We start from the raw sequence: 44,182 nt of genomic DNA, 5'->3' as shown, positions 1-44,182 counted from the left end.
GGCCGCCATCACCATGGGCGCGCCGGACCTCACCGCGCTGAGCGAGGGCGGCCGGTGCCGAACCGGCCGCCCCCGCACGGCAGTTACGGCAGCACGACGATCCGGCCGGTGCTGGCTCCGGCGGCCACCCGGTGCACGGCCTCGGCGGCGCCGGCCAGCGGGACGCGCGCGGAGATCAGCGGGCGCAGCACGCCGGTGGCGGCGAGGGCCGTCAGCGCTTCGTGGCAGTCGAGCACGGCCTGCGGGTCCTTGGTCGCGTACAGGCCCCAATACAGGCCCAGCACCGAGTAGTTCTTCACCAGGGCGTGGCCGAGCGGCGGGGCGGGGATCTCGCCGGAGGCGAAGCCGACCACCACGATCCGGCCCTCGAAGGCGACGCACTTGGTGGAGCCGGTGTAGGCGTCGCCGCCGACCGGGTCGAAGACCACGTCCGCGCCGCGCCCGCCGGTGGCGGCCCGGACGGCGGCGGGAAAGTCCTCGGCCTTCCGGTCGATCACCAGGTCGGCGCCCAACTCCCGGGCCGCGGCGGCCTTTTCCGGCCCGCCGACGACGGCGACGACGAACGCCCCGGCGGCCTTGCCGAGTTGCACGGCGGCGCTGCCGACGCCGCCGGCCGCCGCGTGCACCAGCAGCGTCTCGCCGGGGGCGAGGCGGGCCCGGCGGTGCAGCGCGAACCAGGCGGTCTGGTAGGCGATCAGCAGCGCGGACGCCTCGGCGTCGTCCAGGCTCCCGGGGGCGGGCAGTGCGGCGGCGGCGTTCATCAGCGCGTGCTCGGCGAACGCGCCGGCGGGCAACTCGGCGGTGCCGATGAGGCGTTCACCGGCGCGCGGGCCCTCGACGACCTCGCCGCAGAGTTCCACGCCCGGGGTGTACGGCAGCGGCGGGCGCACCTGGTAGCGGCCGGCGGCCATCAGCGCGTCCGGGAAGTTGACGGCCGCGGCCCGGACCCGGACCAGCAGCTGCCCGTCGCCGGGGACGGGCAGCTCGGCGTCCTCCACCAGCTTCATCACGTCCAGCGGGGCGCCGAGTTCGGCGATCTGCCAGGCTCTCATCGGGTCTCCTCCCGGGCCTCGATCTGCCGCTGGAGCCGGTTCATGCCGTGCAGCCAGCGGTCGGGGGCGGTGGCGCGGGCCGCGTAGTGGCCGGCCACCTCGGGGTGCGGCAGGATCAGGAACTCGCCCGCCGCCATGCCCCGCAGCGCGGCCCGCGCGACGTCCTCCGGCTCGATCGCGGTGGGTGCGAGCAGCACCTGCCCGTGCGCGCCGGTGCCGTCCAGCATCCTGGTCCGCACGCCCTGCGGGCACAGCGCGTGCACCTGGACGCCGCGGTGCCGGTAGGTCGCGGACAGCCATTCGGCGTAGGCCAGCGCGCCGTGCTTGGTGACGGCGTACGGGGCGGAGCCGAGCATGGTGAGCAGCCCGGCGGCGGAGACGGTGGCCAGGAAGCGGCCGCGGCCGCGTTCCAGCCAGTCGGGGAGCAGCAGGCGGCTGGCGCGGACGTGGCCGAGCACGTTGACCTGCCAGGCCTGTTCCCAGGCCTCGGGCGTGGCGTCGGGGCCGCCGGTGGTGGCGACGCCCGCGTTGGCGCAGTACAGGTCGACGGCGCCGAGGTGGGCGCGGGCGGCGTCGAGCAGGGCGGCGACGCCCTCGGCGCTCGCGGCGTCGCCGGGGGCGGGGTGCGCGCCGAGTTCGGCGGCGACGGCGTGCGCGGCGTCCGGGTCGAGGTCGTTGACCACGACGCGGGCGCCGGCGGCGGTCAGCGCCCGGGCCAGGGCCGCTCCGATGCCGTGGCCGGCGCCGGTGACGACCGCGCCGATTCCCGCGAACTCGGCTTCGGCGGACGGGAGTTGGCTCACAGCCCGCCGCCGAGGGTGACGCCGCCGTCCACCACCAGGGTCTGGCCGGTGATCCAGCCGGCGTCCTCGGAGAGCAGGAAGGCGACCGCGCCGGCCACGTCCTCGGGCAGGCCGAGGCGGCCGAGCGGGTAGGCGCGGGCGACCTTCTCCTCGCGGCCCTCGTACAGGGCTTCGGCGAAGCGGGTCTTGACCACGCCGGGGGCGACGGCGTTGACCCGGATGTCGGGGCCGAGTTCGGAGGCGAGTTCCATGGTGAGCCGCATCAGGGCGGCCTTGGAGACGCCGTACATGCCGATGCCGTTGGAGGCGCGGATGCCCGCGATGGAGGCGACGTTGACCACCGCGCCACCGTGCTCGCCCATCCAGGCGGCGTGCGCGCGGCGGGTCCAGGCGAGCGGGGCGAGCACGTTGACGGCGAGGATCTTCGCGGCGGCGACCGGGTCGGTGTCCAGCACCGGGCCGTAGATCGGGTTGATGCCGGTGTTGTTGACCAGCAGGTCGAGGCGGCCGAAGGTCTCCAGCACCCGGGTGACGGCCTCCTCCTGGTGCGCGGGGTCGTCGGACTTGCCGGCCACCGCCAACGCGTGGTCGGGGCCGCCGAGTTCGCGCACCGCCTCGTCCAGGGTCTGCTGGGTGCGGGCGGTGATGCAGACCTTCGCGCCGCGCTGCACCAGTTCGCGCGCGATGCCGAGGCCGATGCCGCGGCTCGCTCCGGTGACCACCGCCACCTTGCCCTTGAACGACACTGTCATCGCCGTACCTCTCGGATGTGCTGCCAGGGATGGTTCCGCTCGCCGCATGCCGACGCCGGTGCTCCGGCCGACGGCTTGACTAAGCGCTTGCTTAGCATCTTGGCGGCGGGCGACACTGTCAACAGTCCACCCCGTCCGGCGCCGCCCCGACCGGCCCGAACCATCTGCGAGGATTGCCCCCATGAACGACCCAGCGACCGCCGCCCTCTGGCCCGGGGAGCGCACCGAGGCGGCACGGCGGCTGCTGCTGGCCGCCGTGGACTCCTTCGCCCGGCGCGGCTACCACGCCACCACCACCCGGGACATCGCCACCGCCGCCGGCATGAGCCCCGCCGCGCTGTACATCCACTACCCCTCCAAGGCGGCCCTGCTCGCCGAGATCTCCCGCACCGGCCACCGGGCGACGCTGGAGCTGGTGGAGCAGGCCGAGGCCTCCGCCGCCGACCCGCTGTCGCAGATGCGCGCCCTGGCGGAGTCCTTCACCACCTGGCACGCCCGCGGCCACACGGTCGGGCGGATCGTCAACCACGAGCTGCACGCGCTGCCCGAGGAGGACTTCGCAGCCGTCGCCGAACTGCGCATCCGGATCGAGGAGACGGTGCTGCGGATCATCGCCCGAGGGGTGTCGGAGGGCGTCTTCCAGGTGCCCGACCAGCGCACCGCCGCCCGCGCCGTCACCTCCCTGGGCATCGACGTCTCGCGCTGGTACACCGAGCGCAGCAGCGAGTCCCCGGAGGAACTCGGCCGCCGCTACGGCCAGCTGGTGCTGCGCATGCTGGGCGCGCCGGCCGCCGCGGTCGAGGACGTCACGGTCGAGGACGTCACGACCGAGAGCTGAGCCCGCGTCGCGTTGGACGCCCGTCCCCCGATTGACTTAGGTTAGCCTCACCTAAGCAAGAAGGAGGCTCCTCGTGCTGCCCCAGTCCGCCCGCCGCTCGCCCGCCCCCACCGCCGCCGAACGCGCCCGCACCCTGCTGGAGTTCGCCTCCTCCGCCGTCCTGGACATCTCCGGCGCCGACCTCACCGCCCGCCCCGGCCTGCCCCCGCAGGTCGCCTGCACGCTGCGCCCGGACGGGTCGGTGGCCGTCCGGGTCGGCCGCGAATCCGCCCTGCACCGGATCACCGCCCTGGCCCGCACCCCGCTCACCGCCGAGCTCGACTGCGTGGACGTCGCCCCCGTCGCCGTGCCGCACCGCGTCCGCGGCCGGCTCCGCGTCCGGGGCCGGCTCAGCCGCTGCCCCGCCGAGACCCCGCCCGCCGGCGAGGGCGTGCTGCTGCGGCTGGACATCGACCACCTGGCGCTGGACGACCTGTGGGGCTCCGAGTGCTGCGTCGACCCCGCCGAACTGGCCGCCGCCGAGGCCGACCCGGTCGCCGCCGACGAGACCCGCCTGCTCCAGCACCTGGCCGCCGCGCACGCCGACCAGCTCCTGCTGCTCGCCGCCCGCGCGTCGGCCGACCGGCCCGCCCAGGGGCCGCTCCGCGAGGCCCGCCCCGTCGCCCTCGACCGCCGCGGCCTGCGCCTGCGCCTGCTCGGCGGCACCCCGCTGGACGTCCGCTTCGACTTCCACCGCCCCGTCGCCCACCCCGACGAGCTGCCGGCGGCGCTGCACCGGCTGTTCGCCCACACGGCCCCGCCGGTGCGTCAACTCCCTTGAGCGGCAGGCCTCAACGAGCGGGCGCGAGGACCGAGAACCGCCCGCCCTCCGGGTCGGCCAGGCGGGCCACCCGGCCGAACGGGGAGTCGGCCGGGCCGTCCAGGACGCGGCCGCCCAGGGCGGTGGCGCGGTGGGCGGTGGCGTCGGTGTCGGCGACCGAGAAGAACACCTCCCAGTGCGGGGCGAGGTCGTGCGCGGGCCGCAGCGCGGCCACACTGCGGCCCTCGGAGCGCAGCACGACGCGCTCGTCCTCGTACCGGACCTCGAACTCGGCCGGGTCGCGGCCGTCCCAGCGGAACACCTCGCCGTAGAACAGCGCCGCCGCGAACGGGTCGGCGGTGCGCAGCTCGATCCAGGCGGGCGCGCCGGGGGCGGACATCCAGGTGTCGTCCTCGCCGGGCTCGCCCTCCCAGATCCCGAAGGTCGCGCCGAACGGGTCGGCGGCCAGCGCCACCCGGCCCGCGTCGAACGCCAGCGGGCCGACGGCCAGCGTGCCGCCGCGCTCGCGGACGCCGTCGGCGGCACGGTCGGCGCTCTCGATGCCGAAGTAGGTGGTCCAGGCGACCGGGCGCTCCCAGTCCGCGCCGAGTTGGCTGAGCCCGGCGACCTCGACCCCGTCGACGGTGGCGCGCACGTACGGGCCCCAGCGGTCCGGGCCCGGCACGAACTCCCAACCCAGCAGCGGCCCGTAGAACCGCTGCGCGGCGTCCATGTCGCGGACCGTCAGGCCCGCCCAGCACGGCACCGCGGGCACACAACGCACCGTGGCCGTTCGCTCCGCCACCATCCCTCGGGCTCCCTTCACCACCGCCCCGACCACCACCGGCCGGACCCGCCCCAGCCTAGGCCGCCACCCCCGCCCCACCCCGCTCCGCCTCGCGGACGGCCGCCCAGCGGATTCCCCGCCCCCGGCACCCCAATCACCCGCCCCCCGGCCCCCGTCACCCGCCATCCCGGCCACGCCCCCAGCCCCCGTCACCCGCCATCCCGGCCACGCCCCCAGCCCCCGTCACCCGCCATCCCGGCCACGCCCTCGAACCGGTGCCGATCCCGCCGTGCATCCCCTCCCGGTGCCATGGTCTGGGGACGCCGGATGGCGGGAAGGAGATGGGGCATGGATACCGGAATCGTGATCATCGGGGCGAGCCTGGCCGGGGCGAAGGCGGCCGAGGCGTTGCGTGCGGAAGGCTACGGCGGGCCGATCACCCTGGTCGGCGACGAGCACGAACGACCGTACGAGCGGCCCCCGCTGTCCAAGGGGTACCTGCTCGGCAAGGAGGAGCGGGAGAAGATCTACGTCCACCCCGCCGACTGGTACCGGCAGCACGACGTCACGCTGCGGCTGGGCGTCGCGGCCACCGCGATCGACCCGGCGGCGCACACCGTGACGCTGGAGGACGGTTCGCGGCTGCCGTACTCGAAGCTGCTGCTGGCCACCGGCTCCTCGCCGCGCCGGCTGCCCGTGCCCGGCGGCGACGGGGAGTTCGTGCGGACGCTGCGGCGGGTCGGCGACAGCGAGGGCCTGCGGGAGGCGTTCAAGCCCGGCGCCCGGGTGGTGATCGTCGGCGCGGGCTGGATCGGCCTGGAGGCGGCGGCCGCGGCCCGCACCGCCGGCGCGGAGGTCACCGTGCTGGAGGCGCTCGAACTGCCGCTGCTGCGCGTCCTCGGGCGCGAGGTGGCGCAGGTCTTCGCCGATCTGCACCGCGAGCACGGCGTGGACCTGCGGTTCGGCGCCAAGGTCGAGGAGCTGCGGGCGGACGGGGTGCGGCTGGCCGACGGCACCACCGTCCCGGCGGACGTGCTGCTGGTCGGCGTCGGCATCAGCCCGAACACCGCGCTGGCGAAAGCCGCGGGGCTGGCCGTCGACAACGGCGTCCGCACCGACCAGCACCTGGCCACCTCGGACCCGGACATCTTCGCGGCGGGCGACGTGGCAAACGCTTTCCATCCGCTGTTCGGGAAGCCGATCAGGGTCGAGCACTGGGCGAACGCGCTCAATCAGCCGGCCGTCGCCGCGGCCGCGATGCTCGGCAAGGACACCAGCTACGACCGCGTCCCGTACTTCTTCACCGACCAGTACGACCTGGGCATGGAGTACACCGGCTGGGTGGAGCCCGGCGGCTACGACCGGGTGGTGTTCCGCGGCGACGTCGCCGGGCGGGAGTTCATCGCGTTCTGGCTGTCCGGCGGCAAGGTACTGGCGGGGATGAACGTCAACGTGTGGGACGTGACCGATCCGATCCGCGAGCTGGTCCGCTCCGGGCGCGCGGTGGACCCGGAGCGGTTGGGCGATCCGGCGGTGCCGCTGACCGAGGTCTGAGGGCCGGTCGGGCGGCCCCGGCCGGGGTCATTCGGGCTGCCCGACCTCCTTGTGGGCCTTGGTGAGCAGTTGCATGGCGAGGTCGTTCAGGGCGCGCGCCCCGGCGACCTCCTCGCCGACCCGCAGCTGCGGGCTGTCGGAGTGGTGGCGGGTGGAGTAGCCGTGCGCGCGCAGCTCCGTCCCGTCGCCGAGGCGGACCATGGCCGCGGCTCTGGTGCGGTTGCCGTCCTCCTCGAATTCCATCTCGATGTGCCATCCGACCAGTGTCTTCATGGCCGCCACCTCCCGGGGTGGGTGCAGGGTGTTCAGCGTTCCGGCGGGTTCGCGGGCGCGGGCCCGCCGTTGCCGGGGGCCGGTTCGCAGTCCTCGCGGCCGGTCTCCGTGTGCACCACCCGGATCGGGTGGTGCGGGTCGTCGATGTGGACGACCTGCTGCGGCTCGCCGCAGCGCGGGCAGAGCAGGGGAATGGGATGCATCTCGGCCGTCCACGCGACCCGCGGCAGGTCACTCCCGGGCCCGCGTGGCCTCCTCATCCCCAGTGTGCCGCGCCGGGGTGTTCACCGCCGGGCGGGGACGGTGACCAGGACGGCGGCACCGGAGTGCACCTCGAAGCGGGCGATCGCGGACGGGGCGAGCCCGGTGCCGCCGCCGGTGCGCAGCCCGGTGGTGGCGCCGTAGCCGGTGGCGGGGACGGTCCAGCTGGTGACGGTCTGCCGCGAGCCGTCCGTGCCGACGGCGACCAGCGTGCAGCTCTGCGGGCCGGACAGGTGCCCGAGGTCGAGGGTGATCCGGCTGCCCCAGGCGGCGGGGTCCACGCCGACCGTGGCGGATACCCCGGTGGCCGCGTCGGTGGCGCTGAACTGCTGTGCCACGGCGGCGACTTGGGGCCCTTCGGTGAGCGCCCAGGTGACGGCGGGGCCGCCCAGCGCGAGGATCGCCGCGACGGCGGCCAGGACCAGCCGCCGCACCTTGGCGCGCCGCCGTTCGGCCGCCACCTGGCCGGCCAGCCGGTCCAGCAGCTCGGGCGGCGGCTCGGGCGGCGCGGCGTCCCGGCCTGCGGCGGGCGCGAGTTCGGCCAGCAGCGCGGTGACGGGGGCCAGCTCGGCAGCCTCGGCGGTGCAGCGCGGGCAGTGCGCGAGGTGCGCGGCGAACCGGGCCTCCCGCTCGGGTTCGAGCGCGCCGAGCAGGTGGGCGGCCAGGTCGCCGTGCGGGCCGGGCCCGTGGTCGGGGGTGGTCATGGTGTCACTCCCCGTTCCTCCAGGGCGAGCCGGAGGGCTCGCAGGGCGTAGTGCAGCCGGGAGCGGACGGTGCCGGGCGGCACGCCGAGGACGGCGGCGGCCTCGGTGGCGGTGCGTCCGCGCAGGTAGGTCTCGGTGATCGCGGCGCGGTGCGCCTCGGACAGCGAGCCGAGCGCGTCGGTGAGGGTCATCAGCCGCAGCACCCGGTCGAGCTCGTCCTCGGCGGGGATCCGTTCCAGTTCGCCGTCGGGGACTTCGCGGGGCCGGGCCCGCCGCCCGCGCCGGCCGTCGATGACGATCCGCCGGGCGACGGTGGCCAGCCAGGGCCGCAGGCTGCGGCCGTCGGTGTCGAGCCGGTCGAGGTGCCGCCAGGCGCGGACCAGGGTCTCCTGGACGACGTCCTCGGCGCGCTGGCGGTCGCCGCCGACCAGGTGCAGCACCATCCCGTACAGCGGGCGGGCGTGTTCGCGGTACAGGGCGCGCATCAGCCGGTCCTCGGCGGCGGGGCCGGTGGGGCGTCCGGCGGGGCGCCCGGCCGCCGCGTCGTCGTGACCGGTGGTGCGGGGGTGCTCGGCCACGGCGCCATCCTCGCGCGGGCGCCGGGCCCGGTCGATCGGGGACGACGGGTGCGCGGCGCGGGGCCGCGCCCGCCCCGGCCCTGCCGCCGTCCGCTGCACGGTGTTTCGCCCGTTCGGTACCCGCCTCAGTACCCGCCGCCGGACGGCATGCTCGGGGCGGCGCCCGGCATCGCCTTCTCGCCGGTCGGGGTGGCCGCGAACCAGGTGCCGTCGACGCCCTGGCCGTTGGTCTGGCCGGGCTTGGTGTCCGGGGTGTAGCGGTACAACGGCCAGCCGTTCAGGGTGACTTGACGGGTGCCGTCGTCGCGGGTGACGGTGGAGACCAGCTTGCTGTCGATGCCCTTGAGGGCGGGCGCGCCGCTGCCGGTGGTGAGTTCGGGCGGCCACAGGGTGGCGCAGGAGCCGGTGCAGTGCGACGCCGACGGGTTGTTGGTGTCCCGGTCGAAGCGGTACAGGGTGAAGCCCTGCCCGTCGGTGACCAGCGTCCCGAGGGTGCCGTTGTGCGCGGTCATCAGCGTGGCCTGGGTCTGGCTGCCGGTGTGCGCCGCCGAGGACGAGCCGCTGCCGCTGCTGCCGCAGCCGGCGACCAGGGCGGCGGAGGCCAGCGCGCCGGCGGCGAACAGGGTGAGGCGGCGGCGGTGGAGCGTGCTGCCGGTGGTGGTCATGGGGGTGCTCCCGTCGGGGAGGGGGCGGCCGGCCCGGGGCGACCCGGGGTTCGACCGATTCGCCCGGGGGTACGTACGGCGGGCCCGGAACGTTCAGTGCGAGCCGGGTGCCCGGAATAGTTCCGCAGGTGGCGGGGTTGTGGCGGGCGTGGGTCCGAACGGGGCCCGCTCCGGAGATACCCGGCTGTGGAAGGCAGGTGGCGGCGATGAGCACGGTGGAACTGACCAAGGACAACTTCGACGAGGTGGTCCAGGGTGAGGACGGCAAGGGGTTCGTCCTGATCGACTTCTGGGCGGCCTGGTGCGGTCCCTGCCGCCAGTTCGCGCCGGTCTTCGAGCGGGCCGCCGAGAAGCACCCGGACATCACCTTCGCGAAGGTCGACACCGAGGCGCAGCAGGAGCTCGCGGCGGCGTTCGAGATCCGCTCGATCCCGACGCTGGCCATCATCCGCGAGGGCGTCCTGGTCTTCGCCCAGCCGGGCGCGCTCCCCGAAGCCGCCCTGGAAGACCTGATCGGCCAGGCCCGCAAGCTCGACATGGCCGAGGTCCACGCCGGCGTGGCGGCGCAGAAGGCCTCGCAGAACTGACGCCTACGGCAAGCCCGTTGACGAGAAGGGGCGCCGGGTATCCCCCGGCGCCCCTTCGTCATGCCCGCCGCCGGACCGCCGCAGCCGTGCCCTCGCGGGTACGCGCCCGACTCCGCAGCGTTCGCGGACACGCGAAAGGCCCGCCGGGCGGCTGGTTTGCCGCTCGACGGGCCGGTCGGACCGGGTCAGTTGAGGGTGGCGGTCATCTCCCACTGGAGCAGCTCGGCGCCCTCCGGGCCGGCGGTGACCCGCTGGCCCTCGGCGCCGGTGATGCGCAGCGCGTCGCCCTCGTGGAGCAGGCCGGCGCCTTCGACGGCGGCCTCGCCGCGCGCCACGAAGAGGTGGACGAACGGGGCGGTGGCGAGTTCCAGGGTCTCGTTCGGGCGGATCCGGGCGACGTGCAGCGCGGCGTGCTTCTGCCGGATGCCGATCGCCCGCTGGTTGCCGTGCTTGCTCATGCCGGACGCGAGGGTGGTCCAACCGCCCTGGGAGAGCTGGTCGTTGATGTCGAGCTGCTCGTAGCCGGGGACGATGCCCGCGGTGTCCGGGATGGTCCACATCTGGATGAAGCGGACCGGGTCCTGGTGCTGCGGCTCGCCGGTGAGCGTCCAGGAGTCGTTCTTCTCGCTGTGCAGGATGCCGGTGCCGGCGCTCATCCGCTGGGCGAGGCCCGGGTAGATGACGCCGTTGTGGCCCTCGGAGTCCTGGTGGACCAGGCCGCCGTCGAGCACCCAGGTGATGATCTCCATGTCCCGGTGGGGGTGGGTCTCGAAGCCGGTGCCGGGGGCGACGATGTCGTCGTTGGAGACCAGCAGCAGGCCGAAGTGGGTGTTCGCCGGGTCCCAGTGGTGGGAGAACGAGAAGGAGTGCTTGGAGTCCAGCCAGCCGGCGCGGGTGTGGAAGCGCTGGTCGGCGCGGCGCAGGTCGATCGTGGATGCCATGGGGTTCTCCTCCGTCGGTGTCTTGTTGAATCATAAACCATCTGCGCGGGCCATCCATTCCACCGTGCCCCGCGCCGCAGAACCCGGCGCGGAGACCGGTCAGGTGGTGATCAACCTCCTCACCGACTCGGTCACTTCGGGCAGATCGCCGGCCGGCGCCCATCGGTAGGCGTCGTGCTCGGTGAGGATCACCGGCTCCGTCTTCTCCACGGTCGCCGAGAAGTTGAACTGCCGCGTGGTGGTGCCGCGGCTGTTCCGGTAGTCGAAGTGCCCGAGGTAGCCGGTGATCTCGCTGATGGTGAGGCCGGTCTCCTCAGCGGTCTCGCGATGCACGGCATCCAGGATGCTCTCGTCGGCCTCGACGGTGCCGGAGGGGATCTCCCACAGGCCGCCCATGTAGTCGTCCGGGTTGCGCCGGACGAACAGGGTGCGGCCGTCGTGGCTGATGACGGCCGCGGCGACGAAGCCGCTGACGCCGTCAGCTTCGGCGGCGGCCGCCAGGTCGGCCACGAATTCGGGGGAGGTGACGATCACAGCAGCTCCTTGTGGTGGTCGCTGATCTTGACGGCCGCGCGGACGTACTGCTCGGCCAGCTCCAAATCCTCCTCACGGTGCCAGACCGGGAGCTTGATCGTGTGCGCGTGAGTGTGTTCGGCGACGGGGAAGTCCCCGGCCCGGTACGGGCGGTGGGAGTGCGGGTGGCCGGAGAACAGCAGGTGCGGCTGCTGGTACAGCGGCAACAGGTTCATCGGGCAGGTGGAGCCGGGCCGGTCGAACTCGGTGGCGCCCTCCGCGACCAGCGCGCGGTGGAACCTGTCGATCGGCAGACCGCCGAGCTCGTCCGGCTTGTAGATGATCGTCAACCCGTACCAGGACGGGATCACCCCTTCGGGCATCGGCATGATCTCCAGACCGGGGATGACGGCCAGCTGCCGGCTGAGGTAGCGGGCGATCTCCGCGCGTCCGGCGAGGTAGCTGTCGAGGCGGTGGAGTTGGTCGTGGGCGAGAGCGGCGGCCAAGGGGTGGATGCGGAGCTTGAGACCGGCCCCGGTGGCCGCGTACCGCGCGAGCGGATGGCCTTCCGGGATCTCGCCCCTGGCCCGCTTGTTGTAGTGCGCGAAGGCGATGGTGCGGTAGTACGTCTCGTCGTCGTCGGTGAGGACGAAGCCGCCCTCGCCGCCCGACAGCGGCTTCGGGCCGTTGAGGGAGAAGGCCGACGCCAGCCCGAACGTGCCGACCTTCTGCCCCGCGACGCTCGCGCCGTGGGCGTGCGAGCCGTCCTCCAAAACCAGCAGGTCGTGGGTGTTCGCCACCGTGATGACCTCGGCCATGTCTGCGGGCCGTCCCCACAGGTGGGTGACCATGATCGCGCGGGTGCGCGGGGTGACGAGCTCCTCGATCCGGGCCGGGTCGATGTTGCCGTCCGGGCCGGTCTCGCACAACACCGGCACCGCTCGGAGGCTGAACAACGGGGAAGCGGTGGCGTGGAAGGTCCAGGCCGGAACGATCACCTCATCGCCGGGGCGGACGCCCGCCGCCCAGTACGCGGTGTGCAGGGCGGAGGTGCCCGAGGCGGTGGTGATCGCGTGGCGGACGCCGAAATACTCCTGGAGGCCGTCCTCCAGGTCAGCGACGATGCCGGAGCGACCCGGGAGGGAGATCGCGGTGTCGAGCTGGGCGGCGACCTTGGCGCGGGTGCCGCCGTCGATCGGCGGCCACTGGAAGTGCGGACCGGTGGCGGTGACGGCGGGCCAGCCGCCCAGCAGGGCGAGCGTACTGGTCACAGCATCTCCTTCGGGTTGACATACCGTCCGGCCGCCTTGGAGCGGTAGCAGGACGCGATGAACGCGGCGTGGGCGAGGTGCTGGTCGGGGCCGGAGGTATTGGGGCGCTGACCGTCCAGGACCCGGCAGAAGTGGTCGATCTGGGCGGTCGCGGCGCCGGCCGGGGCGTGCGGGCGCCTCAGTTCCTCGACCACGGTGCCGTCCAGGTTCAGGCGCTGGACGACTCCCTTGGTCAGCAGGACGGAGCCGCGGGTGCCGACGACGTTCAGGCGTTCGGTCTTCGGCGCCATCCAGCGGGACAGCAGCAGGGAGCCGTAGAGGTCGCCGTCGTAGCCGAGCTGCACGACGGCGGTGTCCTCCGCGTCGTAGTCCGCGTCGGGCAGCGCGGCGGTGGAGAACTCGGCGATGATCCGCTCGGGCAGGCCGAAGTACCACAGCAGCAGGTCGATCAGGTGGTAGCCCATGTCGATGATGCAGCCGCCGCCGGCCTGCCGGACGTCGCCCCGCCATCCGGCTTCGGGGTGGTCGGTGTGGAAGGTGTACTGGCCGTCGATCAGGAACGGAGTGCCGATCTGGTCGAGGAGCCCGATGGTGCTGGTGCAGATCGGGTTGAAGCGGCGCTGGAGGGCGACCATCAGCTCGATCCGCCCGCGCTTGCAGATCTCCGCCAGTTCCCTGGCCTCCTCCGGGGAGGTGGCGAAGGGCTTCTCCTTGAGCACGTGGACGCCCCGGGCGGCGCACTCCTGGACGACCTGACGGCCGACGTGGTGCGGCACCGCGACGATCACGAAGTCCGGCTCCGCCTCGTCCAGCATCTGCCGGAAGTCGGTGAACCCGGGCGCCCGGTAGGCCTGCTGCTGGGCCCGCAGTGCGTCGGGGTCGCTGTCGCAGAGCGCGACGAGTTCGGCCTTGCCGGCCTCGGTCAGGCCCGGGAGGTGGTCTTCGACGGCTTGGTGGCCCAGGCCGATCATGGCTGCACGGCGTTTCATGGCAATCCCATCCAGAACATTGGGGCGAGGTAGGGCCGGTCAGGCGTCCGCCGGAACGCTGTCCGGCAGTTCGGCGGCGGACGGCGAGCCGACGGCAGCGGTCCCGCCGTGGCGCACGGCGATGCCGAGCATGGTCACGGCGGCGATGTTCAGGACCACCCCGAGCGGCTGACTCTCAGTCAACGGCTGTGCACGCTCGGGCGGCAGGTGCCAGGCTGTAGGCCAGTTGTCGGCCCGTGTCGACCTGGGGAGGGGAACCCGTGTCGGACGACGCCAAGGCGATCGGGGCGGCAATCAGGTCCGCGAGGACGAAGAAGGGCTGGTCGCAAGGCCGCCTGGGGAAGGAACTCGGCATTGCGGAGGGCAAGGGCGCGGCCGGGCCGCAGCGTGATCAGGTCTCCCGGTGGGAGCGCGGAGGCCGCGTCCCGAAGTACTGGATGCCGTTCCTGATCGACGTTCTGGATCTCCAACCGGCAGGTGCGGCAGGTGGATCGCCAATCGCCGAAGAGCATCCACGTCCTGGCGATACGGTGGCTTCAGTCCTCGCGCTGGGAAGGAACGACGTGGAACGACGGCAATTTCTCGCGGCCTCCAGCGGATACGCACTCGCAGCCCTCGGCCTGCCTGATCTCGACAGCATCACCCGGCGAACACGCCTCCAGGCCGGCGGCACCGTCCGCGTCGGCCGCGGCGAGGTCACCGCGATCCGGCAGATGACCCGGGCCCTCGGCGACGCCGCCGCCGAACTCGGCGGCGGCCACGCCCGGCACCTGGTCGTGCACTACCTCAACGCCGACGTCGACCGCTGGCTGAACGGCACCTGGACCGAGGCCGTCGGCCGCGAGCTGTACGCCGCTACCGCTCAACTCGTCCACCTCGCAGGGTGGATGGCCCAGGACGAAGGCAACCAGGGTCTCGCTCAGCAGTACTACGCGCACTCCTACAGCCTGGCCGCCGAAGCCCGCGACGCCGAACTCTCCGCCACCGCCCTGCGCGGCCTCGCCGTCCAGGCCATCGACCTCGGCCACCGCGCTGCCGCCGTCCGCCTCTCCGAAGCCTGCGTCGACGAGGCCAAGCACCTCGACGACCCCAAGGCCCTGGCGTATTACCAGGTCACCCTGTCCGACGCCGCCGCCCAGGACGGCGACCGCCGCACCGCAACCCACTACCTGGCCGCCTCCCAGACCAGCATCGAACGCTCCGCGCTGGAGCCCGGGGAGTCCTGGGCATCGCACTTCAGCATCGGACGGTGGGCCCACCACTCCGGCATGATCCTCGCCCGGCTCGGCGACTACGAGGCCGCCCAGGACCACCTGCACCACGCCCTCGACATCCACGGCCTCGACCGCCGCCGCAGCCGGGCGATCGTCCTCGCCGACCTCGGCACCGTCCGCCTTCGCCGGGACGACGTACACGGAGCCCTCGCCGCTTGGCACGAATTCCTGGAGTGCTCCGACGGAATCCGCTCCGTCAAGATCGAGGACGCGGTGCACGACATGCGTGCCCGACTGTCCCGACTCCCCGGAGTGGCCGGCGTCGCCGAGTTGGACGAACGCGCCTCAGCGCTTTGATGGTTCCGCCACCACCTGGCAACCCCTGGAAACCGGCCTGCCGTCCGGGAACCGGACCGGGTCGTGAGGGCGGGCCATCCATTCCACCGTGCACCCGCGGCGGGTCGCGGCGCGCTGCCGTGCGCGTGTCGGGGGCCCGGAGGAGACTGCTGCGGGACCGCGCACACCCCGAGTTCCGGATGGTTCACGATGAGCGACGTACGGGATGTCCTGCTGGCCGTCGGCACGCAGAAGGGCCTGTTCCTGGGCCGCAGTTCGGACCGCGGGCGGTGGGAGTTCACCGGGCCGCACTTCCAGATGAACGCGATCTACTCGGTGGGCATCGACCGCCGGGACGGGCGCGTCAGGGTGCTGGTGGGTGCGGACAGCAGCCACTGGGGCCCGTCCGTGCACCGCTCGGACGACCTCGGCGCCAGCTGGCAGGAGCCCGCGCGGCCCGCCGTGCGCTTCCCCGAGCGGACGGGCGCCTCGCTGGTGCGGGTGTGGCAGCTCCAGCCGGCCGGCCCGGAGGCGCCGGGCGTGGTGTACGCGGGCACCGAGCCGGCCGCGCTGTTCCGCTCCACCGACGGCGGCGAGTCCTTCGAGCTGGTCGACGCCCTGTGGGACCACCCGCAGCGCGAGCACTGGGGCGCGGGCTTCGGCGGCCAGGGCATGCACACCGTGCTCACCGACCCGCGCGACCCCGACGTGCTGACGGTGGCGGTCTCCTCCGGCGGCGTCTACCGCACCGAGGACGGCGGTCGCGGCTGGGAGCCGTCCAACACCGGCATCAGGGCGGACTTCCTGCCGGACCGGTTCCCCGAGTACGGCCAGTGCGTGCACAAGATCGCCCGGGACGCGGCCGACCCGGACCGCCTCTACCTGCAGAACCACGGCGGGGTGTACCGCAGCGACGACTCCGGCCGCACCTGGAAGTCGATCTCCGGCGACCTGCCCGCCGACTTCGGCTTCGGCGTGGCCGCCCACCCGCACACCTCGGGCACCGCGTACCTGTTCCCGCTGGACGCCGACTACGCCCGGCTGCCGGTGGACCGCCGCTGCCGGGTCTTCCGCACCACCGACGCGGGCGAGACCTGGCAGCCCCTGGAGACCGGCCTGCCGTCCGGCAACCACTACGGCGTCGTCCTGCGCGACGCCCTGTGCACCGACGACGCCGACCCGGCGGGCGTCTACTTCGGCAACCGCAACGGCGAGGTGTACGGCTCGCCCGACGGCGGCGAGAACTGGTCGCTGATCACCTCGCACCTGCCGGACGTGCTCTGCGTCCGCGCGGCGACGATCTGACGGCCGCGGTCAGGCGTCGGCGGCGCGCAGCCGGTCGGCCACCGTGCCGAGGCTGTCGGCCAGCGCGGCGAGCTGCTTCGGGGTGAGCACGTCGATCAGCGTCTCGCGGACGGCGGCGACGTGCCCCGGGGCGGCGGCCCGCAGCGCCTGCCAGCCCTGCTCGGTGAGCTCGGCGAACACCCCGCGCACGTCGCTGGGGCAGGAGCGGCGGCCGACCAGCCCCGCCTTCTCCAGCTGGGTGACCTGGTAGGTCAGGCCGCTCTTGGAGGTGACCAGCCGGTCGGCCAGGTCGGTCATCCGCAGCGAGCCCTCCGGGGCGGCGGACAGCTGCACCAGGATCTCGTACTGGGTGTGCGACAGCCCCGCGTCGTCCTTGAGCTGGCGCTCCAGGCGGCGGGCGACCAGGTTGGTGGCCTCGACGAATCCGCGCCAGGCGGCCATCTCGGTGTCGTCGAGCCAGCGGGGTTCGTCCATGCTCCGCATCCTACTCCGGTTGTTCAAATTTGAACTCAGGTGTACCGTCGAGGGCGTTGGGTTCAAATTTGAACGACTGCCAGGAGGACGGACCCATGAGCACCGCCGCGACCGAGCGCATGCCCGCTCTCTACCTCTCGCACGGCGCGCCCCCGCTCGCCGACGACCCGATCTGGCCCGGCCAGCTCGCCGCCTGGTCCGCCGACCTGCCCCGGCCCAAGGCGATCCTGATGGTCTCCGCGCACTGGGAGGAAGCCCCGCTGGCGATCGGCGCGGTGCGGACCATCCCGCTGGTGTACGACTTCTGGGGCTTCCCCGAGCACTACTACCAGGTCCGGTACGCCGCCCCCGGCGCGCCCGAACTCGCCGACTCCGTCCGCAAGTTGCTGCGCACCGCCGGCACCCCCGTGCAGGACGTACCGGACCGCGGCCTGGACCACGGCGCGTACGTCCCGCTGGTCGAGATGTACCCCGACGCGGACATCCCGGTCCTGCAGATCTCGCTGCCCACCCTCGACCCGCAGGCCCTGCTCGCCATCGGCCGCAAGCTCGCCCCGCTGCGCGACGAGGGCGTCCTGATCGTCGGCTCCGGCTTCTTCACCCACAACCTGCGCGCGCTCTCCCCCGACGGCCGGGTCACCTCCGTGATGGCCGAGTTCGACGACTGGGGCCGCCGCGCCCTCGAAGCCCACGACCTCGACGCCCTCCTCGACTTCGAGCACAAGGCCCCCGCCGGCCGCCTCGCCCACCCCCGCACCGAGCACTTCGCCCCGCTCTTCGTCACCCTCGGCGCCGCCGAACCCGACCTCGGCAACCAGCGCAGCGTCATCGACGGCTTCTGGATGGGCCTGGCCAAGCGCTCGATCCAACTCGGCTGACGGGCTCCGCTCCGCTACTGTTCGGGTCTCAATGACCGTACGGCCGTGGGGGGTTCGACGTGAGCGACGAGGGAAGGCCGTGGTGGCTCCGGGCGCGGGTCTGCCTGGCGCTGATCGTCGGGGGCTGGGCGAGCGCGATGTTCGCCCTCTTCCTCGACGAGGAGGTCGGCCGGGCGGTCGGCCGCCATCTGTTCGACCCGCGACCGCCGTTGGCGGCCTGCGCGCTGCTGCTGAACCTCGTCGGGCCCGCCTGGGCGGTGGTGCAGCTCCGCGCGGTGCTGCGCCGCAAGCGGCAGCCGGTGGGCATGGGGCACATGGTGCTGACGGCCGTACTGCCGGTGGCCGTACTGGGCGCGACGGCCGAGCTGCTGTTCCTGGGGACGGCGGTACTGCTCTCCGGCGGCGGAGGGCGATTTCAGTAGCCGCAGGTGAAGCGCTCACCGTGGTGGCGGGGCGACTCCAGCTCGTCCACCAGGGCGGTCGCGAAATCCGGCCGTGAGATGGTGGACAGGCCGTCCGGGGTGGCCACCAACTCGTCGCCCGCCGTCCGGTACTGGCCGGTGCGCTCGCCCGGCAGCAGGCTCTGCGGCGGGCTGAGCACCGTCCAGTCCAGGTCGCTGACGGTGCGCAGGTACTCCAGCGCGCGGCCGTGCGCCCGCATCACCTCCAGCTGGCGGGCGGTCACCGACGGCTCGTCCCACAGCCGCGAACCTCCCGGGACAGTGAGGCTCCCCGCGCTGCCGACCACCAGCAACCTCGGTGCGCCGTCGCCGAGTTGACGCAGCCCCGCGACCAGCGCGTGCGCGGCCGGCTCGATCAGCCGCCCCCGCCCCGGGCCGTCCCCGCCCCCCACCGCGCTCACCAGCGCCTCCGCCCCCGCCGCGACCCGCGCCACGTCCCCCGGATCCAGCACGTCGCCCCGCTCCACCCTGATCGCCAGCCCCTGGTACTCCTCCGGCCGCCGCACCACCGCCGTCACCAGATGCCCCCGCGCCATCGCCTCGGTCACCACACACCGACCGATCTCCCCGTTGGCCCCGACCACCACCACCCGCATCCCTGCCACCGCCCTCCCGCTCACCACCTGACGGTTCATCAGACCACGCCGCCCGCCGACCGCCCCGCAACGAAACCCGCTGCGCGGGGCAGGGGACGGGAGAACGAGAACCCGCTGCGCGGGCCAGGGGCGAAAGTACGAAAGGCCGCTGCGCGGGGCTGGGGTAGAAGTGCGAAAGGCCGCTGCGCGGGGCAGGGGCAGGAGGACGAAAGGCCGCTGCGCGGGGCAGGGGCAGGAGGACGAAAGGCCGCTGCACAGGCCAGAGGCAGGAGCACCAGAGCTCGCTGCGCGGCGCTGGGCAGGAGAACGAAAGGCCGCTGCACAGGCCAGGGGCACGAGAACCCGCTGCGCGGGCCAGGGGCCAGGAGCACAAGAACCCGCCGCGCGAGGCAGAGACAGGAACACCAGAGCTCGCTGCACGGCACTGGGCAGGAGAACGAAAAGCCGTTGCACGGGCCAGGGGCACAAGAACCCGCCGCGCGAGGCAGAGGCAGGAACACCAGAGCCCGCTGCGCGGCACTGGGCAGGAGAACGAAAGGCCGCTACGTGGGGCCGAGGCAGGAGCACCAGAGCTCGCTGCGCGGGGCAGGGGCCAGGGGGACAAGTGCCATCGCGTGGCAGGGGGCTCAACCGGGAACTGTGGCGCGGAGAACCACTGCACGCAGCCGCGAGGGTGCGTCTCTGCAGGCGAAGCTCGCTGCAGGCAGCCGGAGGCGCAGGTCTGGTGCGGGGATGGGGAGGGCCGCCGCGCGGGGTATGCCCCTGTGGGGCTGGGGCGGGGGCGGGTGGGGTAGGAGGGGGTGGTCGGGCGTGGTCGCGAGAGGGGTGGCGGGTGGACGGGCTGGTGGCGGACTTGTTGGCGGAGGGGGAGGAACTGGACTCCCTGGTCAGGGACTTGGACGCGGGCGGGCTGGCGGGCGAGACGCCGGCGGTCGGGTGGACGGTGGCGCATCAGGTCTCGCATCTGGCGTGGACGGACCGGTGGACGCTGCTCGCTGCGCGGGACCCGGAGGGGTTCGTCGCGGCGTTGGGGCGGGAGTTCGCGGACGGGCTCGCGGCGGTGGACCGGGGTGCGGCGGAGGGCTTCGGCGAGGAGCCGGCCGCGCTGCTGGGGCGCTGGCGGGCGGGCCGGGCGGAGGTGGCGCAGGTGTTGGCGGGGGTGCCGGCGGAGGTGCGGCTGCCGTGGTTCGGGCCGCCGATGAAGGCCCGTTCGATGCTGACGGCCCGGCTGATGGAGACCTGGGCGCACGGCCAGGACGTCGCGGACGCGCTCGGCGTGGACCGCGCGCCGACCGACCGCCTGCGGCACGTCGCCCACTTGGGCGTCCGTACCGTCGGCTTCGCGTTCGCCGCGCACGGGCTGCCCGCGCCCACCGCCCCGATCCGATTCGAACTCCTGTCGCCGTCAGCCGAGTTGTGGACGTGGGGCGCGGAGGACGCCGCCGACCGGGTGTCCGGCCCGGCGCTGGACTTCTGCCTGCTGGTCACCCAGCGCCGCCACCTCGACGACCTCGCCCTGACGGTCGTGGGCGACACGGCGAACGCCTGGCTCCCGCACGCCCAGGCGTTCGCGGGCCCGCCCGGCGGGGGCCGCAAGCCCCTGCGCTGAGCCCGGACCGTCGCCGACCGTCCCGCGCGCGCCGCTCAGCGGACTTCGTAGCAGGAAGGCTGGGTCGGTATCGACATGTAGTGGCCGGTGCCGCCGCTGACCGAGAGCGTCGCGACCTGGTGCGGGCCGCCGAGGCCGTAGCCGAGTTCGGTGATCCGCAGGCACAGGGCCAGGGTCTGTTCGCGGGTGGTCTCGGGCAGGACGGTGATCATGACGGCGTTCGTGCCGCCCTCGGAGACGTCCGGCGCGGGCGGCTGGTGGGCGTAGGAGCCGTCCAGCACGTGGGGCAGGCAGCGGATCTCGTCCGGCAGCGGCCCCGCCCAGGCTCCCATCCAGCTCTTGGTCGGGCTGGGCGCGGCACTGCACGCCGGCCCGGGCCCCACGGAAGCGGGCGCGGAGGCCGAGGCGGGCGCGGAGGCCGAGGCGGGCGCGGAGGCCGAGGCGGGCGCGGCCGCCCGGGGCTCGGCGGCGGTGCAGCCCACGGCGGCGACAGCGGTCGCGGCAAGGACGGCCGCAGCAGGGCGTCTGAACATGATCGTCTCCTCGGTCGGACACCACCGTACCGACCTCAGCAAGCGCTTTCCGCAGCCCTCCGGGAGGTGCCCGACCACTGTTTCGGTCCGTCAGATCCCCAGCCGCAGCGGCGAGATGCGGGTCGCGATCAGGTTGGTCGCGCCGTGGGTGCGTTCGACGGTGCCGTGGATGAGCAGACCGGCGCGTTCCAGGACGGTGCGGCGGTGGGCCTCCCAGACGGGGCGGTTGCAGATGACGTTGATCAGGCCGGTCTCGTCCTCCAGGCTGAGGAAGAGCACGCCGCCCGCGGTGGGCGGGCGTTGGCGGTGGGTGACCAGCGCGCCGACCAGGACGGGGGTGCCGGGCGGGACGTCCTGGAGGGCGGCGGCGGTGACGGCGCCGGCCCGGTGCAGGGCGTCCCGGAGGTGCTGGACGGGGTGGCTGGTGGCGGAGCTGCCGGTGGCCCACAGGTCGGCGATGGTCTCCTCGATCGGCGTCATCGCGGGCAGTGGCGGGGCGTCCGCGCCGGGGAGGGTGCCGGGCAGCGAGTCGGGGTCGGCGGCGGCGTACAGGCCGGCGGACCACAGGGCCCGGCGGCGGCTCAGCCCGAAGCAGGAGAACGCGCCGGCGGTGGCGAGGGCCTCCATGACCGGCTTGGGCAGGCCGGTGCGGCGGGCGAAGTCCTCCAGGTCGGCGTAGGGCCGGCCGGCCGCGATGGTCTCGGCCTGGGCCCGGCCCAGGCCGCGCACCGAGGTGAGGCCGAGCCGGATCGCGGCCTGCGGGGTTCCGGCGGTGTGGGGGTGCGGGTAGGACGGGTGGTGCCCGGGCTCCAGGGTGGGGCCGGGTTCGCTGACGGCGACGTCCACGCCGCGCACCCGCACGCCGTGCCGGCGGACGTCGGTGATCAGGCTGAGCGGGGAGTAGAAGCCCATCGGCTGGTTGGCGAGCAGCGCGCAGGTGAAGGCCGCCGGGTGGTGGTACTTGAGCCAGGCGCTGGCCCACACCAGGTAGGCGAAGCTGATCGCGTGCGACTCGGGGAAGCCGTAGTTGGAGAAGGCCTCGATCTTGGCGTAGACGTCCTCGGCGGTCTCCGGCGGGATGCCGCGTTCGGCCATGCCTTCCAGCAGCCGGGTGCGCAGCACGGCGACGCGTTCCAGGGAGCGTTTGGCGCCCATGGCCTGGCGCAGCCGGTCGGCCTCGTCGGGGGTGAATCCGGCGCAGTCGATGGCGAGTTGCATCATCTGTTCCTGGAACAGCGGGACGCCGAGGGTCTTGGCGAGGGCGCGTTCCATGGTGGGGTGCGGGATCTCGACGGGTTCGACGCCGTCGCGGCGGCGCAGGTAGGGGTGGACGGAGCCGCCCTGGATCGGGCCGGGGCGGATCAGCGCGACCTCGACCACCAGGTCGTAGAAGTGCCGGGGCTTGAGCCGGGGCAGGGTGGCCATCTGGGCGCGGGACTCGACCTGGAAGACGCCGACGGTGTCGGCCCGGCAGAGCATGTCGTAGACCTGGTCGTCGTGCTTGGGGATGGTGGCGAGGTCGAGCTTCTCGCCGTAGTGCTGTTCGATCAGGTCGCAGGCGTCGTGCAGGGCGGCGAGCATGCCGAGGCCGAGCAGGTCGATCTTGACGAGTCCGGCACCGGCGGTGGAGTCCTTGTCCCACTGCAGGACGGAGCGGCCGGGCATCCGGGCCCATTCGGTGGGGCAGATCTCGCCGACGGGTTCCCGGGTGAGCACCATGCCGCCCGAGTGGATGCCCAAGTGGCGTGGCAGGCCGTGGAGTTGGTTGCCGAGTTCGAGGACGTCGGCGGGGATGACGGCGTCGTCCTGGACGGTGCCGCGGAACTCGACCTGCCGGGTGAAGGCGTCCACCTGCTCGGACGGGTAGCCGAGCGCCCGGGCGGCGTCGCGCAGCGCGAGCCGGGGGCGGTAGGTGATGACGTTGGCGACCTGGGCGGCGTGGGCGCGGCCGTAGCGCCCGTACACGTACTGGATGACCTCCTCGCGGCGGCGGTTCTCGATGTCGAGGTCGATGTCGGGCGGCCCGTCGCGGGCCACGCTGAGGAAGCGTTCGAACAGCAGGCCGTAGTGGACGGGGTCGACGGCGGTGATGCCGAGGGCGTAGCAGACCGCGGAGTTGGCGGCGGAGCCGCGGCCCTGGCACCAGATGTCCTCGCGGCGGCAGAACTCGACGATGTCGTGGACGATCAGGAAGTATCCGGCGAGGTCGCGGGTCTCGATCACGTCGAGTTCGCGGGCGAGTTGGCGGCGGGCCCGGTCGTTGCCGGGGCCGAAGCGCAGCGGTCCGGCCTCGGCGACCAGGTCGCGCAGGTGGCTGCTCTCGGTGCGGCCGTCGGGGACGGGGTAGCCGGGCAGTTGCGGGTCGAGGGTGGCGAAGTCGAAGGCGCAGGCCCGGGCGAGGTCGACGGTGGCCTGCTGGACGCCGGGGAACCTGCGCAGCCGGCCCGCCATCTCGCGGCCGGAGCGCAGGTGCGCGGTGCCGGCGGCCATGGTGTACGGCGCGGCCTGTTCCAGGGTGCGGCGTTCGTGCAGGGCGGCCAGGGTCTGGGCGAGCCGGCCCTGGGCGGGCGCGGCGTGGTGGACGTTGTTGGTGGCGACCAGCGGCAGCGCGGTGCGGGCGGCGAGCGCGGCGAGCCGGTCGTTGCGCAGGTCGTCGCCGGGCAGCCGGTGGTCGGTCAGCTCCACGTACACGTTGTCTGGGCCGAACGCCTCGGCGAGGGAACGGAGTTGCTGCTCGGCGGCGTCGTCGCCGGCGGTCTCCAGGGCGTGCCGGACCCGGCCCCGGCGGCAGCCGGAGAGCACCGCCCAGTGGCCGTGGTGGGCGTCGGCGAGTTCCTCGAACGCGTAGCGCGGGTTGTTCTTGGCGCCGCCGCGCAGTTGGGCGGCGCTGATCGCGGCGGACAGCCGCCGGTAGCCCTCCGGGTCGCGGGCCAGCACCAGCAGGTGGTCGTCCGGGCCGACGGTGAGCTCGGCGCCGAACACCGTGCGGATGCCGGTGCCCTTGGCGGCCTCGGCCAGCCGGACCGCCCCGTAGAACCCGTCGTGGTCGGTGATCGCCATCGCCTCGATGCCCAACGCGGCCGCCTCGTCGAGGAGTTGCTCGGGGTCGCTGGCGCCGTCGAGGAAGCTGAACGCCGAGTGGACGTGCAGTTCGGCCCACGGGACGGTGTCCTTCGGCGGCGCGGGCCGGGGGCGTTCGGGCTGCTCGGGGGCAGGGGGCGCCGCCGGGCGGGCGCCGGACATCCGGCGCTGCAGCTCCGTCCAGGGGAGCGAGGGGTGGCTGGTGAATCCCATCGCGGGTGGTGCTCCGGTCTCGGGGTGGCTGGGTCTCGCTGCTCCCCCCGGGGCAACGCCTTCTGATGCATCGTCAACTTCGGTCAGTCATAGGCTCCTTCGACGTACCACCGGCCTCCCTCGACGGTGAGCAGCAGTGCCCGGCCGCCCTCCACCGCGACCTGGAACCTGGCCCGGCGGCGGGCGGTGCGCGGGTCCCACCAGCGTTCGACGGCGGGCCACGGGCCGGTCCAGCCGAGCACCTTGAGGGTGCGGCCGTGCAGTTCGACCCGGTCCGGCGGGGCGGACACCTCGGCCCGGCCGTCCACCGCGACGGGCTGCCCCTCGCGGTCCAGCACCAGCACCGGCACCGGGTCCGGCGGCACCACGGACGGCGACGGGTCGGTGAGCCGGCCGGGCCAGGGGGCGTCCGGCTCCCGGTTCTCGCGCGGCGCGGCGTTCTCGCGCAGCGCGGCCTCGTCCCACGGCAGCCGCGCCTGCTGCTCGCCGGGGGCCCGGCCGCCCTCGGGCGCGCCGCGCCGCAGCCCCGCGTAGCCCAGCAGCGACTGCACCCGGGCCACCGCCCGCTCCACCCGGTCCTCGGCGACGGCCTCGCCCCACAGCGCCAACTGCCGTCCCCGGTCCGGGAACAGGCCGTCCGGGACGAGGCGCAGCGCGGTGAACGCGCCGTCCGCGTCGGTGAACGTGCCGGTGGACTGCCAGGCGTTCAACTGCCAGCGGATCCGCTCGGCGAGCGCGGCGGCCGTCAGCCGCCCCTCGTGCTGCCACAGCCGGGAGACGGTGCGGCCGCCCTCGCAGGACACCTCGACCGCCACCCGCTGGCAGGCCAGCCCGACCTCGGCCAGCCGGGTGTGCAGGCGCTCGGCGAGGGTGCGGCCGACGAACACCAGCGGCTCCGCCAACTCCTCGGGCGGGTCGAAGAGTTGCTCGACGCCGAGGTCGAGGCCCTGGTCCTTGGGGGCCAGCGGGCGGGGGTCCAGTCCGCGGGCCTGCCGGTGTGCGGCGCTCCCGGTCGGGCCGAACCGGTTCGCCACCACGTCCGCCGCCAGCTCCGCGAACGCCCCCACCGTCTCCACGCCCAGCCGGTGCAGCAGCTCCGCCAGCTCCGGCTCGCCCAGCGTGGACACCGGGTACGGCGCGAGGAACTCCGGGGTCCGCCCGGCCGGCACCAGCAGCTCCGCGCGGGCCGCCAGCACGGCGGCGAACAGGCCGTCGGCGACTCCGAGCAGGCCGCGCGGGGGCGGCGCGAGGGGTTCCGGCTCCGGGGCCGGTGGCGCCAGCTGCGGCTCGGGCTCGGGCTCGGGTTCGGGCTCGGCGGCCTCGGGGGGTTCCGGGTTCGCCACGGCGGCGAGCGGGGCGGCGCCGGACGGCGGGGCGGGCTCGGCGGAGCCGCCGTCGATCACGGTCAGCGGGGGGCGCGCGGCGGCCTCCGGCCCGGTGGGCGCCTCGTCGAACACCTCCTCCACCCAGGCCGCCGTCCCGGTCGCGTCGGCGGGCCGCTCCTCCTGCGGCTCGGCGACCGGACGGGTCGCGGCCAGGGCGGCGGCGACCGCGTCCCGGATCCCGGCCGTGAGCGCCTCCTCGCCGCCGAAGTACCGGGCCGGGCCCTTCACCGGAATCGCGCACAGCCCGGGCCGGAGCACCTCCACCCGCGGCGTGAACGCCTCCACCGCCGCGACCACCGGCTCGAACCGGCGCGCCTCCGCCTCCTCGTCCCGGTCGCGCAGCCGCAGCTCCGGGCAGAACCGCTGCGCCAGCCGCAACGGCTGCCCGCGCCGCACCCCCGCCGCCCGCGCCGCGTCCGAGGACGCCAGCACCCGGCCGCCCTCCACCACCGCCACCGGCCCCGCGTCCCCGCCCGCCGGCGCGGTCGCCACCAGCGGCCAGTCCGGACACCACACCACCAGCACCCGCTGCCCCGCCGGCCCCCACCCCGCCTCCCCCGCCTTCGAGGTACCCCACAGCGGCCCGCCGCCGGCACGGCTCACGGACTGCTTACGAACGGGATTGGGGTGCTTCATGACCGGCCACTCGGAAGAACTCGACGGAACGGAAGAACGGGACCGACAGACGCCCGGACGCACCCCCACGACCGGCCGCGACGCCGCAACGCCCCGAAACGGCCCCCACCCCCGCGCCCGAACCACCCCCGCAACGCGGCAGGTGCGGGACCGCCACCGCCGAGAAGCCGGGCGAAGCCGAAAGGCCGAGCGGAGCCGGGAAGCCGGGCAGCGCCGAAACCCGCGAGCAACGACCGGCCGCCGCAGTGACCACCGCCGACCCGGCCGGGCGGCGCCGCAGGCGGGGTCCCGCCGCGCCCGAGGCGGCACCCGGCAGCACGTACGACCGCAGAGCGGGGCGGTGCACGCCGCCGACCCGTTCGAACAACTCCGCAGGCACTCGGCCTGCCCGCCCCCGGCACCGGCAGTCCCGGGCCTCCGGAGCAGAACGGCCATCGCGCCATGGACGAAGGGCCTCAGCCACCGAGAAGCCCGGCAGAGCCGGAACGCACGGCCGAATCGGTACCCGTCGCCGACCCGTTCGAACAACCCCATCCGGCCCACCTGCCCCCGGCACCCGCGAGCCCGGGTCACCGCCAAGGCCCGGCAGCCACTGCGCCGAGCGGAGCCGAGGGCGGCAGCCCGGTGCGGCAGGCATCGCCGCCGGCGCGTTCGAACAGCGCCGCTTCGAAAGGGGGAGTCGCATCTCAGACCGCCTCCAGGGCCGGCCGGGCGAGCGGCGTCTCGGCGGGGGCGAGGGCGCGGACGGCGCCCTGCGCGTCGGGAAGCCAGAGGCGGGCGGTGCGGGGGCGGGTCGCGGTGCCCCGGCCCTCGGCGACGGCTTCGACCTGGCGGCCGGTGAGCTGCCCGTGGCCGTCGCCGAGGCCGAACCAGCGGCCGGTGCGGATGCTGAGCCGCTGGACGGCGCCCGGCCAGGGGCCGGCGACCAGCAGGGCGCAGCGGTTGCGGCGCAGGACGGCGGTGAGGCGGGCGGCGAGCGCGGGTGCGACCGGCCCGGTGGGGCGCAGCAGGATCAGGCCGACGGCGCCAGCCAGGGCGGCGACCACGTCGGGCCAGTGCGTTCCGGGGTGGTCGGCGAGCAGCAGGCGGCGCAGGTCGTAGCCGTATCCGGCGGCGGCGGACAGTCCGAGTTCGGGGAGTCCGACGGCGGCGGCCCAGGCGGCGTCGCCGGCCTTCTCGGTGAAGGCCCCGGCCCCGAGGGCGAGCAGCAGTCCGGTGTCGCCGGCGACGGAGACGGCGGTGCCGGGGCGCAGCCCGCCGCCGGGCAGCAGCGGGGCGAGTGCGGGCAGGACGGGCAGCAGCTCGGGTTCGGCGACGGCGGGCGGCGCGCCCTGGGGGGCAGTACCGGGCCGCAGCGGCACGACGACCGTTCGATCGCGTTCAAGCGTTCGAACATCGCCGCCCGTCCGAGTGGTGGCAAATCGGGCGGAAACGCCCGTCCCGGACGGGTCGATCGAGGCTGGTTCGAACATGTGCACGACTCCAGCATCGAACACTCGTTCGCAAATATTCAAGTCCGAGAATCTGACTGAGCTGCAGAAACGCCGGCCGGGAGCCGGGCGGGTCGAGGACGGCGCGGCACCGGTCGGTCGGCTGCCGCCCGCATCACCGTCCCGTTGTGGGGAGTTGGCCGACGCGGTCGACGGCGGCCTTCGCGAGGACCGCCGAGGTGCCGACCACCGTCCCGGCCGGCCCTGCCTCGCCGGCCTCGGCGAGGACCGTGCGCTCGCCGAGGAACGCGTACGTGGTCCGGTCGAAGATCCACTGGGTCTGCTGCCCGTGCGCCGTGCGCGCCACGGCGACGCCTTCGCGTCCGGCGGCGTCGACGGCCGACGCGACCTCCGTGACCCCCGGAATCCGACCGGCGGCCCGGTACAGCGCGGCGCTGACCTGCGGCGGAGCCCAGGTCTCGGCCAGCAGGTCGCCGATCGCCGTGAACGCCCGCTGGTCCGGGTCCTGGCCCCCGCCGCGGGTCTGCTCCCTGATCAGCGCCAGCAGCGCGTCCGGGTCGGTGGGCAGCGAGGCGACGTACGCGGTGGTCGGGTCGCCGATCGACGGACCGCTCCCCCGCGGGGTGTCGGGCCCGGCGCCCGCCCCCGGCCGGTCGAGGTGGACGACCGGCCCGCTCTCGCCGAGCCGGGAGTCGGACCCGCCCTCCTCGCGCAGCAGACCGGGGCGGCTGCCGTCGACGGACAGCCACACCTGCCGGGTGTGCACGGGAGCCATCGCCACCGGACCGCCCCCCGAACTCTGGGCCGCGTAGGCCACCCTGCTCTCGACGTAGACGAACTGGTCGGCACGGACCGGCGCCCGCTCCGCCCCGGCGGCGGCCAGCGCGATGTCGTCGAGCAGCCGCACCGCACCGGAGGCGCCGGCGGCGCCGCCCCCGGCCACCGCCGCGCGGTCGTGCCCGGCCGAACCCCCGGGGTCCACCGTCACGACGCCGACGACCGCGAGGGCACAGACGAGCGCCGGCACCGCGAACCGCACCGGACGCCGGCGCCGACCCGGACGCCCGACGGCGCCGCCCCGCGGCCCGCCGGACGCGGCGGCCCTGCGCAGCACCTCCCGTCTCAGCAGCAGCCGGCGGTCCGCGTCCAGGCCGGGCACCGCCGGCGGAGGCAGCAGCTCGGCGAGCTCGCGGCGCTCGTCCTGCGCGGAGGACGGGCGCTGCGTCTCGCGCCGTGGGGTGGCGTTCATCGTGTGGGGCTCTCCTGGATCGGGTGGATCGACGGCCGGAGCGCGGGGATGCGGCCCGGCACGGGCAGGGCGGTGACGACGGGAGGGGTCCGCCGCTGCGCCGCGGTGTGCCGGTGCCGCGTCGACGGGACGCGGGCCCCGGCCCTGGCTTCGGCCTTGGCCCGGGCCCTGGCCTCCGCCTCGGTGAGTTCACGCAGCCGGGCCCGGGCCCGGGAGAGCCGCGAGCGGACCGTGCCGACCGGCGTGCCGAGCGCCTCGGCCGCGCTCGCGTAGTCCAGCCCGGCCCACACCACGAGGGTGAAGACCTCCCGGTCGCGGCGGCGCAGCCGGGCGAGCGCGCGGTGCGCGGCACGCAGCTGCTCGACGTCCGCGAGGTGCGCGACCAGGTCGTCGGCGAAGTCCGGGACCGAGCCGCGTTCCGGGAGCCGGGCGAGCGCGATGTCACGGCGCCGGCGGGCCCGGGCGGTGCGGCGCATGATGTTGGTCGCGATCCCCAGCAGCCACGGGCGCAGCCCGTCGCCGTCGGGGTGCAGCCCCTCCCGGCCCCGCCAGGCCTCCAGGAAGGTCGTCGAGACGACGTCCTCGGCCTCCGCCCAGTCGCCCGTCACGCGGAGGGCGTAGCGGTACAGCACCTGGGCGTGCTCGTCGTACAGCTCGCCCAGGGCGTCGGGGTCGCCGCGGCGAAGACGCGTTCTCATGAGTGCTTCCACGCACTGCCCTGCCCGGTCCGCCGCCCGGGTTCCGGTGACCTGTGTCACAGCTCCCCCGAGCCGCTCCGGATGTGGTCCGGCTCACAGGAACTCCGGAGCCGGACCGAGCAGTACGAAGCATGACCACTACCCGTTCCGTCCCCCGCCGCAGCGCCCTGCGGGCCCTGGCCGTCGCCGTCGCCCTGGTCGGCGCCTCGACCCCCGCCTTCGGCAGCGCGGCCCACGCCGCGGAGCCGCAGACGTACACCCTCACCATCAAGCACCTCGACCGGGCCGGCCAACCGGCCGCGAAGTACCGCACCCACCTCGCCGGGGTCTTCCAGGACGGCGGCGAGGAGTTCCTCGAACAGCAGGACGCCTCCGGCGTCACCACCGTCCGGCTGCCCAAGGGCCGCTACCTGCTGGACAGCACCCTGAGTTCGACCCAGGGGGCGGACGGCACGATCGGGACGGACTGGATCGTCCAGCCGCGCCTCGACCTCGACCGGGACACCACCGTCACCGTCGACGCGCGGACCACCGTCCCCGTCGACATCCGCCCCCCGGACGGCTCCGCGGCCTTCCTGTACGGCTCCACGTTCGTCGAGGTCACGCACGACGGCGTCACCAGGAGCGGCAACGTCTTCCACGGCTCGCCGAACCTGCGCGTCGCCCACCTGGGGCCCGAGGCCGAGACCGGCACGCTGAAGCAGTGGATCGACGCCAACTGGAAGACCGACACCGTCACCTACGCCCTCGGCCAGACCCGCACCGGCACCCGCGCGCTGACCGGACTCACCCGGCACTACACCCCGCAGGACCTGGCCACCCTCAACATCCGCAGCGCCGTCGGACCCGGCGGCACGGGCAGCACCCACTTCAGCCTCCTGCCGTCCGACGGCACGACCCTCGGCGTCTCCCGAACCCTGCCGGCGCCCGGCGCCGCCACCTTCCTCGTCGCCCCCGAACGCGGCGCCTGGGACATCCTCTTCACCGTCCCCCGCGCCGACGGCACCCCGCCCAACACCTACACCGCCGACCGCATCCCCGTCCGGGCCGGGGCCACGATCACCCAGACCTTCGACGGCCCGGTCTTCGGCCCCGCGCTCACCGACCGCCCCGCCGTCTCGCGCGACGGCGACCGGATCACCGCGAACGTCCCGCTGCTCGCCGACGGCGACGGCCACGCGCCGTGGAGCCCGTCGTTCGACACCGCGTACACGTCGCTGTACCGCGACGGCGTGCTGGTCGGCGCCGCGTCCGACGCACCCGGACGCGGCGAGTTCACCGTGCCCCCGGGCAAGGCCTCCTACCGCCTGGCCACCACGGTGACCCGCAAGGCCGCGGCCGGCGCGACCACCCGCGTGAACGCGCTCTGGACCTTCGCCTCGGCCACCACGGCCGGGCCGACCGCGCTCCCGATCAGCGTCGTGCGGTTCTCCCCCGAGCTCGGCGCGACCGGCACCGCCGCGGGCGGCAGCGCGCTGCGGATCCCGGTCACCGTGCAGGGGGCCGCCGCGGACGGGCGCACCCGCTCGCTGACCGTCTCGGCCTCCACCGACGGCGGCGCCTCGTGGACCCGCCTCCCGCTCGAAGCGGGCGCGGTGACGGTCCAGAACCCGCCGGCCGGCAACGGTGTCTCCCTGCGCGCCGAGCTGACCGACGCCGACGGCAACACCCTCGACCAGACCGTCACCGACGCCTACCGCACCCGGTGACCCCGTCCTGAGGTCCCTCCGGGCCGGGCCGGGCCGGAGCGGAGGTCAGGAGGCGGCCGCCCGGGCCGCCTCCAGCTCGGCCACCAGCCGCGCCACCCGCCGGTTGGTCCGGCCCGAGCTGTGGCCCGCCAGCATGTACAGCCGGTCCGTGCCGCCGGAGGCCAGCACCAGCTCCGGGACGTCGGACGTGTGGACCCGGCCCCGCAGGACGGCGATCCGCACCTCCCGGATGTCCGCCCACGCGTGGGAGCGGGCGTTGAGCAGCCCGGCGTACCTCAGCCCGGACGGCCCGTAGGAGACGCCGAACAGCGGCGAGCGGAACGTCAGCACCACGCCCGGCGCGCCCAGGACCACCATCGGGATCAGGCCCTGGAGCGCGTCGACCACCCGGCCCTCGGCCGCCACCGCCACCACGCCCGCCGCCATCGCCGCGGCGACCAGCAGGCACGCCCCGCCCAGCGGGAAGTAGACCAGCGTCAAGGGAGTCCGCCTCCTGCGCATGTCCGCCCCTCCTCCGAGCACCGCCACCTCCTTCGAACGCACGAACGGAGCCCGGCGTTCGGCTCCGGTCGGCCGGGGGTTCAGCGGACGTCGTGCGGGCGGAACTGGATGCTGATCCGCGGGCCGACCGCGCCGGTGCTCTTCGGGATGGCGTGCTCCCAGGTGCGCTGGCAGGACCCGCCCATCACCAGCAGGTCGCCGTGCCCGAGCGAGCGGCGCACCGTCGGGCCGCCGCCGCCCCTGGGCCGCAGCAGCAGGGGGCGGGCCTGGCCGACCGAGAGGATGGCGACCATGGTGTCCTCCCGGTCGCCGCGGCCGATCCGGTCGCCGTGCCAGGCGACGCTGTCCCGGCCGTCCCGGTACAGGCACAGCCCCGCGGTGGCGAACGAATCCCCGAGCTCCTCCCGGTAGTGCGCGCTGAGCGCCTCCCGTGCCTCGACCAGCACCGGCTCCGGCAGCGCGTCCCCCTCGTGGTAGAACGCCAGCAGCCGCGGCACGTCCACCACCCGCTCGTACATCTCCCGCCGCCCGGCCCGCCACGGCACCCGCCCCACCAGCCGTTCGAACAGCACGTCCGCCCCGGTCAGCCACCCGGGCAGCACGTCGATCCACGCCCCGTGCCCCAGCACCGTCCGCTCGATCCCGCCCAGCGGGCCGAGCGCGGGCTCCGTCTCCGGGTCGCCGACGTCGAACAGCGAACCCTGCAGCTGGTACGTCATGCCGTCCAGCGTACGCCCCCTTCGAACACTCGTACGATAATCGCCGAAGCTCCGCCCCCGTCGGACCGGATCCTGCTCGGCGGCCGCCCCCGGGAAACGGGAACGCCCGGGCGGCGGTGCGCCATCGAGGGCGGATTGTCCGGATGGCCCTAGATTGTCGGGCTATGAGAGAGAGTGGTGGGATCAGTCGCCGCCTGGTCCTCAAAGCAATCGCCGGCCTCGCGGTGGCGTCCGACGGGGTTCTGGGCGCGCGGCCCGCGGCGGCGGCAGGGACCGCGCGGTTTCCGCAGCCGGCCGGGGGCGCCTCCCGGTCGGAGGGGTCGACTGTCGAGCAGACGTTGGACGTTCGGTTCACGGAGGTCCACGTCCCGGGCTACGGGCAGGTGACCACGCGCACGTACAACGGGACGATTCCGGGGCCGACGCTGCGGGTGCGCGGCGGGGACACCCTGCGGCTGACGCAGGTCAACGGACTGCCGCCGAACGAGCCGTTCCACGGTGACCACAACCTGCCGCACCGTGCCAACAGCTTCAATCTGCACACCCACGGGATGCACGTCTCCCCGGCCGGGGACGCCGACAACGTCGGTCGGGAGTTCGTGCCGCGCACGGCCGAGGAGGTGGCGGCCGGCACTGCGGAGCCCCGGTACACGACGACGATCTGCGTGCCGGCCGACCATCCGGCGGGCACCTACTGGTACCACCCGCACGTGCACGGCTCCACCGCCGAGCAGATCGCCGGCGGAATGGCCGGGGTGATCGTCGTCGAGGGCGACGTCGACGAGGTGCCGGAGATCAAGGCGGCCGCCGACGTCGTCGTCTGCATCAACGAACTCAAGGTCGAGGACGGCCGGGTGCCCGCCTTCACCTCGGGCGGCTGGGTGGAGGGGGTGCCGTCCGTCTTCACGGTGAACGGCACCGTGAACCCCACCATCGGGCTGCGCCGGGGCGAGGTCCAGCGCTGGCGGCTGGTCGCCGCCACCGCCTTCACCGCGCTGCACCTCCAACTGGTGGGCGACCAGGGCGAGTTGGCCATGCACCAGATCGCCCAGGACGGCATCGGCTTCTCCGCGCCGGTCGCCCGGCCGCTGCTGCACCTGGCCATGGGCAACCGCGCCGACGTACTGGTCCTGGGCGGCGCGCCCGGCCGGTACGAGCTGCGGGCGGACGGGGTGGCCGGGGCGCTGCTGACGGTCGAGGTGGCGGAGGAGTCCGTCGAGCCGCCGATGCGGCTGCCGGTCTCGCTGCCGGCCGGAAAGCCGTTCCTCGACGAACGCGAGGTGGTCGCCGAGCGGGAGGTGGTGTTCCACGTCGATCCGCAGGTCTTCGACGGGCCGTTCCCCAACGCCTACCGCATGCTGGGCGGCAACGCCACGCCCGCCGCCGACCCGGGCGGGGACCTCACCCGCGACGCCGCCTACGGCCGCTTCGACCCCGGCTTCGTCAACCACACCCTGCGCCTGGGCACCGTCGAACGGTGGACCGTCCGCACCGACGAGACGGTGCCCTCCCACGGCCACCCGTTCCACCTGCACACCAACCAGTTCCTGGTCACCCACCGCAACGGCCAGCGGCTCGACCCGCCGGTCTGGCACGACACCGTCGGACTGGCCGGGGGCGCCCCGGGGGACTCCGTCACCTTCCTGGTCAAGTGCCAGGACTTCACCGGCCGCGCCCTCGCCCACTGCCACCAGCTGCACCACGAGGACCTCGGCATGATGCAGCTGGTCGAGTTCGTCGACCCGTGAAGCCCCCTTGTGAAGTCCCCTACAGCTGCTCGAAGTGGAAGCTGCGGATGAAGCAGTCCCGGGGCTGGCCGATGGCGAACAGCACGCAGTCCGTGACGGACTGGGTGGTGAGCACGTCGTCGGCGCCCCGGGAGGCGGTGTCCCACGCGGGGGCGAGCGGGTCGGCCTCGTCGAAGTCCGGCGGGTACAGCGAGATCACCCGGATGTTCTCGGGGCGCAGCCGGGCGGAGAGCACGTCGGCGAAGCCGGACTGGGCGGCCTTCGCCGCGTAGTAGGCGGGGTGCGAGGCGGAGCGGTGGTTGCGGAGTTCGCCGACCGACGAGACCAGGTTGACCACGTCGGCGGCGGACGAGGCCCGCAGCAGGGGCAGCAGGTGGCGGGTGACCAGCACGGTGCCGGTGGCGCCGGAGGCGATGGTGTCGACGATCGCCTCGTCGTCGGCGGCCAGCAGGTCGGCGCCGGGCAGGTAGCGGGCGGCGTTGTTGACCAGCACGTCGACCCGGTCGGTGCGGGCGGCGACCTCGGCGGCGAAGGCCCGCACCGAGGCGGGGTCGCCGAGGTCGCAGGCCAGGCCCTCCGCGGCGGCGCCGCTGTCGGCGGCGATCTCCTCGGCCGTCCGCCGGGCGGCGTCGAGCCCGCGCGCCGAGACCAGTAGCCGCGCCCCCAGCCGCCCGGCCCGGATCGCGAGGGCCCGGCCGGTGCCTCGGCCCGCGCCGGTGACGACCATGGTGCGTCCGGTGAGATCCATCTGCCTGCCTTTTCTACTGCCGGAAGGATAGGGGAAGTTGATCGAGGGGGCCGGGAGGAGGTCGGGCAGGCGCTGCGGGGAGAGCGGGTCTGCTGGGACGCGGAGTTCGGCGGAGCCGCAGCGGGCGCCCCTGGTTGCGCCTCCGACTGCGCAAGCGATCGGCCGCGCGCGGGGTGCCTGCCGAGGTCGCGGACGGCGTCAATCGTCCTGCTGCGGGCGGCTGTTGGTGCGGGTGAACTGGCCGGTGGTGACGCGGGTGGCGAGGGTGTCGTCGGGGCCGGCGAGGAGGGAGCCGTAGCCGGTGGCGGCCCAGAGGCTGCGGTCGGCGGAGACTTCGAAGTAGGGGACGGTGCGGCCCTGGTCGCGGACGGCGAGGACCTGCGGGGCGCGGCGGGCGCGCAGGGCCTGGGCGCAGTCGGTGCAGACGGCGATGTCGACGCGTTCGCGGCGGCCGAGCGGGCGCCAGGTGGTGCGGGTGGCGGCGGCGCCGTGGCGGGGGTCGAAGAAGCAGAGCGGGAGCTGCGGTTCGGTGGCCAGCGCGGCGCGCCCCTCCGCGGCCAGGGCGAGGACGCCGGCCAGGTCGGCGAGGTCGCGGGCGCCGTCCAGGACCCGGCCGGCGGCGTCGTAGGCGTCCAGGGCGCGGGTCAGGCCGGGGGTGGCGGCTCCGTCGGCGGCGTCCACGGCCTCGCCGAGGGCGAGCACCTCGGCGGCGGCCTGTCGGCGCAGCCCGGCCTCGTCGGCGGCCAGGTCGGCGTCGAACACCACGGCCGGGAGCGCGAACGCGGCGTCCCGGCGGGAGCTGCGGCGGCGGAGCAGCAGGACGGCTCCGGCGGCAACCACCAGTACCACTGCGGCAGTTGCGACGACCGGGCCGGTGGCGGAACCGTCGGAGTCGGCGTCGGCGGAGTGCGGGCGGGACGCGTACTCGCGGTCCATCCGGTCGCTCTCGGCCTTGTAGACCTCGGTGCCCTTCCCGGTACCGATCAGGTCGATCGCGCGGCCGATCCGGGCGGCCAGGCCGGCGTCCTTCAGTTCCTTGAGGAGGGCGACGGCGTTGGCGGAGTCGCGGACCTGGTGGGTGTCGGCGGGCCACTCGGTGCCGGTCAGCCAGCTGCCGTAGGAGTCGTTGGTGAGCAGGATCAGCTGCGGCAGGCCGAGGCGTTCGTTGACCACGGCGGCCAGTGACTTGGCGCTGCCGTCGAACGCGTCGCCCTTGTCGAGCGGTACCAGCACCACCTTGATCGGCAGGCCGGTGGCGGCGATCCGGTCGGCGAGTTCCTTCTGCTGGGTGGGGGTGACGGCGGCGGCGAACGCCGGGTCGACGTAGATCGGGCCGGTGCGCAGCGCGTCCACGATGACGGTGGCCGATGCGCCGGCGGGGGCGTTGTCGGCGCGGGCCGGGGCGCCGGTGCCGAGCAGGGCGGCGCAGGCGGCCAGCAGCAGCGCCGCCAGCCGGCCGGCGGCGCGCGGGCGGCGGGTGGTGGTGGTGATGGTCGGGCGGTCACTGGACACTGGCGGACTCCCTGGCCCTGAGGATGAGCGGGTCGAGGCCTTCGCGGGCGGCGGGCAGGATCGGGCCGGCCTCGTCCCACGGGGTGCGGTCGGCGCGGCCGTCCGGCACGGGCAGGCGCAGCAGCCGGTCGCCGACGGTGCGTCGGCGGGCGGCCGGGTCGGCGTCGCGGCGGTCGAGGCCGGCGCTGCGGATGGCGTCCCGGCAGTCGGCGCAGAGGTGCGCGGACCGCGGGCCGATGTCGAGTCCGGCGAACCAGGTCGGCACCCGGCCGCCGGTGGCCGCGCCGTGCAGCGGGTTGAGCCGGCAGACGGTCGGCCGGAGGTCGCCGCGCAGCGCGGCCAGTCCGCCCTGGGCGAGCACCACGACGGCGGCCCGGCGGCCGGCCCGGGCGCCCGCTTCGACGTCGGCGGCGTGGTCGTCGGCGTCGTCGTGCAGCAGTTGCGCGGCGTCCAGGCAGTCCCAGGCGCGGGCCCGGCCGGGTGCGTCCGGTGCGGCGGCGGCGAGGGCGGCGGCGAGGGCGCGGACGTCGTCCTCGGCCCAGCCGCGCAGTTGGCGCAGGGACGGTTGGGCGGCGCTGCGGCGGGGCGCGACGGGCGGTGCCGAGGAGCCGCTGGCGGACGGGTCGGCGGACCGGGCGCGGCGGCGGAGCAGGGCGCGGACGGTGGCGGCGGCGGCCGCGACGAGCAGCAGCACCACACCGAGCAGCAGGCCGCCGAGCACCAGGCCGCCCCAGAAGTCGCCGCTGAACAGCGGCGGCAGCCGGTTGTCGCGCAGCGGCGGCAGGGTGACCTCGGTGGGGACGGGGTCGTCGCCGGGCCGCGGTTGGGCGGCGGCGACGGCGTCCAGCACCTGGTTGAGGCGCGGCACGACTTTCAGGTCGTCGTACGAGCCGTACGGGTAGCGGACGTCCGAACCCAGCCGGGCGAACCGGCGTTCGGTGTCCCGGTCGGTGCCGTAACTGCGCAGCTCGATCCGGCCGAGGGTCGGGTCGATCAGGATGTAGACGCCGTTCTGCCCGGTGCGCTGGCGGATCAGCGACAGCAGCAGCCGCCCGTCGTGGTCGCTCTCGTCGTCGCTGCTGGACGGGGTGACCACCACGTGGACGGGGCCCTGCGGCGCGAGTGCGGCGATCCGCTGCCGGAGCGCGGGCAGGTGGGCGGCGGGCACCGCGTCGGGCGTGGACGGGTCCTGGTAGATCGGCCCGGTGGCGAGTCCGGCCGCGACCTCCTCCACCCGGGCGTCCAGGTCGGCCCGGGTGACGGTCAGGTCCGGGCTGTCCGCGGTCTGCGGGAACACCGAGGGCGCGGCGAGCACCACGCCGGCCACGGTGGCGGCGGCGGCCAGCAGGGCGCCCGCCAGCACACCGCGGTGGCGGCGCGCCCGGGTGGCCGCTGCGGCGTTCTTCCCGGACTTGCCGGGCTTGCCGGGCTTCGCGAGGTCGACCTTCCCGGGCTTCCCCGGCTTCCCCGAGCCCGCCCCGCCGGAGGTGTACGGCGTGTCGTAGCGCCGGGAGAGGCGGAAGCCCAGCGCGAGCACCAGGCCGGGCAGCAGCACCGCCGCGACGCCGAGGACCAGGTTCTGGTTCTGCCGGTCGGTGGAGCTGATGTACAGCGTGGGCTTCTCCGAGTGCCGGCGGCGCTCGGACAGTTCGTCCGCCTTCGCGGCGGCCCCCTCCTTGCCGAGCGCGACGGCGTCCACGAAGGTCTCGAAGGCGGCGAGCGGCCCGGCCCGGTACGGGGTGTCGTACAGGGCGATGCGGGCGGCGTCCTCGGCGGGCAGGTCGAGGCCGAACGCGGAGGCGCTGACGTAGCCGTACTCGTTGATCAGCACGTACAGGCCGTTCTCGCCGAGCCGGTCGTGGACCAGGGCGAGCAGTTCGGGGCCCTTGGCCTCGGGCACCGCCAGCACGTAGGTGGGGACGCCGGTGCGGGTCGCGAGCTCGGCGATCCGCGGGGCGAGCGAGCGCGGCAGCTCGCGCGGGCGGGCGGCGGAGACGTACACCGGGTTCTTGCGCAGTTCGGCGGCGAGCCGGTCGGCGCGGGTCAGGTTGTCGGCGGCGCCGGCGGTGGCCGCGGGCGACGGGCCCGGGTCGGCCTCGGCGGCGCCGGCGGGGCCGAGCACCATCAGCAGGGCGGCGAGCGCCCCGGCGGCCGTTCGAGCCGCCGCTCGCAACCGTATTCGTGTCCGTGTCCGCATCGGCGCCCCTCCGGTGGTTCGGCCCGTCACTTTACCCGCGGTTGGCACGGACGGGCCCAAGCACCCTGCGGCTCCCCGCTCCTGCCGGGTGGTGGGGTGAGGGCGGCGCGGCGCGTCGGAGGGCGTGGTGGCGATCGACCGGAGCCCGCCTCGCCGAATACGTCGCCGCCCGGTAGCGGAAATCCGCACGACACGGCGTCCGGTGCCGCAGCACAATGACGGCCGAGATCTACCGAGAGGACACACCTTGGGGCTGTCGCCGGACGCACTGGACGCTGTACTGCCGCTGCTGACCGACCCCGATCCGGCGGTCCGGCGGGCGGCGGCTCCGGCGGCGGTGGAGATCGGGGCGCTGCCGGAGTGCTGGCGGCGCGAGACGGACCGGTCGGTGCGGGTCGCGCTGCTGCTCGCGCTGCGCGAGAGTGAGGGCGTCGAGGAGCCCGCCCTGCGGGCCGAGGCCCTGGCTGCCGACGATCCTGCGCTGTACGTCGTGGCGGTGTACGCCTGCGCCGCGCGCGACCCCGAGCTGGCGGCCCGCCACTTCGAGCGGCTGGTCGCCGTATTGGGCGATCCGGTGTCACGTCCGTGCTTCGAGGGCGTCTGGTACGTCCCGGACGTCGCCGAACCGCTGGAGCGCGAGCATGTCCTGTGGTGGGTGCTCCGGCTGTTCGCACACCGGCCGGACCTCGAAAGCGCATACATGCTGCGACTGTTGGCCGCCGCCGAGCGCAGTGGCGACACCCTCCTGTGCCAGGAGTCCCTGGACATCGCGTGGCAACTGCTCACCGCACGACGGCCCGAACCGGCGCTGCTGCCGGCCGTCGGCCCGCTGCTCGACCACCCCTCCCCTGCCGTCCGCCACCGCGCCGCGAACCTCCTCGCCGGCCTCGGACCCGCCGCCGCACCCTACGCGGACCGGCTGGCCGGCCTGCTGGACGACGACGGCGCGGCCCCGGGCCTGGACGGGACGGTCGGCGAACTCGCCCGCTGGGCGCTGCTGCGCACCGGCGACCCGCGCGGACTGCCGGGCCTGGTGGAGCAGTTGCGCGCACAGGAGGACGCGGGCCGTTGCTACGTCGCCAACTGTCCGCACCGCCCCGACCCGGTCGACGTCCTGGCCCCGCTGCGGGCCCACGCGGACGCCCTGCTGCCCGAGGTGCGCGAGGTGCTGCGGCGGGCCGAGCCGGACAACATCACCCGTCGTCTCCTCGTGGCGCTGGCGGCCTGGGGGCCGGACGCCGCCCCGGTCCTACCGGAGCTGCCGCAGCTGCTCGACCATCCGTACACGGCGTACGAGGCGAGCTGCGTCCTGGTGGCGATCGGCCCGGCCGCCGCACCGCTCGTCCGGGCCCGCGGCGGTCTGGACGCCCACCGACTCGACTGGCACCCGGACCTGATCGCCGATGACCGGCCGGCCGCGCTGCGCCTGATCGGCGAGGCCGTGCGGAACGCCGAACCCCCGAGCTACGGCCCGGTCGAGCGGCTGGCCGAGTTCGGCCCGGCCGCCGCGTCGCACGCCGACCACCTGCGCCACCTCGTCGCCACCGCCCATCCCGGGGGCCGCATCGCCGCCGCTGACGCCCTCCGGTCGATCACCGGTCGGCCCGGGCCCCTCCTCGGCCTGCTGGCGGCACAGGTGCGGGCGATCGCGGACGGCGGGGACCAGTACGGCCTGTTCGCGCAGGCCGTGCGCACCATGATCCGGATGAGCACGGTCACCCCGGAGGTCCGCGCCGACCTGCTGGCGATCCGTCGGGCGGACCACCGCCTCTCCCACGAGCAGAACCACCGCGCCATCCTCCAGGACGAGGAGCTCCGCGCCCTCGTCGACCATGCCCTCGCCCTGCCCGACGACGAAGGAGAACCGATGGACGTACAGGTGCGCACCGGGCGGGGCGGGGACGCCGGGGAGTTGGTGCGGCTGGCCGGGCAGGTGGAGGAGTGGTTCGGGGCGATGGTGGGCGAGCCCGGGTTCCACGAGGCGGTGGAGCGCCAACTGGCGGACGGGACGGCGCTGGTGGCCGTGCGGGGCGGGCGGGTGGCGGGCGGGCTGCTGGTCGGGTACCGGGCGCCGGTGTGCCATCTGCACTGGCTGGTGGTGGACGAGGACGCCCGGGGGCTGGGGGTGGGGCGGGCGCTGGTCGAGCAGGCGCTGGCCCGCTGCCCGGCGGGGGTGGAGACCGTCGAGGTGGTGACCTTCGGCGCGGACCATCCGGGGGCGGTGGCGAGCGGGGCGCGGGTGTTCTACGAGCGGTTGGGGTTCTCCCCGGCCGAGGCCGCCGAGAACGGGCCGGAGGGCGGCTCGCGCCAGGTGTACCGGCGTCCGCTCTGACGCTCCGTCAATTCGGTCGGTGCGCGCGGGCCCAGGCGCAGGCGGTGTCCAGGACGCCGATCAGCGAGCGGCCCGTCTCCGTCAGCGCGTACTCGACGTGCGGCGGGTTGCCGCCGCGGTCGGTGCGGGTCAGCCAGCCGTCGCGCTCCATCGCGCGCAGCGTCTCGGTGAGCACCTTCGCGTTGACGCCGCGCAGCCGGGCCTTGAGTTCGGTGAACCGGTGCGGCCCGCCGTCCAGACAGCGCAGCACCGCACCGGACCACTTGTCGCCGACCCGCAGCGGCGGGCGGTGCGCGCAGTCGCGGAGGTCGAACACGCCGGCTTCGTCGGGGTTGGCCATGCGTCCGACGATAGCCGCACCCGGGGGCCGGTTCCGTTGCGGTAACCGGGGGTGCCCGTCCTACCGTCGGCGACGACAGCGGAACGGGGCACCGAGGAGGAGCCATGGGCGGGATCGTGATTTTCGGCGCGGGCGGCAGGGTCGGACGGGCGGCGGTCGCGGAGGCGGCCGGGCGCGGCCACCGCGTCACGGCGGTGGTCCGCGACCCCGCCAAGTACCCTGAGCTGCACGGGATTTCGGGCGTGACGGTGGCGCCCGGCGACGCCACCGACCCGGAGGCCGTCGCCCGCCTGGCCGCCGGGCACGACGCGGCGGTCAACGCCTCCGTGCGCCTGGACGTCCCGTCCGAGGCGTACTTCACCGCCGCCGCGCGCGCCCTGGCCACCGGCCTGAACCGCGCGGGGGTGGGCCGCCTGCTGGTGCTGGGCATCGCCACCACCCTGGAGACCGCACCCGGCGTCCGGATCATGGACGACCCCGAATTCCCGTCCCAGTACCGGGAGTTCTCCCAGGGGCACGTCGCCGAGTTCGACCTCCTCGCCGCCGAGGCCGGCCCGCTCGACTGGCTGATGGTCGTCCCGCCCATGGACCTCACCCCGGACGCCCCCACCACCGGCCGCTACGTCACCGCGGTCAACACCGTCACCGGCACCGGCCGCATCTCCCACGCCGACCTCGCCACCGCCCTCCTCGACGAGATCGACGCCCCGAAGCACCACGCCACCCAACTGGCCGTCTCGCACTGACGGTCGGTCACCTCCCCGGCGCGGCAGACCTTCACCGGGCTGCGGGGCGGCCTAGGGTGGGGGCCGTTCTTCGCAGCTCAGAGCCGAGGAGGCCGGAGATGACCGGGTCCGCTGCCGTTCCCCCGCCGCCGCAGGTGTGGCCGACGTTGCGGGCGCGGGACGCCCGGGCGCTGATCGCGTTCCTGGTGGAGGCGTTCGGGTTCGAGGCGACGTCCGTGTACGCGGACGGCGACCGGGTGCTGCACGCGGAGTTGGCGTGGCCGCCCGGCGGGGGGATCATGCTCGGCTCGGTCAAGGAGCCGTCCTCGGCGGCCGGCGGCGACCCGTGGCCGCTCAAGCCCGGCACGTTCGGGGCGTACGCGGTGACGGACGACCCGGACGGGCTGTACCGGCGCGCGGTGGGGGCGGGTGCGGAGGTGACGGCGGAGCTGCACGACACCGACTATGGCTCGCGGGACTTCACGGTGCGCGACCCGGAGGGCAACCGCTGGTCGTTCGGCACCTACCGGGGCGAGCCCCGCAAGCACTGACCGCCCTGTCGGAGCCGCCTGGCAGGCTGGCGGCCATGACGACCGAACCGACCCCGCCCCCGCAGCACCTCTCCCCCGCCTGGGCCGACGCGGACGGCCGGGCGGCCCCGCCGCTGGTCGGCGAGGAGCGTGAACTCCTCACCGCGTTCCTGGACTTCCACCGGGAGACCTTCGCCCTGAAGTGTGCGGGCGTCCCGGTGGAGCGGCTGTCCGAACTCGCGGTGCCGCCCTCGGGCCTGAGCCTGCACGGACTGCTGCGGCACCTGACCGGCGTCGAACAGTGGTGGCTGGAGATCCAGTTCGCCGGCGACGAGTCCAAGCCGCTGCAGTACTACTCCGACGACGACCCGGACCAGGACTTCGAGCACCTCGACGGCGACTTCGCCGAGGCGCTGGCCCGCTGGCGCGCCCAGGTCGAGATCTCCCGCCGGATCGCCGCCGAGGCCCCCTCGCTGGACGCCACCGGCATCCAGAAGACCACCGGCCGCCCGGTCTCGCTGCGCCGCATCCTGCTCCAGATGCTCGCCGAGTACGCCCGCCACAACGGCCACGCCGACCTGCTGCGCGAACGCATCGACGGCGCGACCGGCTACTGAGGCGGGCGGCCACCGGACGACCGAACGATCGGTCCACCGGCCCCGTCGTCCGTTCGGCGGGGGAGGTAACCTGGCAGGGTGCTCCTACTCGTCAGCCGTCGCCACGTGGACCTGCTCCGCGTCACGAGCATGTCCTGTCGACGCTCCGGCTGATCGCCCTCTCCGCCTCCCCCGCCCGCAGCCGTCCGACCGCGCCGGGCACCACCGACCCGGCCCCCGGCACGACCCGCCGCAGCGACCGGGCCCTTCCCCGTGGACGCACACCCATGACGTCGCAGCACCCCCTCGCCCTTCCCGTCATCGACCTCTCGCTCGCCGACGGCGACACCGCCCAGCGGGCCCGGCTCCACCGGGAGCTGCGGGCGGCCGCCACCGAGGTCGGCTTCTTCCAGCTCGTCGGCCACGGCGTCACCGCCGCCGAGACCGCCGACCTCACCTCCGCGATGCACGCCTTCTTCGCGCTCCCCGAGGCCGACCGGCTGTCGGTCAGCAACCTCAACTCCCCGCACTTCCGCGGCTACACCCGCACCGGCGACGAACGCACCGGCGGCAGCCGCGACTGGCGCGACCAGCTCGACATCGGCCCCGAACTGCCGCCGCACGTACCCGCGCCCGGCGAGCCCGCGTACTGGTGGCTGGAGGGGCCCAACCAGTGGCCCGCCGCGCTCCCGGAGCTGCGCACCGCGTCCCTGCACTGGATCGCCCGCCTCGACGGGGTCGCCCGCCGGCTGCTGCACGAACTGCTCGCCTCGATCGGCGCCCGCCCGGACTTCTACGACGACGCCTTCGCCCCGCACCCCCACCTGCACCTGAAGCTGGTCCGCTACCCGGGCACCGCCCCCGACGGCGCCGCCCAGGGCGTCGGCACCCACAAGGACTACGGCTTCATCACCCTGCTCCTGCAGGACACCGTCGGCGGCCTCCAGGTCGAACGCCCCGACGGCACCTTCCTGGACGTCCCCCCGCTGGACGGCGCCTTCGTCGTCAACCTCGGCGAACTCCTCGAAGTCGCCACCGA

General features: G+C 74.8%; 45 protein-coding genes. 17 read left to right on the top strand and 28 right to left on the bottom strand.

The features are described from left to right. Positions 1-83: 83 nt before the first annotated feature. The 3 genes from ACWEMJ_RS24070 to ACWEMJ_RS24060 are packed head-to-tail and all read right to left on the bottom strand — an operon-like array spanning position 84 to position 2,607. Positions 84-1,052 carry an NADPH:quinone oxidoreductase family protein gene (locus tag ACWEMJ_RS24070; RefSeq protein WP_452139181.1) on the bottom strand — a complete coding sequence of 323 codons (969 nt, stop codon included), beginning with the start codon at positions 1,050-1,052 and terminating at the stop codon, positions 84-86. After that, positions 1,049-1,855, bottom strand: coding sequence for an SDR family oxidoreductase (locus ACWEMJ_RS24065; RefSeq protein ID WP_452139180.1), 807 nt, complete (start codon positions 1,853-1,855; stop codon positions 1,049-1,051). The genes ACWEMJ_RS24070 and ACWEMJ_RS24065 overlap by 4 nt, the downstream gene beginning before the upstream one ends. After that, positions 1,852-2,607, bottom strand: a complete 756-nt coding sequence (locus tag ACWEMJ_RS24060) for an SDR family oxidoreductase (protein WP_452139179.1) — start codon at positions 2,605-2,607, stop codon at positions 1,852-1,854. The genes ACWEMJ_RS24065 and ACWEMJ_RS24060 overlap by 4 nt, the downstream gene beginning before the upstream one ends. Positions 2,608-2,788: 181 nt before the next feature. Here ACWEMJ_RS24060 and ACWEMJ_RS24055 point away from each other — a divergent pair, with 181 nt between their 5' ends. Both ACWEMJ_RS24055 and ACWEMJ_RS24050 read left to right on the top strand, forming a co-directional pair. Then, positions 2,789-3,445 carry a TetR/AcrR family transcriptional regulator gene (locus ACWEMJ_RS24055; RefSeq protein WP_452139178.1) on the top strand — a complete coding sequence of 219 codons (657 nt, stop codon included), beginning with the start codon at positions 2,789-2,791 and terminating at the stop codon, positions 3,443-3,445. A gap of 73 nt (positions 3,446-3,518) precedes the next feature. After that, a complete protein-coding gene (locus tag ACWEMJ_RS24050; protein WP_452139177.1) occupies positions 3,519-4,265 on the top strand; it encodes a DUF2470 domain-containing protein in 747 nt (248 codons plus the stop codon). Positions 4,266-4,275: 10 nt separating this feature from the next. On the opposite strand, the gene ACWEMJ_RS24045 is transcribed toward ACWEMJ_RS24050, so the two are convergent. Beyond that, positions 4,276-5,019, bottom strand: a complete 744-nt coding sequence (locus ACWEMJ_RS24045) for a VOC family protein (RefSeq protein ID WP_452139176.1) — start codon at positions 5,017-5,019, stop codon at positions 4,276-4,278. A 360-nt stretch (positions 5,020-5,379) separates the two neighbouring features. Here ACWEMJ_RS24045 and ACWEMJ_RS24040 point away from each other — a divergent pair, with 360 nt between their 5' ends. Then, a complete protein-coding gene (locus tag ACWEMJ_RS24040; RefSeq protein ID WP_452139175.1) occupies positions 5,380-6,585 on the top strand; it encodes an NAD(P)/FAD-dependent oxidoreductase in 1,206 nt (401 codons plus the stop codon). A 27-nt stretch (positions 6,586-6,612) separates the two neighbouring features. Here ACWEMJ_RS24040 and ACWEMJ_RS24035 read toward each other — a convergent pair whose 3' ends face one another. From ACWEMJ_RS24035 to ACWEMJ_RS24015, 5 genes are all read right to left on the bottom strand, one after another. Continuing rightward, positions 6,613-6,858, bottom strand: a complete 246-nt coding sequence (locus tag ACWEMJ_RS24035; protein WP_452139174.1) for a DUF1876 domain-containing protein — start codon at positions 6,856-6,858, stop codon at positions 6,613-6,615. 32 nt (positions 6,859-6,890) lie between these two features. Beyond that, the gene (locus ACWEMJ_RS24030; RefSeq protein WP_452139173.1) at positions 6,891-7,061 is read right to left on the bottom strand and encodes a hypothetical protein; all 171 of its coding nucleotides are present in this window, start codon (positions 7,059-7,061) and stop codon (positions 6,891-6,893) included. An 81-nt stretch (positions 7,062-7,142) separates the two neighbouring features. Next, positions 7,143-7,823: an anti-sigma factor family protein gene (locus ACWEMJ_RS24025; protein WP_452139172.1), complete on the bottom strand. Its 681-nt coding sequence runs from the start codon at positions 7,821-7,823 to the stop codon at positions 7,143-7,145. Continuing rightward, positions 7,820-8,401: a sigma-70 family RNA polymerase sigma factor gene (locus ACWEMJ_RS24020; protein ID WP_452139171.1), complete on the bottom strand. Its 582-nt coding sequence runs from the start codon at positions 8,399-8,401 to the stop codon at positions 7,820-7,822. Before ACWEMJ_RS24020 ends, ACWEMJ_RS24025 begins: the two co-directional genes overlap by 4 nt. Positions 8,402-8,526: 125 nt before the next feature. Further along, positions 8,527-9,066: a hypothetical protein gene (locus ACWEMJ_RS24015; protein ID WP_452139170.1), complete on the bottom strand. Its 540-nt coding sequence runs from the start codon at positions 9,064-9,066 to the stop codon at positions 8,527-8,529. A 206-nt stretch (positions 9,067-9,272) separates the two neighbouring features. On the opposite strand from ACWEMJ_RS24015, the gene trxA reads away from it, so the two are divergent. Next, entirely contained in the window at positions 9,273-9,653 is a 381-nt protein-coding gene (gene trxA / locus ACWEMJ_RS24010; protein ID WP_452139169.1) for a thioredoxin, read from the top strand. Positions 9,654-9,838: 185 nt separating this feature from the next. Here the strand turns inward: trxA and ACWEMJ_RS24005 are convergent, their stop codons facing one another. From ACWEMJ_RS24005 to ACWEMJ_RS23985, 5 genes are all read right to left on the bottom strand, one after another. Next, positions 9,839-10,594, bottom strand: a complete 756-nt coding sequence (locus ACWEMJ_RS24005) for a pirin family protein (protein WP_452139168.1) — start codon at positions 10,592-10,594, stop codon at positions 9,839-9,841. Between the two features lie 99 nt (positions 10,595-10,693). Continuing rightward, positions 10,694-11,128: an NUDIX hydrolase gene (locus ACWEMJ_RS24000; RefSeq protein ID WP_452139167.1), complete on the bottom strand. Its 435-nt coding sequence runs from the start codon at positions 11,126-11,128 to the stop codon at positions 10,694-10,696. Further along, on the bottom strand, positions 11,125-12,378 hold the full coding sequence (locus ACWEMJ_RS23995; RefSeq protein WP_452139166.1) for a DegT/DnrJ/EryC1/StrS family aminotransferase: 1,254 nt from the start codon (positions 12,376-12,378) through the stop codon (positions 11,125-11,127). The genes ACWEMJ_RS24000 and ACWEMJ_RS23995 overlap by 4 nt, the downstream gene beginning before the upstream one ends. Beyond that, complete coding sequence (locus ACWEMJ_RS23990) at positions 12,375-13,367, bottom strand: Gfo/Idh/MocA family protein (protein ID WP_452139165.1); 993 nt, start codon at positions 13,365-13,367, stop codon at positions 12,375-12,377. Before ACWEMJ_RS23990 ends, ACWEMJ_RS23995 begins: the two co-directional genes overlap by 4 nt. A gap of 39 nt (positions 13,368-13,406) precedes the next feature. Continuing rightward, entirely contained in the window at positions 13,407-13,550 is a 144-nt protein-coding gene (locus tag ACWEMJ_RS23985) for a hypothetical protein (RefSeq protein WP_452139164.1), read from the bottom strand. A 380-nt stretch (positions 13,551-13,930) separates the two neighbouring features. On the opposite strand from ACWEMJ_RS23985, the gene ACWEMJ_RS23980 reads away from it, so the two are divergent. Both ACWEMJ_RS23980 and ACWEMJ_RS23975 read left to right on the top strand, forming a co-directional pair. Beyond that, complete coding sequence (locus tag ACWEMJ_RS23980; protein ID WP_452139163.1) at positions 13,931-14,938, top strand: tetratricopeptide repeat protein; 1,008 nt, start codon at positions 13,931-13,933, stop codon at positions 14,936-14,938. Between the two features lie 189 nt (positions 14,939-15,127). After that, positions 15,128-16,222 carry a WD40/YVTN/BNR-like repeat-containing protein gene (locus tag ACWEMJ_RS23975; protein ID WP_452139162.1) on the top strand — a complete coding sequence of 365 codons (1,095 nt, stop codon included), beginning with the start codon at positions 15,128-15,130 and terminating at the stop codon, positions 16,220-16,222. A 9-nt stretch (positions 16,223-16,231) separates the two neighbouring features. Here the strand turns inward: ACWEMJ_RS23975 and ACWEMJ_RS23970 are convergent, their stop codons facing one another. Then, the gene (locus tag ACWEMJ_RS23970) at positions 16,232-16,696 is read right to left on the bottom strand and encodes a MarR family winged helix-turn-helix transcriptional regulator (RefSeq protein ID WP_452139161.1); all 465 of its coding nucleotides are present in this window, start codon (positions 16,694-16,696) and stop codon (positions 16,232-16,234) included. A 95-nt stretch (positions 16,697-16,791) separates the two neighbouring features. On the opposite strand from ACWEMJ_RS23970, the gene ACWEMJ_RS23965 reads away from it, so the two are divergent. Both ACWEMJ_RS23965 and ACWEMJ_RS23960 read left to right on the top strand, forming a co-directional pair. Next, on the top strand, positions 16,792-17,574 hold the full coding sequence (locus ACWEMJ_RS23965) for a dioxygenase family protein (protein ID WP_452139160.1): 783 nt from the start codon (positions 16,792-16,794) through the stop codon (positions 17,572-17,574). A gap of 59 nt (positions 17,575-17,633) precedes the next feature. Continuing rightward, positions 17,634-17,996, top strand: a complete 363-nt coding sequence (locus tag ACWEMJ_RS23960) for a hypothetical protein (RefSeq protein ID WP_452139159.1) — start codon at positions 17,634-17,636, stop codon at positions 17,994-17,996. On the opposite strand, the gene ACWEMJ_RS23955 is transcribed toward ACWEMJ_RS23960, so the two are convergent. After that, entirely contained in the window at positions 17,990-18,631 is a 642-nt protein-coding gene (locus ACWEMJ_RS23955; protein WP_452139183.1) for an NAD(P)-dependent oxidoreductase, read from the bottom strand. The two genes, ACWEMJ_RS23960 and ACWEMJ_RS23955, sit on opposite strands and share 7 nt — an antisense overlap. Positions 18,632-19,463: 832 nt before the next feature. Here ACWEMJ_RS23955 and ACWEMJ_RS23950 point away from each other — a divergent pair. Then, positions 19,464-20,240, top strand: coding sequence for a TIGR03084 family metal-binding protein (locus tag ACWEMJ_RS23950; RefSeq protein WP_452139158.1), 777 nt, complete (start codon positions 19,464-19,466; stop codon positions 20,238-20,240). 35 nt (positions 20,241-20,275) lie between these two features. Here the strand turns inward: ACWEMJ_RS23950 and ACWEMJ_RS23945 are convergent, their stop codons facing one another. From ACWEMJ_RS23945 to ACWEMJ_RS23920, 6 genes are all read right to left on the bottom strand, one after another. Then, positions 20,276-20,773 carry a hypothetical protein gene (locus ACWEMJ_RS23945; RefSeq protein WP_452139157.1) on the bottom strand — a complete coding sequence of 166 codons (498 nt, stop codon included), beginning with the start codon at positions 20,771-20,773 and terminating at the stop codon, positions 20,276-20,278. 90 nt (positions 20,774-20,863) lie between these two features. Then, positions 20,864-24,067 carry an error-prone DNA polymerase gene (locus ACWEMJ_RS23940; protein ID WP_452139156.1) on the bottom strand — a complete coding sequence of 1,068 codons (3,204 nt, stop codon included), beginning with the start codon at positions 24,065-24,067 and terminating at the stop codon, positions 20,864-20,866. Positions 24,068-24,150: 83 nt separating this feature from the next. Continuing rightward, the gene (locus ACWEMJ_RS23935) at positions 24,151-26,055 is read right to left on the bottom strand and encodes a DNA polymerase Y family protein (RefSeq protein WP_452139155.1); all 1,905 of its coding nucleotides are present in this window, start codon (positions 26,053-26,055) and stop codon (positions 24,151-24,153) included. A gap of 719 nt (positions 26,056-26,774) precedes the next feature. Then, entirely contained in the window at positions 26,775-27,449 is a 675-nt protein-coding gene (locus tag ACWEMJ_RS23930) for a hypothetical protein (protein ID WP_452139154.1), read from the bottom strand. Positions 27,450-27,693: 244 nt separating this feature from the next. Then, positions 27,694-28,788 (bottom strand): CU044_5270 family protein, encoded by a 1,095-nt coding sequence (locus ACWEMJ_RS23925; RefSeq protein ID WP_452139153.1) that lies wholly within the window; start codon positions 28,786-28,788, stop codon positions 27,694-27,696. Continuing rightward, positions 28,785-29,486 carry an RNA polymerase sigma factor gene (locus tag ACWEMJ_RS23920; protein WP_452139152.1) on the bottom strand — a complete coding sequence of 234 codons (702 nt, stop codon included), beginning with the start codon at positions 29,484-29,486 and terminating at the stop codon, positions 28,785-28,787. The genes ACWEMJ_RS23925 and ACWEMJ_RS23920 overlap by 4 nt, the downstream gene beginning before the upstream one ends. A 131-nt stretch (positions 29,487-29,617) precedes the next feature. On the opposite strand from ACWEMJ_RS23920, the gene ACWEMJ_RS23915 reads away from it, so the two are divergent. Further along, complete coding sequence (locus tag ACWEMJ_RS23915; RefSeq protein ID WP_452139151.1) at positions 29,618-31,195, top strand: serine protease; 1,578 nt, start codon at positions 29,618-29,620, stop codon at positions 31,193-31,195. A gap of 45 nt (positions 31,196-31,240) precedes the next feature. Here ACWEMJ_RS23915 and ACWEMJ_RS23910 read toward each other — a convergent pair whose 3' ends face one another. Together ACWEMJ_RS23910 and ACWEMJ_RS23905 are read right to left on the bottom strand one after the other, a co-directional pair. Continuing rightward, on the bottom strand, positions 31,241-31,696 hold the full coding sequence (locus tag ACWEMJ_RS23910; RefSeq protein WP_452139150.1) for a hypothetical protein: 456 nt from the start codon (positions 31,694-31,696) through the stop codon (positions 31,241-31,243). A gap of 80 nt (positions 31,697-31,776) precedes the next feature. Next, positions 31,777-32,415 carry an alpha-ketoglutarate-dependent dioxygenase AlkB gene (locus tag ACWEMJ_RS23905; protein ID WP_452139149.1) on the bottom strand — a complete coding sequence of 213 codons (639 nt, stop codon included), beginning with the start codon at positions 32,413-32,415 and terminating at the stop codon, positions 31,777-31,779. 143 nt (positions 32,416-32,558) lie between these two features. On the opposite strand from ACWEMJ_RS23905, the gene ACWEMJ_RS23900 reads away from it, so the two are divergent. After that, the gene (locus tag ACWEMJ_RS23900; protein ID WP_452139148.1) at positions 32,559-34,163 is read left to right on the top strand and encodes a multicopper oxidase family protein; all 1,605 of its coding nucleotides are present in this window, start codon (positions 32,559-32,561) and stop codon (positions 34,161-34,163) included. A 19-nt stretch (positions 34,164-34,182) separates the two neighbouring features. Here ACWEMJ_RS23900 and ACWEMJ_RS23895 read toward each other — a convergent pair whose 3' ends face one another. From ACWEMJ_RS23895 to ACWEMJ_RS23885, 3 genes are all read right to left on the bottom strand, one after another. Next, a complete protein-coding gene (locus ACWEMJ_RS23895) occupies positions 34,183-34,911 on the bottom strand; it encodes an SDR family oxidoreductase (protein WP_452139147.1) in 729 nt (242 codons plus the stop codon). A 198-nt stretch (positions 34,912-35,109) separates the two neighbouring features. Continuing rightward, complete coding sequence (locus ACWEMJ_RS23890) at positions 35,110-36,423, bottom strand: hypothetical protein (RefSeq protein ID WP_452139146.1); 1,314 nt, start codon at positions 36,421-36,423, stop codon at positions 35,110-35,112. Beyond that, positions 36,413-38,596, bottom strand: a complete 2,184-nt coding sequence (locus ACWEMJ_RS23885) for a hypothetical protein (RefSeq protein ID WP_452139145.1) — start codon at positions 38,594-38,596, stop codon at positions 36,413-36,415. The genes ACWEMJ_RS23890 and ACWEMJ_RS23885 overlap by 11 nt, the downstream gene beginning before the upstream one ends. A 1,891-nt stretch (positions 38,597-40,487) precedes the next feature. Between ACWEMJ_RS23885 and ACWEMJ_RS23880 the strand changes: the two genes are divergently transcribed. Then, positions 40,488-40,952, top strand: coding sequence for a GNAT family N-acetyltransferase (locus ACWEMJ_RS23880; RefSeq protein WP_452139182.1), 465 nt, complete (start codon positions 40,488-40,490; stop codon positions 40,950-40,952). A gap of 7 nt (positions 40,953-40,959) precedes the next feature. Here the strand turns inward: ACWEMJ_RS23880 and ACWEMJ_RS23875 are convergent, their stop codons facing one another. Continuing rightward, complete coding sequence (locus tag ACWEMJ_RS23875; RefSeq protein WP_452139144.1) at positions 40,960-41,292, bottom strand: winged helix-turn-helix transcriptional regulator; 333 nt, start codon at positions 41,290-41,292, stop codon at positions 40,960-40,962. 104 nt (positions 41,293-41,396) lie between these two features. On the opposite strand from ACWEMJ_RS23875, the gene ACWEMJ_RS23870 reads away from it, so the two are divergent. The 5 genes from ACWEMJ_RS23870 to ACWEMJ_RS23850 form a co-directional block, all read left to right on the top strand. Further along, entirely contained in the window at positions 41,397-42,038 is a 642-nt protein-coding gene (locus tag ACWEMJ_RS23870) for an NAD(P)-dependent oxidoreductase (protein ID WP_452139143.1), read from the top strand. Positions 42,039-42,136: 98 nt separating this feature from the next. Next, complete coding sequence (locus ACWEMJ_RS23865; protein ID WP_452139142.1) at positions 42,137-42,568, top strand: VOC family protein; 432 nt, start codon at positions 42,137-42,139, stop codon at positions 42,566-42,568. 35 nt (positions 42,569-42,603) lie between these two features. Next, positions 42,604-43,164 carry a DinB family protein gene (locus ACWEMJ_RS23860; RefSeq protein ID WP_452139141.1) on the top strand — a complete coding sequence of 187 codons (561 nt, stop codon included), beginning with the start codon at positions 42,604-42,606 and terminating at the stop codon, positions 43,162-43,164. Positions 43,165-43,242: 78 nt separating this feature from the next. Then, positions 43,243-43,317 carry a putative leader peptide gene (locus tag ACWEMJ_RS23855; protein WP_354644872.1) on the top strand — a complete coding sequence of 25 codons (75 nt, stop codon included), beginning with the start codon at positions 43,243-43,245 and terminating at the stop codon, positions 43,315-43,317. A 113-nt stretch (positions 43,318-43,430) separates the two neighbouring features. Beyond that, on the top strand, positions 43,431-44,182 hold a 752-nt coding region (locus ACWEMJ_RS23850; protein ID WP_452139140.1), incomplete at its 3' end, for an isopenicillin N synthase family dioxygenase.

The sequence above is a fragment of the Kitasatospora sp. NPDC004531 genome, from assembly GCF_053602195.1.
The sequence above is the reverse complement of the archived record's forward strand: the minus strand, read 5'-3'. Positions and strand labels throughout refer to the sequence as shown.

Excerpts from the sequence above, each read along its gene's own strand:
- ACWEMJ_RS23860 (WP_452139141.1), top strand. The coding sequence starts at position 42,604 with ATGACGACCGAACCGACCCCGCCCCCGCAGCACCTCTCCCCCGCCTGG.
- ACWEMJ_RS24030 (WP_452139173.1), bottom strand. The coding sequence starts at position 7,061 with ATGCATCCCATTCCCCTGCTCTGCCCGCGCTGCGGCGAGCCGCAGCAG.
- ACWEMJ_RS23895 (WP_452139147.1), bottom strand. The coding sequence starts at position 34,911 with ATGGATCTCACCGGACGCACCATGGTCGTCACCGGCGCGGGCCGAGGC.
- ACWEMJ_RS23965 (WP_452139160.1), top strand. The coding sequence starts at position 16,792 with ATGAGCACCGCCGCGACCGAGCGCATGCCCGCTCTCTACCTCTCGCAC.
- ACWEMJ_RS23920 (WP_452139152.1), bottom strand. The coding sequence starts at position 29,486 with ATGAGAACGCGTCTTCGCCGCGGCGACCCCGACGCCCTGGGCGAGCTG.
- ACWEMJ_RS24055 (WP_452139178.1), top strand. The coding sequence starts at position 2,789 with ATGAACGACCCAGCGACCGCCGCCCTCTGGCCCGGGGAGCGCACCGAG.
- ACWEMJ_RS23990 (WP_452139165.1), bottom strand. The coding sequence starts at position 13,367 with ATGAAACGCCGTGCAGCCATGATCGGCCTGGGCCACCAAGCCGTCGAA.
- ACWEMJ_RS23880 (WP_452139182.1), top strand. The coding sequence starts at position 40,488 with ATGGACGTACAGGTGCGCACCGGGCGGGGCGGGGACGCCGGGGAGTTG.
- ACWEMJ_RS23865 (WP_452139142.1), top strand. The coding sequence starts at position 42,137 with ATGACCGGGTCCGCTGCCGTTCCCCCGCCGCCGCAGGTGTGGCCGACG.
- ACWEMJ_RS23940 (WP_452139156.1), bottom strand. The coding sequence starts at position 24,067 with ATGGGATTCACCAGCCACCCCTCGCTCCCCTGGACGGAGCTGCAGCGC.
- ACWEMJ_RS23970 (WP_452139161.1), bottom strand. The coding sequence starts at position 16,696 with ATGGACGAACCCCGCTGGCTCGACGACACCGAGATGGCCGCCTGGCGC.
- ACWEMJ_RS24035 (WP_452139174.1), bottom strand. The coding sequence starts at position 6,858 with ATGAAGACACTGGTCGGATGGCACATCGAGATGGAATTCGAGGAGGAC.
- ACWEMJ_RS23925 (WP_452139153.1), bottom strand. The coding sequence starts at position 28,788 with ATGAACGCCACCCCACGGCGCGAGACGCAGCGCCCGTCCTCCGCGCAG.
- ACWEMJ_RS24040 (WP_452139175.1), top strand. The coding sequence starts at position 5,380 with ATGGATACCGGAATCGTGATCATCGGGGCGAGCCTGGCCGGGGCGAAG.
- trxA (WP_452139169.1), top strand. The coding sequence starts at position 9,273 with ATGAGCACGGTGGAACTGACCAAGGACAACTTCGACGAGGTGGTCCAG.
- ACWEMJ_RS23870 (WP_452139143.1), top strand. The coding sequence starts at position 41,397 with ATGGGCGGGATCGTGATTTTCGGCGCGGGCGGCAGGGTCGGACGGGCG.
- ACWEMJ_RS23955 (WP_452139183.1), bottom strand. The coding sequence starts at position 18,631 with ATGCGGGTGGTGGTGGTCGGGGCCAACGGGGAGATCGGTCGGTGTGTG.
- ACWEMJ_RS24070 (WP_452139181.1), bottom strand. The coding sequence starts at position 1,052 with ATGAGAGCCTGGCAGATCGCCGAACTCGGCGCCCCGCTGGACGTGATG.
- ACWEMJ_RS23975 (WP_452139162.1), top strand. The coding sequence starts at position 15,128 with ATGAGCGACGTACGGGATGTCCTGCTGGCCGTCGGCACGCAGAAGGGC.
- ACWEMJ_RS24015 (WP_452139170.1), bottom strand. The coding sequence starts at position 9,066 with ATGACCACCACCGGCAGCACGCTCCACCGCCGCCGCCTCACCCTGTTC.
- ACWEMJ_RS24005 (WP_452139168.1), bottom strand. The coding sequence starts at position 10,594 with ATGGCATCCACGATCGACCTGCGCCGCGCCGACCAGCGCTTCCACACC.
- ACWEMJ_RS23915 (WP_452139151.1), top strand. The coding sequence starts at position 29,618 with ATGACCACTACCCGTTCCGTCCCCCGCCGCAGCGCCCTGCGGGCCCTG.
- ACWEMJ_RS23875 (WP_452139144.1), bottom strand. The coding sequence starts at position 41,292 with ATGGCCAACCCCGACGAAGCCGGCGTGTTCGACCTCCGCGACTGCGCG.
- ACWEMJ_RS23945 (WP_452139157.1), bottom strand. The coding sequence starts at position 20,773 with ATGTTCAGACGCCCTGCTGCGGCCGTCCTTGCCGCGACCGCTGTCGCC.
- ACWEMJ_RS24060 (WP_452139179.1), bottom strand. The coding sequence starts at position 2,607 with ATGACAGTGTCGTTCAAGGGCAAGGTGGCGGTGGTCACCGGAGCGAGC.
- ACWEMJ_RS23900 (WP_452139148.1), top strand. The coding sequence starts at position 32,559 with ATGGCCCTAGATTGTCGGGCTATGAGAGAGAGTGGTGGGATCAGTCGC.
- ACWEMJ_RS23910 (WP_452139150.1), bottom strand. The coding sequence starts at position 31,696 with ATGCGCAGGAGGCGGACTCCCTTGACGCTGGTCTACTTCCCGCTGGGC.
- ACWEMJ_RS24025 (WP_452139172.1), bottom strand. The coding sequence starts at position 7,823 with ATGACCACCCCCGACCACGGGCCCGGCCCGCACGGCGACCTGGCCGCC.
- ACWEMJ_RS23905 (WP_452139149.1), bottom strand. The coding sequence starts at position 32,415 with ATGACGTACCAGCTGCAGGGTTCGCTGTTCGACGTCGGCGACCCGGAG.